General features: G+C 72.0%; 47 protein-coding genes and 2 pseudogenes (2 of these 49 cut by a window edge). 18 read left to right on the top strand and 31 right to left on the bottom strand.

The window, feature by feature from the left end:
- A protein-coding gene (locus OYE22_RS24365) for a LuxR family transcriptional regulator (protein WP_277322380.1) crosses the window boundary here: on the top strand, positions 1 to 489 show its 3' portion. It extends 480 nt beyond the left edge of the window; only the last 489 of its 969 coding nucleotides appear in the window; the start codon falls outside the window, past its left edge; the stop codon is at positions 487 to 489.
- A 165-nt stretch (positions 490 to 654) separates the two neighbouring features.
- Here OYE22_RS24365 and OYE22_RS24360 read toward each other — a convergent pair whose 3' ends face one another.
- Positions 655 to 1680, bottom strand: a complete 1026-nt coding sequence (locus OYE22_RS24360; protein WP_277322379.1) for an AraC family transcriptional regulator — start codon at positions 1678 to 1680, stop codon at positions 655 to 657.
- Positions 1681 to 1807: 127 nt separating this feature from the next.
- On the opposite strand from OYE22_RS24360, the gene OYE22_RS24355 reads away from it, so the two are divergent.
- Complete coding sequence (locus OYE22_RS24355; protein WP_277322378.1) at positions 1808 to 2671, top strand: NAD(P)H-binding protein; 864 nt, start codon at positions 1808 to 1810, stop codon at positions 2669 to 2671.
- A gap of 123 nt (positions 2672 to 2794) precedes the next feature.
- On the opposite strand, the gene OYE22_RS24350 is transcribed toward OYE22_RS24355, so the two are convergent.
- From OYE22_RS24350 to OYE22_RS24320, 8 genes are all read right to left on the bottom strand, one after another.
- Positions 2795 to 3250: an ATP-binding protein gene (locus OYE22_RS24350; RefSeq protein ID WP_277324301.1), complete on the bottom strand. Its 456-nt coding sequence runs from the start codon at positions 3248 to 3250 to the stop codon at positions 2795 to 2797.
- A 246-nt stretch (positions 3251 to 3496) separates the two neighbouring features.
- Positions 3497 to 3904 carry a hypothetical protein gene (locus OYE22_RS24345; RefSeq protein ID WP_277322377.1) on the bottom strand — a complete coding sequence of 136 codons (408 nt, stop codon included), beginning with the start codon at positions 3902 to 3904 and terminating at the stop codon, positions 3497 to 3499.
- Complete coding sequence (locus tag OYE22_RS24340; protein WP_277322376.1) at positions 3901 to 4158, bottom strand: DUF397 domain-containing protein; 258 nt, start codon at positions 4156 to 4158, stop codon at positions 3901 to 3903. Before OYE22_RS24340 ends, OYE22_RS24345 begins: the two co-directional genes overlap by 4 nt.
- Positions 4159 to 4265: 107 nt before the next feature.
- Positions 4266 to 5135, bottom strand: a complete 870-nt coding sequence (locus tag OYE22_RS24335) for a helix-turn-helix transcriptional regulator (protein WP_277322375.1) — start codon at positions 5133 to 5135, stop codon at positions 4266 to 4268.
- A 5-nt stretch (positions 5136 to 5140) separates the two neighbouring features.
- Positions 5141 to 5446, bottom strand: a complete 306-nt coding sequence (locus OYE22_RS33485) for a DUF6879 family protein (RefSeq protein WP_348652243.1) — start codon at positions 5444 to 5446, stop codon at positions 5141 to 5143.
- A complete protein-coding gene (locus tag OYE22_RS33480) occupies positions 5431 to 5664 on the bottom strand; it encodes a DUF6879 family protein (RefSeq protein WP_348652242.1) in 234 nt (77 codons plus the stop codon). Before OYE22_RS33480 ends, OYE22_RS33485 begins: the two co-directional genes overlap by 16 nt.
- Positions 5665 to 5805: 141 nt before the next feature.
- The gene (locus OYE22_RS24325) at positions 5806 to 6585 is read right to left on the bottom strand and encodes a TSUP family transporter (RefSeq protein ID WP_277322374.1); all 780 of its coding nucleotides are present in this window, start codon (positions 6583 to 6585) and stop codon (positions 5806 to 5808) included.
- A gap of 94 nt (positions 6586 to 6679) precedes the next feature.
- Complete coding sequence (locus OYE22_RS24320; RefSeq protein ID WP_277322373.1) at positions 6680 to 7753, bottom strand: TauD/TfdA family dioxygenase; 1074 nt, start codon at positions 7751 to 7753, stop codon at positions 6680 to 6682.
- Positions 7754 to 7909: 156 nt separating this feature from the next.
- On the opposite strand from OYE22_RS24320, the gene OYE22_RS24315 reads away from it, so the two are divergent.
- The 4 genes from OYE22_RS24315 to OYE22_RS24300 all read left to right on the top strand — a co-directional run bounded on the left by OYE22_RS24315 (position 7910) and on the right by OYE22_RS24300 (position 15733).
- A complete protein-coding gene (locus OYE22_RS24315; RefSeq protein ID WP_277322372.1) occupies positions 7910 to 9172 on the top strand; it encodes a cytochrome P450 in 1263 nt (420 codons plus the stop codon).
- Positions 9173 to 9375: 203 nt separating this feature from the next.
- Entirely contained in the window at positions 9376 to 10791 is a 1416-nt protein-coding gene (locus OYE22_RS24310; protein ID WP_277322371.1) for a helix-turn-helix transcriptional regulator, read from the top strand.
- Positions 10792 to 11179: 388 nt separating this feature from the next.
- Positions 11180 to 14689: a M20/M25/M40 family metallo-hydrolase gene (locus tag OYE22_RS24305; RefSeq protein ID WP_277322370.1), complete on the top strand. Its 3510-nt coding sequence runs from the start codon at positions 11180 to 11182 to the stop codon at positions 14687 to 14689.
- A gap of 222 nt (positions 14690 to 14911) precedes the next feature.
- Positions 14912 to 15733 carry a PepSY domain-containing protein gene (locus OYE22_RS24300; protein ID WP_277322369.1) on the top strand — a complete coding sequence of 274 codons (822 nt, stop codon included), beginning with the start codon at positions 14912 to 14914 and terminating at the stop codon, positions 15731 to 15733.
- Positions 15734 to 15799: 66 nt separating this feature from the next.
- On the opposite strand, the gene OYE22_RS24295 is transcribed toward OYE22_RS24300, so the two are convergent.
- Positions 15800 to 16294: a hypothetical protein gene (locus OYE22_RS24295; protein ID WP_277322368.1), complete on the bottom strand. Its 495-nt coding sequence runs from the start codon at positions 16292 to 16294 to the stop codon at positions 15800 to 15802.
- 545 nt (positions 16295 to 16839) lie between these two features.
- Between OYE22_RS24295 and OYE22_RS24290 the strand changes: the two genes are divergently transcribed.
- Positions 16840 to 18849, top strand: coding sequence for an APC family permease (locus OYE22_RS24290; protein WP_277322367.1), 2010 nt, complete (start codon positions 16840 to 16842; stop codon positions 18847 to 18849).
- 430 nt (positions 18850 to 19279) lie between these two features.
- Positions 19280 to 20437 (top strand): alkaline phosphatase PhoX, encoded by a 1158-nt coding sequence (locus OYE22_RS24285; RefSeq protein ID WP_277322366.1) that lies wholly within the window; start codon positions 19280 to 19282, stop codon positions 20435 to 20437.
- Here the strand turns inward: OYE22_RS24285 and OYE22_RS24280 are convergent.
- The 4 genes from OYE22_RS24280 to OYE22_RS24265 form a co-directional block, all read right to left on the bottom strand.
- Positions 20403 to 21509: a winged helix-turn-helix domain-containing protein gene (locus OYE22_RS24280; RefSeq protein ID WP_277322365.1), complete on the bottom strand. Its 1107-nt coding sequence runs from the start codon at positions 21507 to 21509 to the stop codon at positions 20403 to 20405. The genes OYE22_RS24285 and OYE22_RS24280 overlap by 35 nt on opposite strands.
- A gap of 565 nt (positions 21510 to 22074) precedes the next feature.
- On the bottom strand, positions 22075 to 24807 hold the full coding sequence (gene ppdK, locus OYE22_RS24275) for a pyruvate, phosphate dikinase (protein WP_277322364.1): 2733 nt from the start codon (positions 24805 to 24807) through the stop codon (positions 22075 to 22077).
- A 444-nt stretch (positions 24808 to 25251) separates the two neighbouring features.
- A complete protein-coding gene (gene dusB / locus OYE22_RS24270; RefSeq protein ID WP_277322363.1) occupies positions 25252 to 26487 on the bottom strand; it encodes a tRNA dihydrouridine synthase DusB in 1236 nt (411 codons plus the stop codon).
- A 272-nt stretch (positions 26488 to 26759) separates the two neighbouring features.
- Complete coding sequence (locus OYE22_RS24265; RefSeq protein ID WP_277322362.1) at positions 26760 to 27635, bottom strand: helix-turn-helix transcriptional regulator; 876 nt, start codon at positions 27633 to 27635, stop codon at positions 26760 to 26762.
- Between the two features lie 101 nt (positions 27636 to 27736).
- On the opposite strand from OYE22_RS24265, the gene OYE22_RS24260 reads away from it, so the two are divergent.
- A complete protein-coding gene (locus OYE22_RS24260; protein ID WP_277322361.1) occupies positions 27737 to 29233 on the top strand; it encodes an MFS transporter in 1497 nt (498 codons plus the stop codon).
- Positions 29234 to 29444: 211 nt separating this feature from the next.
- Here the strand turns inward: OYE22_RS24260 and OYE22_RS24255 are convergent, their stop codons facing one another.
- On the bottom strand, positions 29445 to 30827 hold the full coding sequence (locus OYE22_RS24255; protein ID WP_277322360.1) for a glycine--tRNA ligase: 1383 nt from the start codon (positions 30825 to 30827) through the stop codon (positions 29445 to 29447).
- A gap of 184 nt (positions 30828 to 31011) precedes the next feature.
- Between OYE22_RS24255 and OYE22_RS24250 the strand changes: the two genes are divergently transcribed.
- From OYE22_RS24250 to OYE22_RS24235, 4 genes are all read left to right on the top strand, one after another.
- Complete coding sequence (locus tag OYE22_RS24250; protein ID WP_277322359.1) at positions 31012 to 32010, top strand: metal ABC transporter substrate-binding protein; 999 nt, start codon at positions 31012 to 31014, stop codon at positions 32008 to 32010.
- A 366-nt stretch (positions 32011 to 32376) separates the two neighbouring features.
- Positions 32377 to 33129 (top strand): ABC transporter ATP-binding protein, encoded by a 753-nt coding sequence (locus tag OYE22_RS24245; RefSeq protein ID WP_277324300.1) that lies wholly within the window; start codon positions 32377 to 32379, stop codon positions 33127 to 33129.
- Positions 33129 to 34025: a metal ABC transporter permease gene (locus OYE22_RS24240; RefSeq protein ID WP_277322358.1), complete on the top strand. Its 897-nt coding sequence runs from the start codon at positions 33129 to 33131 to the stop codon at positions 34023 to 34025. Before OYE22_RS24245 ends, OYE22_RS24240 begins: the two co-directional genes overlap by 1 nt.
- Before the next feature lie 108 nt (positions 34026 to 34133).
- A complete protein-coding gene (locus OYE22_RS24235) occupies positions 34134 to 34550 on the top strand; it encodes a transcriptional repressor (protein ID WP_176161518.1) in 417 nt (138 codons plus the stop codon).
- Positions 34551 to 34933: 383 nt separating this feature from the next.
- Here the strand turns inward: OYE22_RS24235 and OYE22_RS24230 are convergent, their stop codons facing one another.
- The 3 genes from OYE22_RS24230 to OYE22_RS24220 form a co-directional block, all read right to left on the bottom strand.
- The gene (locus tag OYE22_RS24230) at positions 34934 to 35779 is read right to left on the bottom strand and encodes an isoprenyl transferase (RefSeq protein WP_277322357.1); all 846 of its coding nucleotides are present in this window, start codon (positions 35777 to 35779) and stop codon (positions 34934 to 34936) included.
- Positions 35780 to 35931: 152 nt separating this feature from the next.
- A complete protein-coding gene (gene recO, locus OYE22_RS24225; RefSeq protein WP_277322356.1) occupies positions 35932 to 36678 on the bottom strand; it encodes a DNA repair protein RecO in 747 nt (248 codons plus the stop codon).
- A 151-nt stretch (positions 36679 to 36829) separates the two neighbouring features.
- The gene (locus OYE22_RS24220; RefSeq protein ID WP_277322355.1) at positions 36830 to 37768 is read right to left on the bottom strand and encodes a serine/threonine dehydratase; all 939 of its coding nucleotides are present in this window, start codon (positions 37766 to 37768) and stop codon (positions 36830 to 36832) included.
- A gap of 569 nt (positions 37769 to 38337) precedes the next feature.
- On the opposite strand from OYE22_RS24220, the gene OYE22_RS24215 reads away from it, so the two are divergent.
- Entirely contained in the window at positions 38338 to 39057 is a 720-nt protein-coding gene (locus OYE22_RS24215) for a pyridoxamine 5'-phosphate oxidase family protein (RefSeq protein WP_277322354.1), read from the top strand.
- A gap of 377 nt (positions 39058 to 39434) precedes the next feature.
- Here OYE22_RS24215 and OYE22_RS24210 read toward each other — a convergent pair whose 3' ends face one another.
- The 6 genes and pseudogenes from OYE22_RS24210 to OYE22_RS24185 form a co-directional block, all read right to left on the bottom strand.
- The gene (locus OYE22_RS24210; RefSeq protein WP_277322353.1) at positions 39435 to 39974 is read right to left on the bottom strand and encodes a TetR/AcrR family transcriptional regulator; all 540 of its coding nucleotides are present in this window, start codon (positions 39972 to 39974) and stop codon (positions 39435 to 39437) included.
- Positions 39975 to 40163: 189 nt separating this feature from the next.
- Complete coding sequence (locus tag OYE22_RS24205) at positions 40164 to 40865, bottom strand: response regulator transcription factor (RefSeq protein WP_277322352.1); 702 nt, start codon at positions 40863 to 40865, stop codon at positions 40164 to 40166.
- A complete protein-coding gene (locus tag OYE22_RS24200; RefSeq protein WP_277324299.1) occupies positions 40862 to 42730 on the bottom strand; it encodes a histidine kinase in 1869 nt (622 codons plus the stop codon). Before OYE22_RS24200 ends, OYE22_RS24205 begins: the two co-directional genes overlap by 4 nt.
- 297 nt (positions 42731 to 43027) lie before the next feature.
- Positions 43028 to 43390 (bottom strand): annotated as a pseudogene (locus OYE22_RS24195) (MMPL family transporter); the annotation flags it as partial.
- 100 nt (positions 43391 to 43490) lie between these two features.
- Positions 43491 to 43877 carry a hypothetical protein gene (locus OYE22_RS24190; protein WP_277322351.1) on the bottom strand — a complete coding sequence of 129 codons (387 nt, stop codon included), beginning with the start codon at positions 43875 to 43877 and terminating at the stop codon, positions 43491 to 43493.
- 410 nt (positions 43878 to 44287) lie between these two features.
- A complete protein-coding gene (locus OYE22_RS24185) occupies positions 44288 to 44491 on the bottom strand; it encodes a hypothetical protein (protein ID WP_277322350.1) in 204 nt (67 codons plus the stop codon).
- Positions 44492 to 44714: 223 nt separating this feature from the next.
- Here OYE22_RS24185 and OYE22_RS24180 point away from each other — a divergent pair, with 223 nt between their 5' ends.
- Both OYE22_RS24180 and OYE22_RS24175 read left to right on the top strand, forming a co-directional pair.
- The gene (locus OYE22_RS24180) at positions 44715 to 45560 is read left to right on the top strand and encodes a helix-turn-helix transcriptional regulator (RefSeq protein ID WP_277322349.1); all 846 of its coding nucleotides are present in this window, start codon (positions 44715 to 44717) and stop codon (positions 45558 to 45560) included.
- On the top strand, positions 45538 to 45774 hold the full coding sequence (locus tag OYE22_RS24175) for a DUF397 domain-containing protein (RefSeq protein ID WP_348652241.1): 237 nt from the start codon (positions 45538 to 45540) through the stop codon (positions 45772 to 45774). The genes OYE22_RS24180 and OYE22_RS24175 overlap by 23 nt, the downstream gene beginning before the upstream one ends.
- Before the next feature lie 59 nt (positions 45775 to 45833).
- Here the strand turns inward: OYE22_RS24175 and OYE22_RS24170 are convergent, their stop codons facing one another.
- The 7 genes and pseudogenes from OYE22_RS24170 to leuA all read right to left on the bottom strand — a co-directional run bounded on the left by OYE22_RS24170 (position 45834) and on the right by leuA (position 55998).
- Positions 45834 to 46673, bottom strand: a complete 840-nt coding sequence (locus OYE22_RS24170; protein WP_277322347.1) for a recombinase family protein — start codon at positions 46671 to 46673, stop codon at positions 45834 to 45836.
- Between the two features lie 334 nt (positions 46674 to 47007).
- Positions 47008 to 47721 (bottom strand): hypothetical protein, encoded by a 714-nt coding sequence (locus tag OYE22_RS24165; RefSeq protein WP_277322346.1) that lies wholly within the window; start codon positions 47719 to 47721, stop codon positions 47008 to 47010.
- Positions 47722 to 48044: 323 nt separating this feature from the next.
- The gene (locus OYE22_RS24160) at positions 48045 to 49574 is read right to left on the bottom strand and encodes a recombinase family protein (RefSeq protein ID WP_277322345.1); all 1530 of its coding nucleotides are present in this window, start codon (positions 49572 to 49574) and stop codon (positions 48045 to 48047) included.
- 1 nt (position 49575) lies between these two features.
- A complete protein-coding gene (locus OYE22_RS24155) occupies positions 49576 to 51549 on the bottom strand; it encodes an MMPL family transporter (RefSeq protein ID WP_277322344.1) in 1974 nt (657 codons plus the stop codon).
- Positions 51550 to 51765: 216 nt separating this feature from the next.
- On the bottom strand, positions 51766 to 52488 hold the full coding sequence (locus OYE22_RS24150; protein ID WP_277322343.1) for a TerB family tellurite resistance protein: 723 nt from the start codon (positions 52486 to 52488) through the stop codon (positions 51766 to 51768).
- Between the two features lie 253 nt (positions 52489 to 52741).
- Positions 52742 to 53782, bottom strand: a pseudogene (locus OYE22_RS24145) (IS30 family transposase).
- Positions 53783 to 54294: 512 nt separating this feature from the next.
- Complete coding sequence (gene leuA / locus OYE22_RS24140) at positions 54295 to 55998, bottom strand: 2-isopropylmalate synthase (RefSeq protein ID WP_277322342.1); 1704 nt, start codon at positions 55996 to 55998, stop codon at positions 54295 to 54297.
- Between the two features lie 445 nt (positions 55999 to 56443).
- Between leuA and OYE22_RS24135 the strand changes: the two genes are divergently transcribed.
- Complete coding sequence (locus OYE22_RS24135) at positions 56444 to 57568, top strand: M4 family metallopeptidase (protein ID WP_277322341.1); 1125 nt, start codon at positions 56444 to 56446, stop codon at positions 57566 to 57568.
- A gap of 95 nt (positions 57569 to 57663) precedes the next feature.
- Positions 57664 to 57671: the 5' end (the start) of a protealysin inhibitor emfourin gene (locus tag OYE22_RS24130; protein WP_187062578.1), read on the top strand. The gene runs 259 nt beyond the window's last position; only the first 8 of its 267 coding nucleotides appear in the window; it begins with the start codon at positions 57664 to 57666; the stop codon falls past the right edge of the window.

The raw sequence follows: 57671 nt of genomic DNA, 5'->3' as shown, positions 1-57671 counted from the left end.
CGGCGCGGCGTCGAGTGCCGGGTCATCTACGACGCGTCGGCGCTGGAGATGCCGGGCCGGATGGAGTTCGTCTGGTCCTGCGTCGCCAAGGGCGAGCAGGCGCGGAGCCTGCCGGTGGCGCGACTCAAGATGCTGATCGCGGACCGCTCCAGCGCCGTGATCCCACTGGTCCTGGAGGCGAGCGAGTCCTCGGCCGCGATCGTGGTGCGCCCGTCGCCGCTGCTGACGGCGATCGTCACGTGCTTCGACCTGATGTGGGAGCGGGCCGCGCCGATCGGCGTCAGCGCCCCGGCCGACAGCCCGCTGGACGAGCGGGACCGGGAACTGCTGAGCATGCTCGCCAGCGGCATGAAGGACGCGTCGATCATGCGCACGCTGGGCATCACGCAGCGCACCATGACCCGCCGCGTCGCCCAGCTCATGGCCCTGATGGGCGCCCAGACCCGCTTCCAGGCGGGTCTCCAGGCGGCCCGGCGCGGCTGGCTGTAGTCCACTCGCGGCCGCTCGCACACGCGCCCGCGCGCGGCCGCGCTGGGCCGCGCTCGGCCGCCGCGTCGGCCGAGCGGTACGGAGGGGCCCGGGGACGGTCGCGGGGCAGGTGCCGGGTCCGGTGGCGGCGCGAGCCACGGTGCCGGTGGCGCGGCTACCGCGGGGTCAGACGCGCGAGGCCGGTGACGCCGGGGCCGGGGAAGCGGCCTCGCGCGGGGCCGCCGGGGTGGTACGCGGTGGCTGGGCGGGCCGGGAGCGCTGGGCGCGGGCCCGGTGGGCGCTCGGGCTCACGCCGCGCACCCGCTTGAACGCCACGCTCAGAGCGAAGGCGTTGGCGTACCCGACCCGGCGCGCGGCGCGCTCCACCGTCATGTCCGGCTCGCGCAGCAGATCCGCGGCGAGCGCCATGCGCCAGCCGGTCAGGTACGTCATCGGCGGCTCGCCGACGAGCGCGGTGAAGCGGCGGGCGAGGGCGGCGCGCGAGACGCCGGTCTTGGCGGCGAGTTCGACGACGGTCCACGGGTGCGCCGGGTTGTCGTGCAGCAGGTGCAGCGCCCGCCCCACCACCGGATCGCCGTGCGCCCGGTACCAGGCGGGGGCCTCGGCCTCCGGGCGGGCGAACCAGGCCCGCAGCGTCGAGATGAGCAACAGGTCGAGCATCCGGTCCAGGACGACCTGTTGGCCCGGCTCGTCGCGCGCGACCTCCTCCGCGACGAACGGCATCAGCGGGCAGTCCCAGCACTCCTCGGTGAGCACGAGCAGCGGGGGCAGCGCGGCGAGCAGCCGCTCGCCCACGTCGCTGGGGAGTTGGTACGCGCCGCTGAGCAACAGCCCCTCCCCCGCCCGGCTGTTCCCGTACGTCCGCACCCCCAGCGTCAGCGCCTGGCTGACGTCCTCGCCGGTCGGCGTGGTGCAGTGGTCGTCGTTGTGGACCAACACCTGGGGCGGGACGCCGGCGCGGTCCGAGACCGTGTACGGCTGCGGCCCGCGCACGATCGCGATGTCGCCGGCCCGCAGCGCCACCGGGGCCGCGCCGCCGGGCGTGATCCAGGCGTCGCCGCGCACCATGGTGACCAGCGCGAGGGGCGCGCCGTGCAGAAACCGCAACGACCAGGGCGGGGCCAGGATGGACTGGTGGAAGAGAGCCCCGCGGGCCCGTGCCTCGTTCAGGAGATCAGCGAGCGCGTCCATGGCGTCAGCGTAAACGGACGTCTGTGCGCGGTGCGGACGGATTTCCGCGCGCGGGGTGGACGAACGGACATGCCGGCGAGCCTTTCGACCATGGTCGCCCCCAGCGCGCGCCGGTTGACTGGGCGGCATGACGGACAACGGTCTGCTGCGGGACAGCGACTTTCTGGTGTTGGGCGGGACTGGCAAGACCGGTCGCCGCGTGGTGGAGCGACTGCGGGAGCGTGGCCTGGCCGTACGGGTGGCGTCGCGGTCCGCCGAGGGCGGGCGGCAGCGCTTCGTCTGGGAGGAGGAGGACACCTGGGACCCGGCCCTCGCGGGGGTGGGCGCGGTGTACCTGGTGCCGCCCGGCGAGCTGACGAGCCCGGAGTCGGCGAGCGCGGTACGGGCGTTCGCGACGCGCGCCGTGGCCGCAGGCGTACGGCGCGTCGTGCTGCTGTCGGCGCGCGAGTCGGAGCCGGTCATCGACGGCGAGCGGGCGGTCCGGGAGTCCGGGGTGGCCGAGTGGACGGTGCTGCGGCCGAGTTGGTTCGCGCAGAACTTCAGCGAGGACTTCTTCCTGCCGTCGATTCTGGCCGGTGACGTGCGGTTGTCGACCGGGGACGGCCAGGAGCCGTTCATCGACGTCGAGGACATCGCCGACGTGGCGGTGGCGACGCTGACCGAGGACGGACACTCCGGGCAGACGTACGAACTGACGGGGCCGAGGCTGCTGACGTTCGGGGACGTCGTCGCGGAGATCTCCCGGGCCGCCGGCCGGGAGATCCGCTACACCGCGCTCGACGAGGAGCGGTTCACCGCCGAGTTGACGCAGGCGGGGACGGACCCGCACTTCGTCGAGGTGTTGCGGCGGCTGTTCGCCGTGATCCGCGACGGCGGGAACGCCCGTCTCGCGGACGGCGTCCAACGCGTGCTCGGGCGCGAGCCGCGCGACATCGCCGGCTACATCGAGGCAACGGCCGCCTCCGGCGCGTGGGCCAAGCCCACGGCGTGACCCGGGCCCCACGCGCCCGCGCGGCACGGCGCCGAGCAGTGCGGAGCGGCGCCGGGCGGCCGTGCGGGGCGCGGTGGGAAAGGGGCGGGCCCCCGCCGCACGGCGGGGGCCCGTTGCCGTGGTCTAGCCGCGAGGTCGCGCGCCCCGCGCCACATCGAACTCCGCCCACACGTCCTTGCCGATCGTGCGCTCCCGCACGCCCCACCGGGCCGCGAGCGCGTCCACGATGAGCAGCCCCCGCCCGAACTTGTCGTCGGGCCCGGGCTGTCTGGTCCGCGGCAGCCGCTCGCCCTTCGGGTCGCTGACGGCGATCCGTAGCACCGCCTCGGTGAGCGTGAGCTGCACGCGGAACAGCCGGCCGCGCAACGCGCCGTGCAGCACGGCGTTGCTCGCCAGCTCGGAGACGACCAGGGCCACGTCGTCGGCGAGGGCCGGCAGCCCCCACTCCGCGACGAGCCGCGCGGCGCGCTTACGGGCCCGCAGTACGCTTTTCGGATACGGCGTGTAATCAAATCGGTCGTACGCTACGGCGGCTTGGTCCGTATCGCCAGCTAGACCGGACGGGCCTTGGGGCGCCAAGGTCACCACACACCTCCAGGAAGAACGGTCTTGCGCACGTCAACTCGGCCGATCGGAGTTCCCACCCGGCCGGTCGCCGCGCGAGCGATCAACTACGGAAAGTAGTGCCACGCGGCTGATCCTTTTACTCGCGCGCGGACCGATTACCTCCGTTTCAGCCGCTTGTGGCGGAGCATGCCGCTCCGTGACCGCCCCGTACGCATACGGGGCGGTCACGGGGGAAGGCTGACGGGCCACGTCGTCGGGCTAGCGAAGCGGGCAGCGGGCGCCGGGATCGGCCCGGTTGGGGCAGGCGACCACCGCGAGTGACAGGAACCGCGTTCCGCCCACGTAGGCGCCCCAGCCGATGTCGCCGCCCCACCCCAGCGTCTGGACGGCCAGCGTGACCTGGGCGTCCAGGGGCGGGCGCAGCCGCTCGACGACCACGTTCTCCGCCACCCGCTCGGCCAGCCACGCCGCCGCCTCGCGTGGCCCCTGGTACGTGGCCCGCACCAGCCGCCCCGGCTTGCGCAGCCAGTGCGCCACCTGGAGCGGCGGCAACTCCGAGGCCGCGAACCCGGGGCTTTCGGGCCGCCGGTCACGTTCCCGGTCGAAGTCGGGCTTGGGCCCGACCCAGGAGTACGCGTGGAAGTGCGGCGGCCGACCACCGCTCACGCGGAGGGGCGAAACCGCGCCGGATCGATCCCCGCCCGCCGCAACTCCGCTCCGGTGAACCGCAACGGCTCGGCACCGGGCCGCTTGCTGTCACCGAGCGCGTACGCACCGGCCACGCCCGGGATCGGCGCGAGCGTCACGCACGTCTCGGGAGCGTCCGGCGGGTTGCCGCCGCAGCCGGCGGGCGGGCTGAACCGCGCGTCGCGGAGGTCGAGTTCGTAGAGGTCGAGTTCGTAAAGGTCGATTGAGGTCATCGGCTTCGTCCTTCCTGCTCGGCGACGCTCGGCAGCGCCGCGCTGAGCAGGAAGCTACGAAGCGGGACCAGCGGGCCTCCACGGATGTGCGCGAACTTGCGCCCGCTTCACCCGAGCGCGGCGCGGGCGTCCTCGATCAGCGCACGGGCCTGCTCGCCGTAAACCGCCAGTGCGCTCATCCCTGCGAAAGTCCTGGCGTAGAGCTCGATTTCCTGAGGTTGCGTGACTGTCACTTCAGCCGATACAAGCTCAACCTTCACGCGGTCATCGTCAAAGACCCAGAACCCTTCTGCCGGACACATACGTCGTTCGACGCTCGCCGGGATAATCCCCAAACTGACGCGCGGCAACGACGCTGCGACCAACAGGTGGCCAAGCTGCGCCGCCATGACTTCGGCTCCACCGATGCGGGTCCGCAACGCTGACTCTTCAAGCACCATCGCGAAGGTGCGGTCACCGCGGCAAAGGACGCGTTGACGCTCCATCCGAACGGCGACCGCGGCCCGGGAGTCATCCGGCAGTTGATGGAAATCTATGATGTCGCCCATCAGCGCGGCAGCATAACCAGGAGTCTGCAGCAGCCCCGGGATGACGCCCGGCTCGTAGATCCGGAATCTCCGGGTCGCCTCGTAGAGCGATACGTCACTCTCCTGCAGTCTGCGCAGACCACCGCGCATGGCGCGATGCCACTCGACGTACATGCCTTCCATGTTGCGAACAAAGGCAATGAGACCATCGAGCTGGTCCAGCGCTCCGCAGTGCAGTGTCCATACGCGCAGATCTTCCTCGGAGGGCCGGGTCTTCCCGTTCTCAAGGCGGGAACATTTCGACTCGTGCCAACCGGCACGCTTGGCCAGCGCTCTCGCCGTGAGCGAAGTTTCCTTCCGGATCTCCCGGAGGCGCTGGCCAAGGGCTCTCCTGGCTTCCTGGGCACTGGATGACGGCGAAGGCACGGCATCAGTTTCCCGGACGAGCACAGGGATCAGGCTGGCCGGTAATCTTCATGTGGCGTAGCCCGATCCCACACAGCTTCGAACGCCGTCGCGCACAGCTTGAGCACAGCGGGATCGGTAATCAATTCCTTGTCATCCTGCGGAGTCAGCTCGCCCTCCCCGTCGAAGTGGTTGATCAGCAGCGTCTCCCCGTCGAACAACCAGAAGTCGTTCCCGGGCAGCGCCAGGTCAGTGGCCCGGCGCCGGGGCAGCCAGCGGACCTGTTCGCCGCCCGCCACGTTGCCCGCCGTCACGTCGTACTCGTAGCGCACGTATTCGCTCAGCGGCTCCGACACGATGCGCGCCCGGCGCCCGCCACGCCACGTCCCGTCACCTCACGCATGAGGTTCAACCAGGGACGCGTGGGGTCGGCGGCCTCCTTCGCTCCGTACTCTCCCTTCTGCCAGGCCCGGAAGTTCGCCTCACTGCGCATGTAGCCATCACGCATCTCCAGGTGAAGTGCGGATTCCCGGCAGGCGGTGAACAGCTCCTGGAAGGTGGGAACGTCAGTCATCGCGCAAGCCTCCCGCTCGATCGGCGATTACCGAGACCACACTTGCCGACAACACAGCGTCACAGCCACCGACTTGCGAAAACTCGCACGCCAAGATCGCGAAGAATCGTCCCCGCTGGCGCGAGTCCGCAAGCCCGCGAGTCAGGCCACCCACTGGTCGTAGCCCAGCTTGCAGACCAGGGTGACCACGACCACGACCAGCACCACGCGCACGAAGCCGCTCCCCCGCTTGAGGGCCATGCGGGCGCCCAGCATGCCGCCGGCCAGGTTGAACAGGGCCATGGGGGCGGCGATGGACCACAGGACGGCGCCCTGGGCGGTGAACATGGCCAACGCGCCCAGGTTGGTGCAGGTGTTGACGACCTTCGTGGTGGCCGACGCCGTGACCAGGTCCATGTGCAGGATCGCGGCGAAGGCGATGACCAGGAACGTGCCGGTGCCGGGGCCGATCAGGCCGTCGTAGAAGCCGATGCCGAGGCCCGCGACGAGGATGGCGGCCAGCACGCGGTTACGGGTCACCGGGCCCGTGCCGGGGCTCGCGCCGAACGTGGGGCGCAGCAGCACGAAGGCCAGCACCGCCAGCAGCACCACCATGATCAGCGGGCGCAGGACGGCGCTGTTGATGCCGGCGGCGAAGAACGCGCCGCCGAAGGAGCCGGCGACCGCGGCGAGGCCGATGCGGATGGCGGTGGGCACGTCCACCGGGGCCTTGCGGGTGTAGGTGATGGCGGCGGCCGACGTGCCGACGACCGCGACCGCCTTGTTCGTGCCGAGGACGTGCGCCGCGGGCACGTGGGGCAGGCCGACCAGCAGGGCCGGGAGTTGGAGCAGCCCGCCGCCGCCGACCACCGCGTCGATCCAGCCCGCCATGGCCGCCGCCAGGCACAGCAGGGCCAGCGTCAGCAGGGATATGTCGTGCATCGTCGCCTCTCAGGCCGTCGCGTCGGGCCGCGGCCGTACCCTTCCTGACCCGCGGGCGCCGGCCCGCGCGGCGTGGCCCCCGGCGGTGCCGGGGTCAGGCCGCCGCGGTGCTCCGCGCGTAGCAGCGGCGAAGCCAGCGTGCGCGGTCCGCGGCGGCGGGCTCGAACGGGAGCCGCCGGTGCATCACCCTACGGTTGTCGAAGATCTGGAAGCCGCCCGCCTCCACCGTGACCGGCTCGCCCTCGCAGGCGGAGATCCGGGCCTCGAACCGCGCCAGCGCCGCGCGCGCCGCCGGCGTGCGCCCGGTGACCCGCCCCGGCCCGTACCGCAGGCCGACCTCTCCGCTCGGCAGCGTCCACAGCAGGGGTACGCCGGTGCGCAGCGGCGGCCTGCCGGCGGTGTCGGCGCCGGTGGGGGCGTACGACTCGGGGGCGGTGACGTCGAAGTCCGGTTGGCGCAGCGCGTCGGCGGTGGTGGCGGGCAGGCCGGCGAGGACCTCGTCGACGGACAGCAGCCAGGTCGGGACGCGCTCGGTGTTGCGCATGCCGTAGAAGGAGAGGAAGTGCGGAATGGATTCTTCGGGCGTGCCGTCCGCGCGGTGGTCGAGCACCGAGTCGTCGGTGTGCCAGTCCAGACCGGTGGCGTACCCCCAGGAGGTCTGGCTCCGGGCGGCGTCGGGGCTCGGGGCGACGTTGCGGACCAGGCGGCCCCGGTTCTCCCAGCGGTAGGCGACCGGCTCCAGGCCGAGCAGGCGCAGCAGTCCGAAGTGGACCAGGTTGGGGACGGTCAGCAGCGACTCGTCGCAGAAGCCGGTGCGCGGGGTCGGCACCTCGGTCTCCGGCCGGGGCAACCCCGTCAGTTCCAGCCACGGCGTGGGGGCGCTCCGCCAGCGCGCCACGCGCTGCAACGTGGCGGCGGGCAGGCAATCGCGGAGCAGTCGGGCGCCGTGCTCCAGGTAGTGCCGCGGGTCCTCGTCGGGCAGCGGGGCGGCGGCGCGCGACGGCGGCGGGGCCGGCGAGGTCGGTTCGGGCGAGGGCGGGGCGGGCGCGGCGGCGCGGGGCCCGGCCGGCGCGTCGGGGTGGGCCGGCTCCGGTGCGCCCGCCGGCGGGTGGGGGGTCGCGGCAGGGCGTCGCTTGCGGAGGGGCCCGGGCGCCGGTGTGGCGGTCATGATCACGAGCCTAGGAAACCGAACCCGGGCGCGTCCGCGAACTGGCCGATTATTGAGGTAGTTCTGAGCTTCGGCGCCTTCCCGCCCCCGGGGGGAATCCGCCGTTCCGTGGCTACCCTGACCGGCAACGGTCCGCCCTCCACGGGGAGATGGTCGATGAGCGACCCCCAGCGCTGCCCTGTCACCCTCCCACACCGGCTCGACCCGCGCGGGGTCGACCAGCACGCCGTCAACGCCGCCCTGCGCGAGCTCGGCGCGGCGGTGCCGCTCGTGCTGCCGGGCGAGGTTCCCGCGTACGCCGTCGTACGCCACGCTGAGCTGACGGAGTTCCTCCAGGACCCCGCCGTCGCCAAGGACGCCCGCCACTTCGCCGCGCTGCACGCCGGCGAGTTGCCCGCGGGCTGGCCGCTGACCGCGTTCGCCACCGTCCGGGGCATGACCACCGCGGACGGTGACGAGCACCGGCGGCTGCGCGCCCTGGTCAGCAGGGCGTTCACGCCGCGCCGGGTGGAGGCGCTGCGCCCGCGCGTGCGGGAGCGGACCCGGGCGCTGCTCGACCAGGTGGCCGACGCGGCGGCCCAGGCCCCGGACGGCGTGGTGGACCTGCGCGAGCGCTTCGCCCTGCCGCTGCCGCTCGGCGTGATCTGCGAACTGCTCGGCGTGGCCCCGGCGTACGAACGGCGGCTGCACGAGCTGTCGCACGACATCGTCAGTACCGCCACCGCCCCGCGGCGGGCGCGCGCCGCCACCGAGGAGATGTACGCGGTCCTGTCCCAGGTCGCCGCCGACCGGCGGGCCGCCCCCGGGGACGACCTGACCAGCGCCCTGATCGCGGCCCGGGAGGAGGACGGCGACCGGCTGAGCGAGGAGGAGCTGGCCGCCACGCTGTTGCTGGTCGTCATCGCCGGGCACGAGACCAACCTGCACCTGATCACCAACGCGGTGCGCGCGCTGTGCGCCCACCGTGACCAGTTGGCCCGCGTGCTCGCCGGCGAGGTCGGGTGGGACGCGGTGGTCGAGGAGACGCTGCGCTACGACAGCCCGGTCAGCTACTTCCCGTTCCGCTACCCGACCACCGACCTGGCCGTCGGCGACACGGTCATCCCGCGCGGCGCCCCGGTGCTCGCCTCGTACACGGCGGCGGGGCGCGATTCGCTGGCGTACGGGCCGGGCGCCGACCGGTTCGACGTCACGCGCGAGACCGACGTGCGGAACCTGGCGTTCAGCCACGGCCCGCACTACTGCCTGGGCGCCCCGCTGGCCCGGATGGAGGCGACCCTCGCGCTGGGCATGCTCTACGAGCGGTTCCCGGATCTCGACCTCGCGGTGCCGGAGGCCGAGTTGCCGCCGCACCCCAGCTTCATCGGCAACAGCACGCACACCCTGCCGGTCCGGCTCACCGCCGGCGGGACGGGCTGACGGCCGGATACCGGCCGTCGCGGGGTCACCCGCGGGTCAAGCTCGGGGCAACACGTCAGCTTTGGGTAAAGCTCATATACGCCGCATTCCCTGAACCGTTAATCTCCGGGCTCAGCCGACGCAGCAGCATCCGGTAGGTGGGCCCTGCGAAAGCCGCCGTCGCCAGCGGGCGATGGGCGCGCAGTCACGGACAGGAGTTGGCCATGCCCGTCAAGGACGCCCCGGTGTCGGGAGTGTGGACCGAGTTCGGACGACAGCTTCGGCACTGCCGGCGGCGCGCGGGGCTGACCCAGCACCAGCTCGGGCTGCGCCTGGGTTACCACCACAGCGTGGTCAGCAAGTGGGAGAGCGGGAAGCGGGAGCTGCCGGCGAGCCTGGTGCGCCGGGTCGACGCGGTGCTCGGCGCCGGGGGCGAGCTGTCGGCGATCGCGGCCGGCGCGCACGGCTCGCCGATGAGCTGGCCGGGCGGCTCGCCCTGGGACGCGGCGTCGCTGTTTCGGCCGGTGCCCGGCGGGCGGCAGCCGCGCCTGCTGGGGCCGCTGGCCGTGGACGACTGGCCGACCAGGCTCTCCGTACAGGGGCCGCGCTGTCCGCTGCACGAGCGCGTGGACTGCGCGGTGCCCGCGCTCGGCGAGACCCACGCGCTGCTCGCGCGGGTGCACCGGGCCGCCGAGGACCGGCTGCCGGTGGCCTCCGACCCGGACACCGTGCACGGCCTGGCGGGCCTGCTCAGCGCGCAGGTACGGCTGAGCACGGCCGCGACGCCGACGGCGGCCCAGGTGAGCACCGTGGAGCGGGTGCTGCGCTCGGTGGTGGCCTGGGCGGAGGCGGTGCACGTCACGGGCACCTTCCCCACCGCGCAACTCCGACTGGCCGCCGACTACGCGCAGTTGGCGGGCCGGCTGCGGATGGAGCGCGGGCAGAGCGCCATCGCCATGGCCTGGTTCTGCCACGGCCTCCGCTGGGCGCAGAGCACCGACGACATCGTGGCCCGGGGCATCCTGCCCAGCGACCTGAGCACCCTGGCCCGGGTCGACGGCGATCCTACGGCGGCCCTGGGTTACGCCCAGGACATCGCCGCGGTCGACTCCGGTCGGGGCTGGGTGATGACGCTGACCCACGCCTACCAGGCGCGGGCGTACGCCGTCCTCGGCGACGGCGCGGAGACCAGGCGGCAGGCGGCGCTCGCCCGCCGCAGGCTCGCCGCGCTGGACGCGCGGGACGAGGCCGAGGCTCCGTGGCTGTGCGGCGCGGAGGGGCTGCTACGGGTCGAGTCGGCGGTGGGTGGGGCGCTGCGGGACCTGGCGGCCGCCACCGACGACCCGGCCACCGCCCGGGACGCGGCGCTGGCGACGGCTAGTTCGCTGGCGCACCTCCCGCCCCGGATGGCTCTGGCCCACCTGCTGCTGACGGTGCGGCTGGCCGACTGCCACGCGTGCGCCGGCGACCCGGACGGGGCCCTCGCGCTGGTCGGCCCGGTGCTCGAACAGGCGGGCCACGCCCGGCAGATGACCATCTCCCGGGAGCTGCGTGGCCTGGCGGCGCGCCTCGTCGGGCGCTGGGGCGACCTGCACGCGGTACGCGACTTCGGCGACCGGCTGCGCGCCCTGGAGGGCTGACCACCCGGCGCCGAGCGCGGGGCTGCCTGGCGGGGTTGTCTGCTGACGCGAGCTGCCTGTTGGCGGGGGCTGCCTGTCGGCCGGGGTCGCCTGTCGGCCAGGGTCGCCCGCCGCTCGGCCCGTCCAGCCACGGCTGACGCCCCGACCTGCCGCGTCCGGTTATCGGGCGGCCCTTTCCGGTTGTTGCCAGAAGCCCAGCCGGCCCGGCGATCCGTTGACGCCGCCCGCCCCCGGATGTGACGGTGCGGCGGCTTAGTCATGGACATGCTGTGTGCGACGCGGTGCGGCCGGGCCCCTGGCGGTCGGCGTACGCCACGCACGTGGCCCTGGCCGGGCAGCTCAACCGAACCCCACGAATCGTGCAGCTCGCGATCCCCAAGGAGCCAACGTGCTACGAAGAATCACGGTGGTCGGCGTGTCTTTGGCCGTCACACTCGGCATAGCCGCGCTGCCCGCCGTCACCACGGCGTCGGCGGCGCCCGCGGAGAACCCGCGGACCGCCACCGCCAAGCCCAAGCCGGCCGACCGGGCCGTCGCCGCCGCCGACCAGGCCACCGCCAGCGGCCTGGACGCGCTGGCCAAGGGCCCGGACGAGGAGTACCAGCGGCGCGGCGTCACGCCGTGGCTGCGCGGCCTGTACTCGGTCGCGTACGAGCGCACCTACCACGGGCTGCCCGTCGTCGGCGGGGACGCCGTCGTACTCGCCGACGCGCAGGGCAAGGTGCGCGGCACCCAGTCGGCCACCAAGGCGCGGATCAACGTCTCCACCACGGCGAAGATCACCGCGGCGGCCGCGGAGAAGACCAGCCGCGCGCTGCTCAAGAAGGTGGACAAGCGCGAGTCGCGCCGGCTCGTGGTCCGGGTCAAGGACAACAAGGCGCACCTGGCCTGGGAGACCGTGCTCAGCGGCGCGACCGCGAACGCGCCCAGCCGGCTGCACGTGTTCGTCGACGCGATCAACGGCAAGGTCGTCGACTCGTACGACGACGTGCGCGCCGGCACCGGCAACAGCAAGTGGAACGGCCCCAACCCGCTGACCATCGACACCACCGCCAGCGGCAGCCAGTTCCAGCTCAAGGACCCGAAGCGGCCCGGTCTGAGCTGCGCCGACTACAGCGGCGGCAGCGTCATGACCAAGTCCAGCGACAACTGGGGCAACGGGAACCCCACCAGCAAGGAGACCGGCTGCGTCGACGCGATGTGGGGGGCGCAAAAAGAGTGGGACATGCTGAAGGACTGGTTGGGCCGTAACGGGCACAACGGCAACGGCGGAAGCTGGCCGGTGCGCGTGGGGCTCAACGAGATGAACGCGTACTGGGACGGTTCGCGGATCACCATCGGCCACAACCGGGCCAACGAGTGGATCTCGGCGATGGACGTCATCGGCCACGAGTACGGCCACGGCATCGACCAGTTCACGCCGGGCGGCGCCAACAACGAGAACGGCCTCGGCGAGGCCACCGGCGACATCTTCGGCGCCCTGACCGAGGCGTACGCCAACGAGCCCGCCCCGTACGACACGCCCGGCGACTACCTCGTCGGCGAGATGATCAACCTCAGCGGCAGCGGCCCGATCCGCAACATGTACGACCCGCAGAAGGTGAGCAACCACCCGCGGTGTTACACCTCGGCCATCCCCAACACCGAGGTGCACGCGGCGGCCGGCCCGCTCAACCACTGGTTCTACCTGCTCTCCGAGGGCTCCAACCCCGGTGGCTCCAAGCCGACCAGCCCGACCTGCAACAACTCCACGGTCACCGGCGTCGGCATCCAGACCGCCGGCAAGATCTTCTACGGCGGCATGCTGCTCAAGACCAGCGGCATGACCCACAAGCGCTACCGCACCGCGACGCTGACCGCGGCCAAGGGCCTCGACGCGTCCTGCGACCTGTTCCGCAAGACCCAGGCCGCCTGGGACGCGATCAGCATCCCGGCCCAGCCCGGCGACCCGACCTGCACCAGCCAGGGCGGCGACTTCGCGGTGTCCGTGAGCCCGTCGGCGGGCAGCGTGGACCCGGGTTCGGCCGCCACGGCGACCATCGGCACCTCGACCACCAGCGGTGAGGCCCAGTCCGTCACCCTGTCGGCGACCGGCGCCCCGGCCGGCGCGAGCGTGACCTTCACCCCGGCCACGGTGACCTCCGGCGCCAGCTCCACCATGAAGGTGACGACGTCCACCAGCACCGCCCCGGGCACGTACCCGATCACCATCACGGCCAAGGGCACCGCGACGCACACCGCGCAGTACACGCTGACCGTCGGCGGCAGCGGCCCCGGCACCGGCGCCCCGGACATCGACGTGAACAAGGTCCGGGCGCACCTGACCGAGTTCCAGTCCATCGCCAGCCGCAACGGCGGCAACCGCCGCTCGACCAGCCAGGGCTACCGGGACTCCGTCGCGTACGTGAAAGGCAAGCTCCAGGCGGCGGGTTACACCGTCACCGAGCAGGCCTGCACCTCCGGGTGCACCTCCGGCGCGGGTCCGAACCTGATCGCCGAGTGGCCCAAGGGCGACGCGGCCAACACCTACATGTTCGGCGCGCACCTGGACGGCGTGAGCGCCGGCCCCGGCATCAACGACAACGCCTCGGGCTCGGCCGCGCTGCTTGAGACGGCCCTGACGCTGGCCGAGAAGAACCCGAACATGAAGAACCGGGTCCGCTTCGGCTGGTGGACCGACGAGGAGCAGGGCCTGAACGGCTCGGACTTCTACGTGCGCTCGCTCTCCTCGACGCAGCGGTCGCAGATCAAGGCGTACTACAACTTCGACATGATCGGCTCGGTCAACGGCGGCTACTTCATCAACCACATCACCTCCGCCGCCGCCAAGCCGATGAAGGAGTACTGGGACTCGCTCCAGCTCCAGCCGGAGGAGAACACCGAGGGCGCGGGCCGCTCGGACGACTACTCCTTCGAGCAGGCGGGCATCGCGAGCTCGGGCTACGCGACCGGCGCCAGCTACCGCAAGACCGCGGCCCAGGCCGCGAAGTGGGGCGGCACCTCGGGTGGCGCGTACGACCCCTGCTACCACTCGTCCTGCGACACCACGAACAACATCAACGCCACGGCGCTCAACCGTAGCGTGGACGGCATCGCCTACACGCTGTGGAAGCAGGCCGTCTCCGAGACCGCCCCGGCCGACGACTTCTCGCTGTCGGTCGAGCCCGGTTCGGGCACCGTGGAGCCGGGTGCCACCGCCAGCGCCACCGTCATCACCGCCACCACGAACGGCTCGGCCCAGTCGGTGCGCCTGTCGGCCACCGGGCTGCCGAGCGGGGCGCAGGCCACGTTCGACCCGGAGACCGTCACCTCCGGCGGCAAGGCCGCGGTGCGGATCGCCACGTCGGCGCAGTCCCCGGCCGGCACCTACCCGATCACCATCACGGGCACCGGCACGGCGACCCACAGCGCCACCTACACGCTGACCGTCGGTAGCGGCACCCCGGGCTGCGACGAGCAGCTCATCGTCAACGGCGGCTTCGAGAACGGCAGCGCGCCGTGGACCGGCTCCACCGGGGCGATCGGCTCGCAGGCCGGCCAGACCGCGCACACCGGCACCCGGTACGCCTGGCTCGGCGGCTACGGCAACGCCACCAGCGACACCATCAGCCAGACGGTGACCGTGCCCACCGGCTGCGCCTCGGCGACGCTGGGCTACTGGCTGCACGTGGACACCGACGAGACGGAGAACACGCCGTACGACCAGTTCACCATCAAGGTCAACGGCACCACCGTGGAGACGCTGGACAACACCGACGCGGCCAGCGGCTACCAGGAGCGTTCGGTGGACCTGAGCCAGTACGCGGGTCAGCGGATCACGGTGACCTTCACCTCGGTGGAGGACGCCTACCTGCAGACCAGCTTCGTCGTGGACGACGTGACGCTGAACGTGAAGTGAGGCCCCCACCGTGCGGCGGGCCGGCTGAGGGCCGACCGGTGACCGGCCCGCCGCACGGGTGACACCAGGAGCACAGCCAGCACGGCGAGCGGCGCCGCCCGGGACCAGGGCGGCGCCGCGAACGTGTGCGCGCCGGCGCGCGACGGGTCTCGCCGGCGTCCGATCGGGCGAATCCGCGCCCGGGCCGAGTGTTCGGGCCGGCGACGGGTGAGGGGTGAACACATGAGTCGTGCGTACAGTCCCGTGCCCACCTCGGACCGGCGCCCCCGGACCGCCCGCCTCGCCCTGACCGCGACCTGTCTGGCGGCCTGCCTCGCGCTGCTGGCCGGCTGCGGGGACGACGGCGGCGACGGGGACGGCGACCAGGCGTCCCCGACGGCCAGCGCCACGAAGGCGTCCAAGGCCCCGTCGAGCCCGAGCCAGCCGGGCGACAGCCCGTCGGCCTCCGGCCGGCTCACCGACGACCAGGCCGAACGCAAGGCGCTGCTCCCGCTCGCCAGGGTCGACCACGCCAAGGCGGCCGAGACGGCGGTGGGCGAGGTGCCCGGCGGGCGCCTGGTCGAGTTGGAGCTGAAGGGCACGGGCGGCGACCGTGGCGACAAGGGGACGGGCGACGACGCCCCGGGCGACGCGGGCGCGGCCGACGCCGGCGCTGCGGGCCCGAGCGGGACGGCGAGCCCACGGACGCGGCGCGCCGAGTGGGTCGCCAAGGTCGCCGCCAAGGACGGCACCGCGCACCGGGTACGCGTCGACGCCGGCTCCGGCAAGGTGCTGGGCGCCGAGGCCGAGACCGACCAGGACGGCGACGACAAGCGGGAGTTGGCGGCCCAGCTCAGCAAGGCCCGGCGCACCCCCGAACAGGCGGCCAAGGCCGCCACCGACACCAAGCGGGGCACGGTCACCTCCGTCGAACTCGGGGACGACGACGCCGGGGCCCTCGTCTGGTCCGTGGACGTCGTCACGCCACGCGACTGGAACAAGACCACCTTCGCCGTGGACGCGGTGACCGGGAAGGTCGTCGGCGAACACGTCGACCGCGACTGACGCCCCGTCCACCGGCCCGGCCCACCCCGTACGCGCCCGGCACCGCGCCCCGGCGGCGGCGCGGTGTCAGGGCCGCGCGCTCCCCGGCCTGGGCGCGCGCGGCCGGTGCTCGGCGGCGCGCCGCCCCAACTCGGCCAGCAGCCAGGCGCCGCCGCGCAGCACGCGCCGGCGCTGTGCCGTGCGCGTGCCGCGCTCCACCCGGCGCCACAGCGGCGGGTCGGTGACCAGCACGCGCGGGTCGATCCAGACCGTCGCCCCGCGCGCGTCGCGCAGCAGCAGACGCGGCGTCACCCCGCCCACCAGCCGCACCGTCACCAGCAGGTCGGTACGGACCGACCGGGTGCGCCACAGCCCGCGCGTGGCCAACCAGTCATCGCCCGCCGTCACCCGAGGCGGCGTCAGGACGGCCAGGAGCAACAGGGCCAGGCCCGTCCAGCACAGGCCGCGGGTCAGGCCCAGCGTCCCGTTGGCGAGGTCGACCAGCAGCAGCCCGGCGAGGAGCGCGGCCGCCAGGCCCACCGCGAACCGCAGTTCGCCGCGCCAGTGCGCGCCCCGGACCACGGGCCGGGCGGGCGGCGTCCCGACCGCGCGGGGCGCGGCGGCCGGGCGCGGTACGGCGGTTAGCCGTTGCCCGCCGCGCCCTCCACGAGGCGCGCCCTGGCGGCCCGGGGCCGGCGCGGGCGTCGCCGGGGCAGCCGCTTCGAAGGCCACCGGCGCGCGCGGGCGCGGGCTCGCCCGGTTCGCGGCGCGCCGTCGCGCCACCCCCGCCCCCGGGCGCCGCTCTCGGCGCGCGGCGGGCGCCTCGCCGGGCGGCCCGTCGCCTTCTCCTCGCCTTCGCATACGGCGACCGTAGGCCGGTGGCGGGTGGCCGGCGCGGGGCGTTGACGGGGCGCTGACGCAGGCGCGACGCACCTTGACGCACCGCTGACACCGGCCGCGCTGGGCGCCGTCACGCCTCGCGTCGTGCCTGGTCAGCGCGGGCGTCAGGGGTGCGTGAGGATCGGGGCGCGCGGCGACAAGGGCGTGCCAAGACGGGGCGCGCACGGGAAAGTCCGCACTCACGCTGGTGCCCGCCCATCGACGGCACCAGCGGAGGTAGACCAGCCATGTTCAGCGACGCCGAAAGGGCGGGGGCGTCCGGCGCGGCCCGCGCCGCCGACGCCTCCCCGGGTACCACCGCGCCCCCACCGGCCGCCGAAGCCCCCCGGGCCGAGTGCGACGCCGGGAGCGGCGCGGGCGACCCCGCGGACCGGCATCGCCTCACCGCGCTGACCGGCCTGGCCGCCCTGTCGCTGGACGCCATGGCCTCGGTGGCCTACGGGCCGGAGGCCATCGTCCTGGTGCTGGCCGCCGCGGGGGCGCGCGGGCTGGGGTACACCGTGCCCGTCACCCTGGCCATCGCGGCCCTGCTGGCCGTGCTCGTCGCCTCCTACCGGCAGGTCATCGCGGCCTTCCCGGACGGTGGCGGGGCGTACGCGGTGGCGGGGCGGCATCTGGGCCGGCGCGCCTCGCTGGTGGCCGCCGCCTCGCTGGTCCTGGACTACGTGCTGAACGCCGCGGTCGCCGTGACCGCCGGTGTCGCCGCGCTGACCTCGGCCTACCCCGGGTTGCACGACGACCGGCTGTGGCTGTGCCTCGGGGTGTTGGCGCTGGTCACCGGCGTGAACCTGCGCGGCGTCGTGGACTCGGCGCGCGCCTTCCTGGTGCCGACGGCGGTCTTCGTGTGCGCCGTGCTCACCGTGATCACCGTCGGTCTCTGCCGGGACGCCCCGCTGTCCACGGAGGCGTCCGCCGGGCACGCGGCGGTGCTCGCCGACGACGCGACCACCGTCGGCGCCCTGCTGTTGCTCAAGGCGTTCGCGTCCGGCTGCTCCGCGCTGACCGGCGTCGAGGCCATCGCCAACGCCGTACCGTCCTTCCGCGCGCCCGCCGCGCGGCGGGCCCAGCGGGCCGAGGTCGTGCTCGGGGTGGTGCTCGGGGTGATGCTGATCGGCCTGTCGGTGCTGATCGCCCGGTTCGAGCTGCGACCGGTGGCGGGCGTGACCGTGCTCGCCCAGCTCACGGACGCCTCGCTGGGCCACGGACTCGGCTTCTACGTCGTGCAGTTCGCCACCATGGCCCTGCTGGCGCTCTCCGCCAACACCTCCTTCGGCGGCCTCCCGGTCCTGCTCAAGCTGCTGGCCAGGGACAACTACCTGCCGCACGTCTTCGGCCTGCGGGCCGACCGTCAGGTGCACCGGTACGGGGTGCTGGCCCTGGCCGCCGTCGCCGCGCTGTTGTTGGTCGGCTCGGGCGGGGACACCAACACGTTGGTGCCGCTGTTCGCCATCGGCGTCTTCGTGGGCTTCACCCTCGCGCAGACCGGGATGGTGCTGCACTGGCACCGCCGGCCCGGGATGCGCGGGCGCCGGGCGCGGATGGTCCTGAACGGCTTCGGCGCGCTGTTGACCGGCGTGAGCGCGGTCGTGGTCACCGCGACCAAGTTCACGGACGGCGCCTGGTTCATCGTGGTCGCGCTGCCGCTGATCGTGCTCGCCTTCGAGGCGGTGCGCCGGGCGTACGAGCGGATCGGGCGACAGCTCGGCCTCGGGCGGATTCCCGATCCGCCGCACCGTGCCCCCTCGCTGGTCGTGGTGCCGGTCTCGGGCCTGTCCGCGGTGACCAGCGAGGCGCTGGCCGCGGCCGTCTCGCTGGGCGACGAGGTGGTCGCGGTGACCGTCCACCACGGCGACGCCGAGGACCGGCGGGCGGTCGAGGCGCTGCGCCGCGACTGGGAGTTGTGGCGTCCCGGCGTACCGCTGGTCGCCCTGGACTGGGCCCGGCGCGAGGTGGGCCGGCCGGTCGCCGCCTACGTACGGGAGGTGACCGCCGACCGGCCACACTGGCGGATCACCGTGCTGATCCCCGAGGTGGAGCCCGCCCGGCCGTGGCACCGGCTGCTGCACAACCGGCGCGGTGGCGTGGTGGCCCACGCGGTGCGCCGCGAGACCGACGCCGTCATCTGCCGGCTCCGCACCCGCCTCACCAGCCCACCCCCCGCGTCGGCGGCGGCTTCGGGCGCGGGGTGGTTCGGCCGGCCGGGGGTGGTGCGGTTCGGCCAGCGCGAGGGGCGATAGTCAGCCCGCGCGGAGCGTGGCGGTCGCCCGCGCGCCCCCTCGAAGAGGCGCCGCGCCCCCGCGACATGGGGCCGTGCCGGCCGGTCACGGCGCCGGTGGGACAGGGCACGGCCCGGCCTCCGGCGCCGCCGGGCGCGGGCCGCGCGCTGCGGATCGGCTTCGGCGCACCGCTCTGACCAGGGCCTATCGCGGGCCGTGAGCGGGTGGAGGCGTAGTGCCGCTACCGGAAGGGGTGGGACGGAAAAGGGCGGGCGAACTTCAGCCATCGCGGTACCCACCCCACGCCACCAGTTGTTGCTGCCCCGTCAAAACCCGACCTATAGTCTCCGCGGCTTGCGGGCACCGCCCGATGCGACGCCCTGTGACCTGGGCGGAGTCCGCCCGGCAGGCCGCCCGGCCGTCGGTTGTCTTCCCCTTTCTGGAGTGGACCGTGGAACGACGCACCTTCCTGCGCGGCGCAGTCATCGGCACCTCGGTAGCGACCTTCGGCGGCACCCTGATGCGCGGGGCCGCATACGCCGCCCCGGCGCAGCCGGGCTCCGGCCCGTACGGCCCGCTCGGCTCCGCCGACGCCAGAGGCATCCAGTTGCCCAGCGGCTTCACCAGCCGGATCATCGCCCGCTCCGGCCAGACCGTCGCCGGCACCTCGTACACCTGGCACAACGCCCCCGACGGCGGCGCCTGCTTCGCGGACGGCACCGGCTGGATCTACGTCTCCAACTCGGAGGTAAGCCCGAACGGTGGCGTGGGCGCCGTGAAGTTCAACTCCTCCGGCACCATCACCGGCGCGCACCGCGTGCTCTCCAACACCCGGCAGAACTGCGCCGGCGGCAAGACCCCGTGGAACACCTGGCTCTCCTGTGAGGAGGTCAGCCTGGGGTACGTGTACGAGACCGACCCGTGGGGCGTGAACGCGGCGACCCGGCGCGACGCGATGGGCCGCTTCAAGCACGAGGCCGCGGCGGCCGACCCGGTGCGCAAGGTGATCTACCTGACCGAGGACGTGTCCAACGGCTGCTTCTACCGCTTCGTCCCCACCACCTGGGGCAACCTGTCCTCCGGCACGCTCCAGGTGCTGAAGGCGGGCACGTCCTCCTCGGGCTCCTTCACCTGGGCCAACGTGCCCGACCCGGACGGGGCGCCGACCGTGACGCGCGACCAGGTCTCGGGCGCCAAGCGGTTCAACGGCGGCGAGGGTTGCCACTACGCGAACGACACCGTCTGGTTCACCACCAAGGGCGACAACCGCGTGTGGCAGCTCAACCTGACCAACAACACCTACGAGTTGGCCTACGACGACTCGCTGGTCAGCGGCTCCGCCCCGCTCTCCGGCGTGGACAACGTCACCGGTTCCTCGTCCGGTGACCTGTTCATCGCCGAGGACGGCGGCAACATGGAGATCTGCATCATCACGCCGGACGACGTGGTGGCGCCGTTCCTGCGGATCAACGGCCAGTCGGGCTCGGAGATCACCGGCCCGGCCTTCTCGCCCAACGGGCAGCGGCTCTACTTCTCCAGCCAGCGCGGCACGACGGGCAGTTCGTCGGGCGGCATCACGTACGAGGTGACGGGGCCGTTCCGCTCGTAGCCACCGGTCTGGGCTCGGGTCGGTCCGTCGCGTGCGCGGCGGGCCGGCCGGCCCACGATCCGCCACCTCCGGGCCCGGCGGCCTCCGGCCCCGGTGGCCGCTCCCCCGGGCTGCCGCCGCGCAGCAGGGCGATGCCCAGCGGGGTCAGGGTGTGCAACACGGCGCTGCCCTGCCGCAGCGTGACCAGCAGCCCGGCGTCGCGCAGCACGGTGGCGTGCTGGCTGGCTGAGGCGAGCGACACGCCGACCCGGCGGGCGAGTTCGCTGGTGGTGCAGCCCGCGCCTATCCCCTGGAGCACGGCCGACCTGGTGGAGCCGACGAGCTTGACCAGCGAGCGCGCGGGCGTGACCAGGGCGGGGCCCGCGGCGTGGTCGAGCGGGTAGACGAGCACCGGGGTGAGCGCCGGGTTGTGGAAGGTGACCGGCGTGCGCCGGCAGAAGAACGAGGGCAGCAACAGCAGTCCGCGCCCGTCCAGGTACAGGTCCCGGTCCACGGGGTAGTCCACTTCGAGGACCGGCGGGCGCCAGCGCATGGTGGCCGGCAGCGAGGTCAGCAGCCCGTCCACGCCGCCGTCCAGCAGGGCCCGGCCACGGGCGGCGCGGTCGGCCTCGATGCGGGCGTGCAGGTGCGGCCAGTACGGTGCGATGGCGGCCCGGTGGTAGTCCCGGAGCGTGTCCACGAGGCGGGCCAGGGCCCGGTCGGCGCCCTCGCCGTCGGCCATCGGGCGCATCCACGCCGGCAGGGCGCGTCCCGCCGGGAGGTGGGATATCTCGGTGCGTAACCTCTCGGCCGGCGTGGCCCGCACCGCCTCCATCGCCTCCTCGACGCCGATGACGCCCTCGGACGGCGTCAGGAAGTCGGGAAAATAGCCCCGTTGCGGCACCAGGGGTGCCAGCAACCGGGGCTCGGAATGCAGTCGCGCCCGCGTTTGCGAGCGCCATTCGCCGAAGATGTTCTCCGCTTGTTTCTCGCGAAGTCGATGGAAACTTAAAATAGTTTCCCAGAGTGCGTCCGGGCGAGCGGCCATCCGCAGCCGTGCCAGGTCCACGCTTGTGAAATGGACGCGCAGCACTAAACCCCCACATGTGGCATCCGTAGTTCCCCCAATCCCTGAGTATGCACCCCAACACGAGCAGTTACCACGCCCTTTTGGCCAGAGTTGAAACGGGTCGCGCTCCAACATGTCCAACCGGAATGCTTGGACGTGGGAAAAGGCAGGGGCATTTTCCCGGTGGGTGCTCAGGCCGGATTGCTCGTTCCCGTGGGGGGTAACGGGCGCCGCAAGGCCGTTGAGCATCAGTTGCCGCCGCACATCTGGTCGGCGGCAACGGCTCCCGTGGGGGGAGTAGTAGGGGGCGGCGCCTCGCACAGGCGCCGCCCCCTTTCGTATGCCGGAGCCGTGCTCCCGCCGTAGTCCGCCTACGGCGAGGAGACCGGGTGCCGGGGGGTGAGGGTGGGTGTCCCCGACGCGGTCCCCGCTACGAAGGGGACGACTTCCGGTGGTATGCGGCCCTCGCCTGGCCTGGCCCGCGAGGACGTTGTGGTGCGCGTGCTCGTCTGCTGGTGACCGTCGACGGCCGGTGTTCGTGCACCGGCCGCCGACGGCGTGGGCCCGCGGAACGGGCCCGCTCAGGGGGTCAGCGGCTGTCGCTGCCGACCGATTCGGCCGCCGCCCGGCCGGCCTCGAGGCGGGCGACCGGGATGCGGAACGGGGAGCAGGAGACGTAGTCCAGGCCCACCTCGTGGAAGAAGTGCACCGAGTCGGGGTCGCCGCCGTGCTCGCCGCACACGCCGAGCTTGAGGTCGGGACGGGTGGCGCGGCCGGCCTCGGCGGCCGCGCGCACCAGCGAGCCCACGCCGTCGCGGTCGATCGTCTCGAACGGGCTGACGCCGAAGATGCCCTTCTCCAGGTACGCGGTGAAGAAGCTGGCCTCCACGTCGTCCCGGGAGAAGCCCCACACGGTCTGCGTCAGGTCGTTGGTGCCGAAGGAGAAGAAGTCGGCCGACTCGGCGATCTGGCCGGCGGTCAGCGCGGCCCGGGGCAGCTCGATCATCGTGCCCAGGGTCAGCTTGAGGTTCACCCCGCGCGCCTGCTCCACCTCGGCGATGACCCGCTCGGCCTCCTCACGGACGATCTCCAGTTCCTGGACGGTGCCCACCAGCGGGATCATGATCTCCGCGCGCGGGTCGCCCTTGGCGTTCATGCGCTCGGCCGCGGCCTCGGCGATGGCCCGTACCTGCATCGCGAACAGGCCGGGGATCACCAGGCCGAGGCGTACGCCGCGCAGGCCCAGCATCGGGTTCTGCTCGTGCAGCTTGTGCACGGCCTGCAGCAGGCGCAGGTCGTTCTCGTTGGCGTCCTGCCGGGCCTCGGCCAGCGCGACGCGCACCGACAGCTCGGTGATGTCGGGCAGGAACTCGTGCAGCGGCGGGTCGAGCAGCCGCACCGTCACCGGCAGCCCGTCCATCGCCTCGAACAGCTCGGTGAAGTCGGCCTTCTGCAGCGGCAGCAGGTCGCCGAGGGCGGCCTCCCGGTCGGCCTCGGTGTCGGCGAGGATGAGCCGCTCGACCATCTCGCGGCGCTCACCGAGGAACATGTGCTCGGTGCGGCACAGGCCGATGCCCTGCGCGCCGAAGCGACGGGCGCGGGCGGCGTCCTCGGCGTTGTCCGCGTTGGCCCGCACCCGCAGCCGGCGCACCCGGTCCGCGTACGCCATGATCCGGTGCACGGCCTTGACCAGCTCGTCGGCGTCGTCGGCGCCCGCGTGCATGCGGCCCTCGAAGTACTCCACCACGGGCGAGGGCACGACCGGCACCTCGCCGAGGTAGACCTTGCCGGACGAGCCGTCGATGGAGACGAGGTCGCCCTCCTGCACCACGGTGCCGTCCTTGGTGGTCAGGCACCGGCGCTTGGTGTCCACCTCAAGCTCCTCGGCGCCGCACACACAGGTCTTACCCATGCCGCGGGCGACGACGGCGGCGTGCGAGGTCTTGCCGCCGCGCGAGGTGAGGATGCCCTCGGCGGCGATCATGCCGTTGAGGTCGTCCGGGTTGGTCTCCCGGCGGATGAGGATGACCTTCTCGCCCGAGCGCGACCACTTGACGGCCGTGTACGAGTCGAAGACGGCCTTGCCGACCGCGGCGCCGGGCGAGGCCGCGATGCCCCGGCCGATCTTCTCCACGGCGGCGCTCTCGTCGAAGCGGGGGAACATGAGCTGCGCGAGCTGCGCGCCGTTGACCCGCTGGAGCGCCTCGGCCTCGTCGATCAGGCCCTGGTCCACGAGCTGGGTGGCGATGCGGAAGGCGGCCCCCGCGGTGCGCTTGCCGACCCGGGTCTGGAGCATCCACAGCTTGCCGCGCTCGATGGTGAACTCGATGTCACACAGGTCCTTGTAGTGCGTCTCCAGCGTCTCCATGATCCGCATCAGCTCGTCGTAGGAGGGCTTGTCGATGCCCTCCAGGTCGGCGAGCGGCACGGTGTTGCGGATGCCGGCCACGACGTCCTCGCCCTGCGCGTTCTGCAGGTAGTCGCCGTAGACGCCCTGCTGGCCGCTGGCGGGGTCGCGGGTGAAGGCGACGCCGGTGCCGGAGTCGGGGCCCAGGTTGCCGAAGACCATGGAGCAGACGTTGACGGCGGTACCGAGGTCGCCGGGGATGCGCTCCTGGCGGCGGTAGAGCTTGGCCCGGTCGGTGTTCCACGAGTCGAAGACCGCGCGCACGGCCAGGTCCATCTGCTCGCGGGCGTCCTGCGGGAAGTCGCGGCCGGTCTCCTTGGCGACGATGCCCTTGAACTCGTCCACCAGCTTCCTGAGGTCGCCGGCGTCCAGGTCGACGTCCACGGTGACGCCCTTGGCGTGCTTGGCGCCCTCCAGGGCCTCCTCGAACAGCTCGCCGTCCACGCCGAGGACGGTCTTGCCGAACATCTGGATCAGGCGGCGGTAGGAGTCCCACGCGAACCGCTCGTCGCCGGCCTGCGCGGCCAGGCCCACGACGGACTCGTCGGAGAGCCCGATGTTGAGGACGGTGTCCATCATCCCGGGCATCGAGAACTTGGCGCCGGAGCGCACGGAGACCAGCAGCGGGTCGTCCGCCTGGCCCAGCTTCTTGCCCATGGTGGTCTCGAGGGCGACCAGGTGCGCACTCACCTCGTCACGCAGTGCCGCCGGCTCCTCGCCACTGTCGAGGTAGACCTTGCACGCCTCGGTGGTGATGGTGAACCCGGGCGGGACGGGCAGCCCGAGATTCGTCATCTCGGCCAGGTTCGCGCCCTTGCCGCCCAGCAGATCCTTCAGGTCCCTGTTGCCCTCGGTGAAGTCGTAGACGAACTTCTGGGAAGCAGGCTGTGCTTGGGGATCGGTGTTTTCCGACACGGTTCTCGACACCTCGCTGAGGTACCCCCGGGATGTGGGCCCGGAGGACGGCTGCCCTGACGGCGGGGAGCGTACCCAGATCGAAGGTGCATGGGTACGTCCACTCGGCGGACATTCGGCCGTAACTGGCCGGCCGCCACGAGATCGAAAGTGATCCACACCACGAGACCTGTGATCCATCGGGAAGCCGACGGGCGCGGAACCGCGTTCAGGTTCCGAACGCGGGACTTGCGGACAGCTCGATTCTGGACACGGGCAGCGATGAGCCACAAGCGGAGAGCGGCCATCCGTATGACTGTCGAAGGCGGCAGGGGTGGCACTCAGTGCCACGCATTGGAGAGGTGTGTGCGCTCAGAAGGGTAAATGGATCTTCAAATGAGCATGCTCATCTGAGCAAACTACCGATCACACGTGGCGAGAATCACGCCGTCAAACCGGGGCCCGTCAGCCACCGGAGGTGTCCAATTCGGCCTCGGCTCCGATTTCGGCCCGGTCGTAGGGATCATTGAGCCACCCGTCTGGCAGAACCACGCGGTTTCGGCCAGACGTACGGCCCCGGGGACCGTCCGCACCCGCGGGCCAGGGCTGGTCGAGGTCCATTTCGCTCATCAGAGCGGCCAACTCGGCCAGCGAGGAGGCGACGGCGAGCCGCCTACGCAGCTCCGAACCGATCGAGAAGCCCTTGGTGTACCAGGCCACGTGCTTACGGAAGTCGATGACGCCGCGCGACTCGTCCTCAAGCCACTGCCCCAACAGCTCCGCATGGCGCAGCATCACCCGCGTGACCTCGCGCAACGTGGGCGCGGCCGACCCCTGCGGGCCCCGCGTCAGGGCCGCCCACGCGGCGCCGCCGACGGCCTCGGAGGGCGCCTGCGCGGCGCTCGCGCCGCCCGGGGTGGCACCGGGTGTCGCCGGCTCGGCGAAGGCGGCCACCAGGTCGCCGAACAGCCACGGCCGCCCCAGGCAGCCGCGCCCCACCACGACCCCGTCGCAGCCGGTCTCGCGCATCATCCGCAGCGCGTCCTGTGCCGACCAGATGTCCCCGTTGCCCAGCACCGGGATCTCCGGCACCGCCTCCTTGAGCCGCGCGATCGCCGACCAGTCCGCCTCGCCGCCGTAGTGCTGTGCGGCGGTGCGACCGTGCAGCGCGATGGCCCGTACGCCCTCCTGCACCGCGATCCGCCCGGCGTCCAGGTAGGTCAGGTGGTCGTCGTCGATGCCCTTGCGCATCTTCATGGTCACCGGCAGCTCGCCGGCGCCGGCGACCGCCTCGCGCAGGATGGCCCGCAGCAGGTGGCGCTTGTACGGCAGCGCCGAGCCGCCGCCCTTGCGGGTCACCTTCGGTACCGGGCAGCCGAAGTTCAGGTCGATGTGGTCGGCCAGGCCCTCGTCCACGATCATGCGGACCGCCTTGCCGACGGTCGCCGGGTCCACGCCGTACAACTGGATGGACCGCGGCTTCTCGGTGCCGTCGAAGTGGATCAGCCGCATGGTCTTCGCGTCCCGCTCGACCAGCGCCCGCGTGGTGATCATCTCGCTGACGAACAGGCCCTTGCCGCCGGAGAACTCCCGGCACAGGGTGCGGAAGGGCGCGTTGGTGATTCCCGCCATGGGGGCGAGGATCACCGGGGGCACCACCGCGTGCGTACCGACGTACAGCGGCTGGGTCTCGGCGGTCATCTAGGACGCGTCCTTCCGGTTCTCGTGGTGCTCGGGGTGCTGGGGCGTCGCCTCCGCCGCGGGTGCCGGGGGCACCGCGCATGCCGCGGGTGCTCGGGCAGCGGGTGGCAGACCTCTTATTGTCCCCCATCGGCGCGCGGCACCGGGGCGCGCGGCCACCCAGCCCGCCGGCACCGGCTCTGGTGCGTACGCCGGGCCGCCGCGCGGGCTGCCCCGCACCGCCGCCGACCGGGTACCCGGGTCGCCTAGGGCGAGCGGGCCGGTCAATCCGGTCAGGCCGCCGCGACCTGTCGCGCGAGCGTCAGCTCGTGGAGCCGCTCCAGCCGCGCCCGGGACTCCGCGTCGGCCGGCACGTACGTGATCATGCGCGGCCCCTGGCGTGGGCCGAGCCACATGATCTGGTAGTCGAGGTGCAGCAGCCCCACATGGGTGTTGAGGAAGCGCTTGGTGCGGCCCGGCGTCGTGCGCATCACCTCGTGCCGCTCCCAGATCTCCCGGAACTCGGACGACGCCTCCTGGAGCCGCCCCAGCATGTGCTTCCAGGCCGGCTCCGCGATGTGCTCGGCCATCGCCGAACGGAACTTGGCCGCCATCGCCCGGATCACCTCCTGCCGGTCCACCAGCCCCTGCTCCCAGCCCGGGTGCGTGAAGGCCAACCACATGCAGTTGCGCTCCTGCGGGGCCAGCGAGTCCAGGTCACAGAGCAGGTTGCCGTACGTGCGGTTGTACGCCAGCAGGTCGTAGCGGCTGTTCTGCACGCACGCCGGGATGGGTTCGAGCTGCCGCAGCAACGTCCGGATCGGGTCGGAGACGGTGGCGCACTCGGTCCCCGGCGCCGGGTCGGCCACCCCGGCGAGCGTGAACAGGTGCTCGCGCTCGTTGGGGTCGAGCAACAGCGCCCGCGCGATGGCGTCGAGCACCTGCGCCGAGACGTGGATGTCGCGCCCCTGCTCAAGCCACGTGTACCAGGTCACGCCCACCGCCGAGAGCTGCGCCACCTCCTCGCGGCGCAGCCCGGGCGTGCGCCGCCGCCGGCCGCGCGGCAGCCCCACCTGCTCGGGCACGACGCGCTCGCGCCTGCTCCGCAGGAAGGCCGCGAGTTCGCTGCGCCGTACGTCGTGGCCCGCGGCCTGCCCGGTCGTCATCATGTCTCCAGGGTGCGGGATGGGAGATCCACTTTCCAGGTAGTGTCGATACCAGGATAAGGACACTCTGGTACCTGGCTACGGACCGCGCGATCGTCGTACCCGTGAACCTGACCCGAGTGCGATCCGCCAACCTCATCTCCCCCGTTCCCGCCTCCGCGTCCGCGTCCGCCACGGCCGACCCGCCACGGCCGGCCGGCACGGGCCCCGGCGCTGGCCCGGCCACGCTCAGCGGGCTCGGGCTGTTCACCGTGTTGCTCGGTGCGGCCCTGCCGCTGATCGACTTCTTCATCGTCAACGTCGCCCTGCCGGCGATGGACCACGACCTGCACGCCGGCCCCGCCGTACTCGAACTGGTCGTCGCCGGATACGGCGTCGCCTACGCGGTGCTCCTGGTACTCGGCGGGCGCCTCGGTGACATGTTCGGCCGCCGCCGGCTCTTCATCGCGGGCATGGCGGCCTTCGGCATCACCTCGCTGGCCTGCGGCCTCGCCCCGAACGCGTGGAGCCTGGTGGCGGCCCGGGTGGCGCAGGGCGCCGCCGCCGCGTTCATGCTGCCGCAGGTGCTCGCCACCATCCACGCCACCACCGCCGGCGGTCGGCGCGCCCGCGCGATCGGCCTGTACGGAGCGACGGCGGGCCTTTCCATGGTCGCCGGGCAGATCCTGGGCGGCGTCCTGGTCGCCGCCGACCTCTGGGGCACCGGCTGGCGCATGGTCTTCCTGGTGAACGTGCCGGTCGCGCTGATCGGCCTGGCCCTGGCCGTGCGTACGGTGCCCGAGACCCGCTCGGACCGGCCCACCACCGTGGACATCCCCGGCACCCTGCTGCTCGCGCTCTCCCTGATCACCCTGCTGCTGCCGCTGACCGAGGGCCGGGCGGCGGGCTGGCCGCTGTGGACGTGGCTGCTGCTCGGCTCGTTCCCCGTGGTCGCCGCCGTCTTCTACGTCGTCGAGCGCCGGGCCGACCGGGCCGGCAGGGTGCCGCTGGTGCCGCCGAGCCTGTTCGCGCTGCCCGGCCTCAGCCGCGGCCTCGTGCTGGTGGTGCCGTTCTCGATCGGCTTCGGTGGCTTCATGTTCGTCATCGCGGTCGCCCTCCAGCAGGGCATGGACTACGGCCCGGTGGCCGCCGGGCTCGCCCTCGTGCCGATGGCGGTGGCGTTCTTCGTGGTCTCGCTGGCCGGCCCGCGTCTGGTGGGCCGGTACGGCAGCCGGGTGGTCACGGTCGGCGCGCTGATCCAGGGCCTTGGCATCGGCATCTTCCTGCTGACCGTCGCCCGTGGCTGGCCGGACACCGGCATCCCGGCCCTCGCCCCCGGCCTCGTCCTGGCCGGCGTCGGCCAGGCGCTCCAGTTGCCGGTGCTCTTCCGGATCGTCCTCGCGGACGTGCCGAGCGACCGGGCCGGCGTGGGCAGCGGCGTCATGGTGACCACCCAACAGTCCGCCCTGGCCCTGGGCGTGGCCACCCTCGGCACCCTCTTCCTCTCCCGCGCGGCCTCGGTGGGCATGCGCGACGCCCTGACCACCACGCTGCTGGTCCAGCTCGCGACGATCGCGGTCACCGCGGTGCTGAGCCTGCGGTTGCCGCGGGTGGTGCGGTGAGGGGTGCCAACCCGCCCGCCCCACGGATGGGTTGGCGGTGCCCCACGGGTGGGGGCCACGCGGGTCGTTGGCCGAGCTGCCCGTGAGGGGCGGGGAAACCTGTCGGCTGCGAAGGTGCCGGCCGGGCCACCGCGCGCCCGCACGCGAAACGCCGGGCCGACGAAAACGTCGGCCCGGCGTCACACGACCGGAATGAGGGTACGTGCGGGGCTCAGCAGCCCAGCAGGCGCCCGCCCAGGTAGCTCTGGATCTGGTCCAGGGAGACCCGCTCCTGCTTCATGGTGTCGCGCTCGCGCACGGTCACCGCGTTGTCCTCAAGCGTGTCGAAGTCGACGGTGACGCAGAACGGCGTGCCGATCTCGTCCTGGCGGCGGTAGCGGCGGCCGATGGCGCCGGCGTCGTCGAACTCGATGTTCCAGTTGCGCCGCAGGTCGGCGGCGAGGCCCTTGGCCTTCGGCGAGAGCTGCGGGTTGCGGGACAGCGGCAGCACCGCGACCTTGACCGGCGCGAGCCTCGGGTCGAGCCGCATGACGGTGCGCTTCTCCAGCTTGCCCTTGGCGTTGGGCGCCTCGTCCTCGATGTACGCGTCGAGCATGAACGCGAGCATCGCGCGGTTCACGCCGGCCGCCGGCTCGATGACGTAGGGGGTCCAGCGCTCGCCGGCCTCCTGGTCGAAGTACGACAGGTCCTGGCCGGACGCCTTCGAGTGGGCCTTGAGGTCGTAGTCGGTGCGGTTGGCCACGCCCTCAAGCTCGGAGAACTCGGTGCCGCCGAAGTTGAAGCGGTACTCGATGTCAGCGGTGCGCTTCGAGTAGTGGGACAGCTTCTCCGCCGGGTGCTCGAACCACCGGATGTTCTCCTCGCGGATACCGAGGTCGGTGTACCAGTTCCAGCGCTGCTCCATCCAGTACTCGTGCCACTGCTCGTCCTCGCCCGGCTTGACGAAGAACTCCATCTCCATCTGCTCGAACTCACGGGTGCGGAAGATGAAGTTGCCGGGCGTGATCTCGTTGCGGAAGGACTTGCCGAGCTGGGCGATGCCGAACGGCGGCTTCTTGCGCGAGGTCTGCTGCACGGCGGCGAAGTTGGTGAAGATGCCCTGCGCGGTCTCGGGGCGCAGGTACGCGAGCGAGCCGGCGTCCTGGGTGGGGCCGAGGTGCGTGGAGAGCAGGCCCGAGAAGAGCTTGGGCTCGGTGAAGCCGCCCTTGTTGCCGCAGTGCGGGCAGTTGATGTCGGCGAGGCCGTTCGGCGGGAGCTGACCGTGCTTCGCCTCGTACGCCTCCTCCAGGTGGTCGGCGCGGTAGCGCTTGTGACAGGAGGTGCACTCGGTGAGCGGGTCGGTGAAGGTGGAGACGTGGCCGGATGCCTCCCACACCTCACGGGCGAGGATCACGGACGAGTCGAGGCCGACCACGTCGTCGCGCGAGGTGACCATCGCGCGCCACCACTGGCGCTTGATGTTCTCCTTCAGCTCCACGCCGAGCGGTCCGTAGTCCCAGGCGGCCCGCTGACCGCCGTAAATCTCGCTGCACGGATAGACGAAGCCACGGCGCTTGCTCAGGCTGACGATGGTGTCGATCTTGTCGGCGGCCACGGTGCTCTCTTCATTACGACGACGAAGCGGTCAGTGCGGGGTCCGCCGGGTACTCGCCCGCGCGCCCCAGCGAAAGCCCCAGATTACCGGCGGCGACACCCCTGGGATCAAATCGGTTCCGGGTCTGACAACCTTCAACCAGTCTTGTTGACAATCGTTTCCAGTTTAGTTGAAAATGACTGTCATGAACGTACGACGACGCCTCCTCACCGGTACCGCGATAGCCGGCGCCACCGCGCTCTCGCTGGTCACGCTCTCCGCCTGCTCGGGCGATTCCGACAAGGACGGAAAGCCGCAGGTCGTGGCGTCGTTCTATCCGATGGAGTTCCTGGCCAAGCAGATCATCGGCGACGCGGACATCCGCGTCGGCACCCTCACCAAGCCCGGCGTCGAGCCGCACGACCTGGAGCTCAAGCCCCGCCAGGTCGGCGACCTGAGCGAGGCCGACGTCGTCGTCTACCTCAAGGGGCTCCAGCCCGCCGTGGACGAGGCGGTCGGCCAGTCCGAGGCCAAGCACAAGGTGGACGCCACCACGCTCACCTCGCTGGAGAAGCACGGCGCCAGTGAGCACGGCCACGACCACGACGCCGAGGGCCACGACCACGCCGAAGGCGAGCACGCGCACGAAGGCGAGCACGACCACGACCACGGCGGCGAGGCCGGCGGCGACCCGCACATCTGGCTCGACCCCACCAAGTACGCCGAGGTCGCCAAGGGTCTGAACAAGAAGCTCGCTGAGGCGTACCCCGACCACAAGGCCGACTTCCAGAAGAACACCGACGCGCTGGTCACGAAGCTGACCGCGCTCGACAAGGAGTTCACCGCCGGCCTCAAGAACCGCACCACCGACACCTTCATCACCACCCACGCGGCGTTCGGCTACCTCGCCGAGCGCTACGGTCTGGACCAGGAGGGCATCTCCGGCGTCTCCCCCGAGGCCGAGGCCAGCCCGGCCCGCATCAAGGAGATCCAGGAGATCGCCAAGAAGGAGAAGGTCAGCACGGTCTTCTTCGAGACGCTCGCCAGCAACAAGGGCGCCGAGACCGTCGCCGAGGACACCGGCCTCAAGACCGGCGTCCTCGACCCCATCGAGGGCATCAACGACAAGTCCAAGGGCGACGACTACTTCGAGGTGATGCGGGCCAACCTCGCCGCCCTCAAGCAGGCGCTCGGCGCGCGATGAGCGCCCCGGGCCGCCGTCCCGGCGAGGTGGCGCCCCGGAGCGTCCCGCACGCGCCCGGCGCACCGGGCGCCGCCGGCGCCCGCGAGGCCGCGTGAGGCGCGTCCCGCGCACCCAGGCGCGCCGCCCGGCGCGCACCCCTACGGCGACCAGTACGACGAGCGAGTAACAGCGGAGGCAGGCGTGGCGAGCGAGCGAAGCGAAGGGCCCGCCGGGGACATACCCGGCGCGGCCGGACGGTCCACGACACAGCGGCCGGACCCGACCAGGCCACCGGCCACGGACTCCGGAGCCGCGAGCCCGGGCGACGGCCCCGGCCCCGCGTCGGGCGACGCGGAACCGGCCGCGCCGGAGCGCGAGGAACCGGTCGTGGTGGTGCGCCAGGCGCGTGCCTCGCTCGGCTCGCGGCCGGTGCTGCGCGGCGTGGACCTGACCGTCCGGCGCGGCGAGGTGGTCGCGCTGCTCGGCGCCAACGGTTCGGGCAAGTCCACGATGGTGCGCGCCCTGGTCGGACAGGTGCCGCTCACCGGTGGCGAGTTGGAGCTGTTCGGCACCCCGCGGCGGCGCTTTCGGCAGTGGGCGCGCGTCGGCTACATGCCGCAGCGCACCACGGCCGCCAGCGGCGTTCCGGCCACCGTGCGCGAGGTGGTCTCCGCCGGCCGGCTGGCCCGTACGAAGCTGCGCTGGCCCGGCCGGGGCGACCGGGCCGCGGTGGACCGCGCCCTGGAACTGGTCGGCATGGCCGACCGGGCCAGGGACTCGGTCAACGCGCTCTCCGGCGGCCAGCACCAGCGGGTCCTGATCGCCCGCGCGCTGGCCGGCGAGCCGGAGCTGCTGATCATGGACGAGCCGATGGCCGGCGTCGACCTGGCCAGCCAGCAGGTGCTGGCGGACGCGCTGCGTCAGCAGGTGGCGCGGGGCACCACGGTGCTCCTCGTCCTGCACGAGCTGGGGCCGCTCGAGCCCCTGATCGACCGGGCCGTGGTGCTGCGCGACGGCTGCGTGGTGCACGACGGGCCGCCGCCCAAGGCGGTCGGCCAGCACGCGTTGCCCGGCCACGACCACATCCACCCGCACGCCGCGGACGCCGCGGAGCCGATCCGGACAGGGCTGCTGATCTGATGGAAATGCTCGACTACGCCTTCATGCAGCGGGCCCTGCTCGCCGCCGTCCTAGTCGGCGTCACGGCCCCGGCGGTCGGCATCTACCTGGTCCAGCGCCGCCAGGCGATCATGGGCGACGGCATCGGGCACGTCGCCCTCACCGGCGTCGCGCTCGGCTTCCTCACCGGCAACAACCCGGTGTGGACCGCCGTCGCGGTGGCCTCGCTGGGCGCGGTGCTGATGGAGCTGATCCGCTGGTACGGGAAGGCCCGCGGCGACCTCGCGCTGGCGATGCTCTTCTACGGCGGCATGGCCGGCGGCGTGCTGCTGATCAACATGTCGGACACCGGCTCCAACGCCAACCTCACCTCGTACCTGTTCGGCTCGATCACGACGGTCTCCGAGGGAGATGTACGGACCATTTGCGCGCTAGCCGCCTTCGTGATGCTGATCACACTGGGCCTGCGGCGGCAGCTTTTCGCCATTTGCCAGGACGAGGAGTTCGCGCGCGTGACCGGGCTTCCGGTGCGGTTCCTGAACCTGCTGCTGGCCGTCACCGCGGCGGTCACCGTGACCGTGGCCATGCGCGTGGTGGGGCTGCTCCTGGTGAGCGCGCTGATGGTGGTGCCGGTCGCCGCGGCGCAGCAGGCCACCCGCAGCTTCGGGATGACCATGGCGCTCTCGGTCACGATCGGCGTGCTGGTCACCCTGTCCGGCACGAGCTACTCGTACTACGAGGACGTGCCGCCCGGCGCCAGCATCGTCGTCCTGGCCATCGCCGTCTTCGCCGTGATCACCGCGCTGGCCGCACCCCTCACCCGACGACGAGCGCGGCGGGCCGCGTTGGAGGAGGAACGGTGCGCGCTGGAGGTGGCGACCCATTGCGTATCGGCCACCGGCGACGCGCGGGTGTGACGGGCGGGATGGGAAGGAACTCTCGTGCCGGCCGCGTCACCTGGCAGACTGGCACAATGTCCAGCCGGATGCCGGACAGGCGACGAGCAGGCAACTGAGGAGGAAGCTGTGGCGACCGCGGGTCCCCCAGTACGCGGCCGGGCCACCAGGCAGCGCGCCGCGGTGGCGGCGGCGTTGGACGAGGTGGACGAGTTCCGCAGTGCGCAGGAACTCCACGACATGCTCAAGCACCGCGGCGACTCGGTCGGCCTGACCACGGTCTACCGCACCCTCCAGTCCCTCGCCGACGCGGGCGAGGTGGACGTGTTGCGTACGGACGAGGGCGAGTCCGTCTACCGGCGATGCAGCACCGACGACCACCATCACCACCTCGTCTGCCGCTCGTGCGGTAAGGCCGTCGAGGTCGAGGGCCCGGCCGTGGAGAAGTGGGCCGACTCGATCGCCACCGAGCACGGCTTCGTGGACGTGGCGCACACCATCGAGATCTTCGGCACCTGCGGCGAGTGCGCCGCGGCCAAGGGCTGACCGAACCGCGCCGAACGCGGCGCACGGGCGGCGCCCGAACTGCCCGGCCCCCCGTCCACCTCCGGCACGCCACGCCCGGCTCGCAGGCCGGCTTCAGGCGTGCGCGGCCCCGCGCCGGCCCAGCTCCTCCCCCGGGGACCGTGGCCGCCCGGCTGGCCGCCGACCGGATCACGCCGGAGTGGTCCCCACCCAGGGCTGGCGCCGCGACACCCACACCGCCGGGCCGGAACCGGACGCGACGGCCGAGGACTGAGCGGGCGAGGCGGCGGCCGCCGCCCTCAAGGCCCGGACCCAGGCCAGGCCAAGGTCAGGCCCCGGGGGCAGGACGGGGCAACCAGGCCCGGGCCGACGGCTCGGCCCGGACCCGGGCCCGGACTCGGGCGTCAGGCCCCCGCGCCACCCTCCGTCGAGGGCGCCCCGTTCGCGGGCAGGTTCGGCAGCGCGCCCCCGAAGCGCCGGTCGCGCTGGGCGAACTCCAGGCAGGCGCGCCACAGGTCACGGCGGTCGAAGTCCGGCCACAGCACGTCCTGGAAGACCATTTCCGCGTAAGCGCTCTGCCAGATCAGGTAGTTGGACGTCCGCTGCTCGCCGGAGGGGCGGACGAAGAGGTCCACGTCCGGCATGTCTGGGTAGTAGAGGTACTTCGCGAACGTCTTCTCGTTGACCTTCGACGGATCGAGCCGGCCCGCCGCCACGTCGGCCGCCAGTGCGGCGGCGGCGTCGGCGATCTCCGCCCGGCCGCCGTAGTTCAGGCAGAAGTACATGGTCATGGCGTCGTTGTCCTTGGTCTGCTCCTGCGCCACCTGGAGCTCCTTGGCCACCGACTTCCACAGCTTGGGCATCCGCCCCGCCCAGCGGACGCGGATACCCAGTTCGTCCATCTCGTCCCGGCGGCGGCGGATGACCTCGCGGTTGAAGTTCATCAGGAAGCGCACCTCGTCCGGCGAGCGCTTCCAGTTCTCGGTCGAGAAGGCGTACAGGGAAAGGTTCTTGACGCCCATCTCCAGGCAGCCCTTGAGCACGTCGAGCACGACGCCTTCGCCGACCTTGTGGCCCTCGGTGCGCGGCAGGCCGCGGTCCTTGGCCCAGCGGCCGTTGCCGTCCATCACGATCGCCACGTGCTTGGGCACCAGCTCGCCGGGGATCTTCGGCGGCCGCGCACCGGACGGATGCGGGTCCGGAGCCCGGTATTCACGTCGTCCCCGGCCCATGAAACCGCGTCCTGCCATGCCTGCCACGTCTCCCACATCTCGCTCGTGCGACGCCTGTGCGCCGTCAGCCTCGCGCGTACGGTTGCCGTACGCCGTCATCTTCCGTGCCGCCCCGCGCGGCGCGCGCTACGCCGTACGGCGCGGTACCCCCCGCTCCCACGTGCCGCGGCTCACTTCTCCACGTACCGCAGCGAACGCAGGCCCCGCTCCAGGTGCCAGTGCAGGTAGGCGGCGACCAGGCCGCTGCCCTCCCGCACGTGGCGCGCCTCGCACGCGTCGGCGGTCGCCCAGTCCCCGGTCAGCAGCGCGCCGAGGAGCGCCAGCGACTCCGCAGAGGGTACGACGCTGCCGGGAACGCGGCATTCCGTGCAGACCACGCCGCCCGCGCCGACCGAGAAGAACCGGTTCGGCCCGGGCATGCCGCACCTGGCGCAGTTCTCGAAGCTGGGCGCGTATCCGTTGACGGCGAGCGAGCGCAGCAGGAACGCGTCGAGCACCAGGTGCGGCTCGTGCTCGCCGGCGGCGAGCGTGCGCAGGCCGCCGACGAGCAGCAGGTACTGCTGGACGGCGGGCTCGCCCTCGTGGTCGGTGAACCGCTCCGCGGTCTCCAGCATCGCGGTGCCGGCCGTGTACCGCGCGTAGTCGGTGACGATGCCGCTGCCGTAGGGGGCGATGGTCTCGCTCTGCGTGCACAGCGGGAGCCCGCGGCCGACGAGTTCGCTGCCGCGCGCGAAGAACTGCACGTCCACGTGGGAGAACGGCTCCAGGCGCGCCCCGAACTTCGACTTCGTCCGCCGCACCCCTCGGGCCACCGCCCGCACTCGGCCGTGGCCCCGGGTCAGCAGCGTGATGATCCGGTCCGCCTCCCCCAGCTTCTGGGTGCGCAGCACGATGCCGTCGTCGCGGAACAGACTCATGCGTTCATTGTCCCGTACGCGGCGGGCCCACCGAGCCGGGGTCGGCGGGCCCGCTTCCGCGCGGCCGGCGGGGAGTGCGTCGGGGAACGCGTCGGACGGCCGACGGCGAGCGCGTCCAGTAGGCGGCGGGGAGCGCGTCGGGCGGGCGGGGTTACGCGCGGGCCACCAGGTCGGCGGGGTCGGTGTTGGCCCCGCACAGCACCGCGCAGACCCGCTCGCCCGGCGCGGGTCGGTAGGCCCCGCTGTGCAGGGCGGCGTACCCGGCGGCGGCGGCGTTCTCCACCACGATGCGACGCTCCTCCCAGAGTGCGCGGCGGGCCGCGGTGATCGCCGCGTCCGGCACGAGCAGTACCGACGCGTCGCTCTCGCGGGCCCAGTGCAGCGCGGCGGGGGTGACGAAGCGGGCGCCGAGCGCGTCGGCCGCGATCGAGTCCACGCCGACCTCGACCGGCTCGCCCGCCTCGATCGCGGCGTGCAGCGTCGGACAGCCGACGGGCTCGACGGCGACGACCCGTACGCCGCGCGCGTGCGCGGCGGCGGCCACCCCGGCGAAAAGCCCGCCGCCACCACAGGCGACGAGCACCGTGTCGAGCCCCGGCCGGGCCCGGTGGATCTCCTCGAAGAGGGTGCCCGCACCGGCCGCCACCAGCGGGTGGTCGTACGCGTGTGACAGCAGCGCGCCGGTCGCGGCGGCGTGCTCGCGGGACGCGGCCAGCGCCTGGTCGTACTCCGTGCCGACCAGCCGCGTGTCCGCGCCCAGCGCGCGAATCCGGTCCACCTTGACGGCGGGCGACGTGGCGGGCGTGAAGACGGTGGCGGGCACGCCGTGCCGGGCGGCGGCCCAGGCGATGGCGAGGCCCGCGTTGCCACCGGAGGCGATGACGACCCCGGCCTCCGGCATGGTCCCGGCCAGGACGTGCGCCGCGACAAAGTTGGCCGCGCCGCGCGCCTTGAAACTCCCGGTGTGCTGGAGGTACTCAAGGGCGAACCACACGTCGGTGTCCGCCCGCGCGAGCGCGACGGGCCGGGTGTGCCCGGCGATCCGCTCGGCGGCGGCCTGGACGTCGTCGTACGTCACGATCGCCGTCATGCGTGCCCCAGCCCATCCGGTGCGCCGGCGTGCGCCGCGGCGCCCGTCCGCGTCGGTGCGGTCGCGTCGTTGGCCATACCTGTCGCCGACTGACCGAAGCGTGGCGATGGGGGACATATGTTGTTCAGCATCACGTTCCTTACGTTGGCGTACGAGGGTACGGAAGCCGTCGCGGGTCGCCGACCGACCACCTGAGCGCCCACCGCCTCCGGCACACGCGGCGTGCCGCACCGCCCTGGCATCCTCCCCACTTTCCACGCGTCGACCACCTCGCCACCTCTCGCACGGGAGCCGCCGGAGCCTTCGAAGCCGTCGAGGGCGCTGCGGGTGCCGCGGGTGCCGCGGGTGCCGCAGGCGCAGCGGGCGCTGAGGGTGCCTAAGCCGCCGGGGGCGCCGCCCGCCGGGTCGGGCACGCCGTTCCGCCAGCGCCGTGGCTCGACCGTGTCGCCGCCCGGTCGTGCCGCCGTTCGCCCACCCGCTCGCGATCTCCGTCGCCCAAGACGGAACCGATTGGTACCATCTCAGCATCGGGAGGCGCCAACTCGCGCCCGACACGAGGGGGATCCGCGATGAGCCGCTATGCCCATCTGGCCTACACCGACAGCGTCCGGCGCGTGCAGCGGGAGCAGGGCAGCGCGTCAGCGGCGGCCCGCGCGCTGGACCGGTCGGACGCCGAGGAGGGCGCGACCGATCCCCTCGGCGCGCAGGAGGCCGCGTTCATCGCCTCCCGCGACGGCTTCTACCTGGGCTCCGTCAGCGAGACGGGATGGCCGTACGTGCAGTACCGCGGCGGCCCACCCGGATTCCTGCACGTACTGGACGAAGGAACCCTGGGCTACGCGGACGTGCGGGGCAATCGGCAGTACATCTCCACCGGAAACGTACGGGCCGACGGGCGCGTCGCCCTCTTCCTCATGGACTACGCGCGACAGGCCCGGCTCAAGATCTTCGGCCGGGCCGAGATCAGGGCGCTGGACGAGCACCCCGCGCTGGCCGAGCGGCTTGGTCAGGTTCGGACCGACGGGCGGGTGGAGCGGCTGGTGACCATCCGGGTCGAGGGGTTCAACTGGAACTGCCCCCAGCACATCACCCCGCGCTTCACCCAGTCCGAGCTGGTCAGCGCACTTCCGACGGTACGCGCCCACATCGCCGAGGTGGAGGACGAGAACGAGCGCTTGCTGGCCGCACAAGCCGAACTGGCCCGGCGCAACGCCGCGTTGGAGCAGCGGAACGCCGCCCTCGACGAGGAGGTCAAGGCACTGCGAGCACGCGTGGCCACGGGTGGTTGAACGCGCGCGGGAGGGGTGGGGCCGAGGACGAGCGTGAGGGGTGAGGACTCGGGCGGGCGCGGGCGGTCGGGTGCGGTCAGGTAGGCGCGGTTGGCTGGAGGCGGCCGGGTGCGGCTGGGTTCGAGCGGTTGGGGGGGCGGCCGGCTGCGGGCGGCTGGGTGCGGCCGACCCCGGTTGGGTGCGGAAGCCCGGACGCGGGCGGCTGGGTTCGGTCGGGTGGGTGCGGGCCGGCCCCGGTTGGGTGCGGAAGCCTGGACGCGGGCGGCCTGGTGTGCCGGTTGGGCGCGGTCGAGTGCGGCCGGCTGGACGCGGGCGGTTTGGCGCGGACGGATGCGGCGTCACCCGGCGGTCGGGCCCCTCCCCGCGCGTCGCTCCGCTCAGCCGAGCAGGTGCTTGGCCATCTCGCGGGCCCGCAGCGCCGGCGCGCCGGTGCGCTCCCGCATCGCGGTCACCGTCGCCCCGTCCATCAGCAGGACGAACTGCTCGGCCAGCGCCTCGTGCCGCTCGTACCCCGCCGCCTTGAGCAACTGCTCGACGTACGCCGTGACCCGGCGCTTGTGCGCCTGCGCCAACCAATACACCTCGCTGCTCGGGTCGGCCGTCTCCGCCATCGCGTTGACGAACGCACACCCGTGGAACCCGCGGCTCCGCGCGCGGTCGGCCAGCGCGTCGAAGACGGCCAGCGGCCCACCGCCGTGCTCGGCGACAGCCGCCCCAAGCCACGCCAGCCACTGTTCGCCCTGGCGCTGGAGCACGGCCGCGACCAGCGCGTCCTTGCCGGCGAAGTGTCGGTAGAAGGACGCCCGGCCCACCCCCGAGACGGCCAGCAACCGTTCGACCCCGACCGCCTGGATGCCTTCCACGTAGAACAACTCCGCGGCGGCCTTCAGCAGTCGGTCTCGGGCGTGCGTCGGCATGCGGCCACGGTAGCCGACGCCCCGACCCGCCATGCCAACCGCCGGTCGCCTTCCTTACGTCTCCCGGGCCCCTCCCCCCTCCCCCTCCCCCGCCCCTCCCCCGCCCGGCTGGCCTCCGGGCACCCGTCCACGGCACGGCCTCCCCCACTCCGGGGCGAACCTCCCGGCCGCTCGGGCGCCGGCCGACCGCTACCCCGCGTCCGTCCGGGCCGCCGGGGACACCAGCCCCGATTCGTACGCGGCGATCACGAGCTGGGCCCGGTCGCGCGCCATCAGCTTGCCCATGATCCGGCTGACGTGCGTCTTGGCCGTCAACGGGCTCAGGCCCAACGCCTCGGCTATCTCCGCGTTGTTCAGCCCGCGCCCCACCAGGGTGAGCACCTGGCGCTCCCGGTCGGAGAGCGCGGCCAGCGTGTCGGGGACGGCGGGGGCCGGTGGCAGCGGGGCGGGCAGGCGGAGGACGCGGGCGATGAGGCGGGCCGTGGGGCCCGGCGACAGGAGGGCCTCCCCCGCCGCCACGGTACGGATCGCGTCCAGCAGCTCCGCCGGCTTGGTGTCCTTGACCAGGAACCCCGAGGCACCCGCGCGCAGGGCGTCCACGATGTACTCGTCGGTGTCGTACGTCGTGAGGACCAGCACCTTCACGTCGGCCAACTCCGCGTCAGCCGCGATGCGTCGCGTCGCCTCGATCCCGTCCAGTTCCGGCATGCGGATGTCCATCACGACGAGGTCGACGTCGACCGCGCGGGCCAGCTCGACCGCTTCCCTGCCGTTGCCCGCCTGGCCGACCACCCGCATGTCGCGGGCCGACTCGACGAGCATCGCGAAGGCGGCCCGCACCAGCGTCTGATCGTCGGCGAGCAGTACCCGAATGGGCTGCGACGCACTCACGACGCGTCCTCCTCTGTCTGTCCTCTTGCCTCGGATATCTCGGACCGCGCCGCCACCTGTGCCCCGGGGAACCGTGGCCCGGCCCGTGGCTCGTCACGCCGCACCGCATCCGACTCGGGGGACGTTTCGGGCAGCGGTGCCAACCGCGGCTCGGGGGACCAGGCCGGCTGCGGACCTGGCCGGGCCGGCTGCGGATCGGGCCGGGGCGCGGCGCGGTCCACGGGTTCCGCGTCGGGGCACGCCTGGTCCCTGGCCGCGGCCTTCCCACCCGCACTCGCGCTCCTGGCGCCCTTCCAGCCGAAGGCCGTCGACTCGCCGCGCGGTGCGGCCGGGCCGCCACGCGGCGTACTGGTCAGCGGCAGGATCGCCCGGACGACGAACCCCGGGCCGTCCGCCCGCCAGCCGGCCGTGACCGAACCCCCGACGCTGCGCGCCCGCTCGCGCATGCCGGCGATGCCAAACCCCTCGGCCCCGACCGAGCCGTCTCCGGCAGGCCCGCCCGGACTACCGGAACCGCCGGGACCGCCCGAACTCCCGGAGCCCTGGCCGTCCGTGCCGGGCCTGGCGGCGCTCGTACCGCCGCCAGGCCCCGGGCCGGCGCCAGCCGAGACCCCGCGGTCCTGGGCCGCTCCGCTCGCGCCCGGCCGGCCCGTGGCGCCGGCCGCACCGACCGCACCGACGGCGCGGCGCCCGCTGGGCGCGAACTCGCGCGTGGGCGCGGAGGGGTCGGCCGGGGCGCCACCGCGACGCTGGGCCGGGAGGCGGACCGAGGGCGGCCCGTCGTCGGTCACCGTGACGCTCAACGCCTCGCCTTCCGCCCAGGGGTGGGGAACCTTCCGCACGGTGGCCACCGTGCGGACATCGGGGCCCGCGTGCCGCACCGCGTTGGTGAGCGCCTCCTGGACGATGCGGTACGCCGCCGCCCCCACCGCCGGCGGGACCGCGGACGCGGCGGACGGGGTCAGCGGGAAGTCCAGCGTGACGCGGGCCCCCGCCGCCTCGGCCGAGTTCGCCAGGTCGGGCAGGCCCGCGAGGCCCGGTGGCGGGCGGGTGGAGTCGGTCGCCGGCTCCGCCTCCCCGGCCCGCAGCACCCGCAGCGTGGTGCGGAGTTCTGCCCGGGCGTCCCGGCAGGTGTCGGCTATCGAGTCCAGCGCCTTGGCGACCGCGTCCCGGTCGAGCCGGTCCGGATCGGCGACCAGCACGTGCGCCGCCACCGATGTCTGCACGCCGATCAGCGTGATGCTGTGGGCCAACAGGTCGTGCAGGTCACGGGCGATCCGCAGGCGTTCCTCGGCGACCCGTCGCGCGGCCTCCTCCTCACGGGTGCGCTCGGCGCGCTCGGCCCGCTCCACGATGGCGGCCACGTAGTTGCGGTGCGTCCTGACCGCTATGCCGATCACCACCACGGCCAACAGCCACCCGGAGCTGCGCATCATCTCCGGCAGCGCCTGCTCGTCAGGCGAGTTGGACATCAACACCGCCATGACGCCGACTATCGCGCTGAGCGCCACCAACGACCTGTACGCCGGCGCGCCGACCGCCAGCGCGTACAGCGCGACCACACCCGCCGGCACCGTGGCGAAGTGGGCGTAGTCCAGCGAGTGGTAAGGGCCGACCGCCAGCACGACCACCACCGTGGTGGCCGTCGGGGCGGTCCTGCGGGACACCAGCGCCAGCGCGCTCACGATGAGCAGTGCCCAGCCGAGGGCGTCGGGGCGGCTGCCGTCGTTGCGCACGCTGAGCGCCAGCAGGCTCTGGACGACGAGCACCGCCAGCGCGAGTGCCACGTCCCACGCCGACGGCCGGGCCCTCGTCCTGGCGGGCGGGCGCCGGTCGCCTCGCAAGGCGGCGGTGAATTCGGTCATCTGCACGGTCCCATCGTGCGGCACGGCGCCGACTTTCGCTCCGACCCGTCCATGCCTGTGGATAACTCTCGATCACGCCTGCTGGATCGGGCCGTTGACCTGGTGAGCGCGGCGCGGCCAGGCCCGTACGGGCCCGGCCGTGGTCGCGCCTCCGCGCACGCCCGGGAGGGGCGTGCGCGGAGGCGTGCGGGGCTCGCCGGTCGCCGGCGGGCCGTCACGCGGTCGCGGCGGCCGGCCGGCACCGGGCAAGCGATCAGTCCCTCGGCCGACTCCCGCCCGGGGCGGCCCGTCGGACCGTCAGCCGACCGGCTCTGCCGTCCGCTCCGGTGCCGGGGCGGGCTGCGGCGCCTGGCGGCGGAAGAGCTTGCCGGGCCACCAGATCCACCGGTCGAGCAGCAGGCTCGCCGAGGTGACCAGGTAGGTGCGGACCAGGAAGGTGTCGAGGAGTACGCCGACCGCGATGATGAAGCCGAGTTCCAGCATCATCGCCATCGGCATGGTCGCCAGCACCGCGAAGGTCGCGGCCAGCACCAACCCGGCCGAGGCGATCACGCCGCCCGTGGTGTGCAGCGCGGTGAGGGCCGCCTGCGGCGTGCTCGCGCCCTTGATCGCCTCTTCGCGCATGCGGTGCATCAGGAAGATGCCGTAGTCGACGCCGAGGGTAAACGCGACACCCCGCAATGCAACAGTCCCGCCCACTCGTCCGGTACGACGAGGTGAGCGGGACTGTTTTCAGATGGGGGCGCGCCACCCACGTTGGCTAGGCAGGAGGGTCCGGGCACTTCTCCCCGGGCCGGGGGCAGTAGATCAGGCACCGAGACACGTACCGCTGAACGGCGGGGTAGAAGCCGAACACCACGTCGGCGTCGGGTCGGCTCAGACACTCCCGTGTGAACTCGATCTTCGACTCAACCGTGCTCAGCGTCTGGTCAGCCATGGGCCATGCGGCTAGTTCCTCCCGCATCCACTCAACTGCGGCGTCAGCGTCCGTGAACGTGGCCGCCACGTGCTTGCGCTGCTTGCGGAGCCAGTGCGCCACCTCCAACGGTGGCGTCGGATTGGTGGGAATCACTCGTTCGCTGTCCGGGGGCCGCTCATGTCCGGTCCACGCAAAGGCGTGCCAGTGCACCCCAGTGTTTCCGCTCATGGATACCCCTCTCGCGCCGAACCCGACGCCCCGCAATGGGGGCGCCGGGCACGTGAGTTACCGGTTAGGGCAGGCTACTTGACGACGCGATCTAGTACGGGCGTCCGTCGTCAGAGTCGCCCGTCGGCGGGTTCGGCTCGCCCCCGTCGTCGTCGTCCGGGTCCACAGCGAGTTGCCACGATGCGGCGTGCAACATGTCGGTTTCTCCTCGTGTCACCGTGCCAGTTCGGGGACGGTCCCCGAACTGTCGTGCCTTGCGTCCCTGCCTGGCGGTGTGTGCACGGCGCCAGGCAGGGGGTAGGTGGGGCCAGCAGTCACCAGGGCCGGGGCCCGGTGGCGACAATGGCCAAGACGATCCATGCGGCGGCTTGGAGGACGAAGAACGCGCCCACCTTCCAGTCGGGCGGCATCTAGTCGGCCTTGGTCGCGATGTGGGCGAGGTACACACCCGCCGACACCTCGGCCACTTCCCCCGCCAGCGCAGCGACGCTGAGAGCGGTACGCCTCGCTTCGCTCCGCTGGTGGCGGGGGTGCTCCGAGATGATCTGGTTGCAGTCACGGACCCGGTTGGACGCCTGCCGCTCCCTGGCGTCCGTCCGGTCCCTGTCTGCCACGAAGCACACCCGACACTCAGGGAAAGCCACGGGTTCGAGTTCCGGAACGCCCGCCGCTCTGGTCTGTGCGCTCACCGTTTCACCGCCTTCCATGGTCGGCTTACATCCCGGTGATTGGTCACCTGGGGACTTCTCAAGCATCGCCGTCGGAGCGCCCCAGGTATACGGACAGCACGTCACCAACTACCCTCAGTGGACAGGCGCTTGAGAGGGAGTCAGCCGCATGGAGCTAGATTCGGAAGCCGACGCAATACCCGCCTCACCAGCGGAGATGCTTGCCCATCGAGCCGCCCGAGCACGGGCAAAGGTCGGCCTGTCGCTGCGCGCACTCGCCGAGAAGGTCGGATACCCGCACACGTACTTGAGCCGCGTTGAGCGGGGGGAGCAACTGCCCTCCGTCGCACTGGCGGAAGCCCTGGACGACTTCTACGGGACGGACGGACTGATCACCGAGTTACTAACGGTGGCCGTTGCAGCGGAAGGCCCTGTGTACGGCCGCAAGGTGCTGGAGGAGGAGAAGCGCGCCGCCCGCATCCAGACGTTCAACAGCAGCGTCGTCCCCGGGCTCTTGCAGGTTGAGCCGTACACGTCCGCGCTGTTCGTGGAGTCGATGCCCGGCAAGGATGCCGAGAAGGTTGCACTGCAAGTGGCTTCCCGGATGCATCGCCGCGCGGTGTTGGAGTCGCCAGCGCCCCCGCTCTACTGGGCAATCATGGACGAAGCGGCGCTACGTCGTCCCGTCGGCAACTCGGCCATCATGGCGGAGCAAGTTCGTCACATACTCGACGTGGTTCAGCACAACAGCACCGTGCGGGTTCAGGTGCTCCCGTTCTCGCGTGGAGTCCACCCCCTGTTGGGCGGTAGCTTGAGTCTGCTCACCCTTCGGAACGGTCTGACCTTCGCGTATGTCGAGTCGTTCGCAACCGGCACGTCGGTTGACACCCCTGCCGACGTTCTGGAACTGACGACTCTTCTCGATATCGCCCGATCCAAGGCCCTTGACAGCAAGGAGAGCGTGGTTCTTCTCCGCAGATACCTGGAAGAGTATGAGAATGACATTGACTCTTGACGCCAACGCACATGACCTGACCTGGGTAAAGAGCAGCTACAGCAACGGGCAGGCGGGGGAGTGCGTGGAGTGGTCACCTGACGCCGCGAGTTCGCTGGGCGTCGTCCCGGTTCGCGACTCGAAGGACCCGCACGGCCCTACGCTCGCCTTCACCCCGTCGGCGTGGTCAACGTTCGTGACAGGTGTCAAGGCTGGAGAGTTCCCGGCCCCCTGATCCCAAAGGACAGCGAGCCCCTGCCAGTCGTCGGCAGGGGCTCGCTTGCTGTGTGGGGCTCACTGGGCGTCAGACAGCGCCCGGTAGAGCGTCGCGCGAGACACACCGAGCGCCTTGGCAACGTCGGTCACACTCTCGCCCTTCTCCCGCCGTGCCCGTGCCACGGCCAGCTTGTCGGCATCCATGACGGTCGGGCGCCCGCCGTAGTTGCCCTTGCTTGCCGCTGCGTCCAGCCCCTCCATGGTCCTATCCCGGATGTAGTCGCGCTCCACCTCCGCACCGACCGCCATCACGGCGAACACGATGGCTCCGGGGCCATGGGGGTCGTGCACGCCCTGGAGGGGGCCGGACAGAATCTCAAGCTGAATGCCGCTGGCCTGGAGGTCTGGCCCCAGCGCCATCAGCTCAGCGGCATTGCGCGCTAGACGCTTCATCTCGTGCACCGCCAAGATCACCGGCTGTTGCGGAGCAGCGGACTTGATCTCACGCGCCAACGTCAAGGCGGCTTCGAACTCCGGGCGGGTCTTGACTCGCGTGCTGATCTTCTCCGAGAACACTCGGGTGCACTGAGCACGGGCCAGCGCGTCCAACTGGCTCTGTAGCTCCTGGTTGGCCGTGGAGCAGCGCGCGTAACCGATGCGGATCGGGGCGCCGGGGGTAGCGTCGGCGTCCGCCACGGGAGCCGCTAGAGCCACCCACGTCTTCCCCGGGCGACGGTCGGCCGGTGTCTTGACGGACAACTCTGCCTTGAGCGAGGGCACCAAGGCGAACCGGCCGGTGTGATAGTTCGCGGCTGTCTTGCCCTTGCCAGTGCGGCAGGGGCTACCGGCGGGAGCGTCGCACTTCGGGCAGTCGTGGCGCTCGATCAGTTCGGCCGGGGAGTTCGTCTTCGTCGTCATGCCATGACTGTCTCATAAAGGCGTCTCATAATCCACGGGTTCGGCAGATGTTTTGCGACGGGTTTTGAGACGGGTAGACGGGTCGAAACGGACACCCGCCCGGCAGGCGGCGGACCGTCTCATAAACCATCGTTTATGAGACGGTCCGAGCCGGTGACGCTCCGTCCCCAGACCCGTACTCGGGGAGCGGGTGAGCACCTCAACGGTCCGCCGACAAGCGCGACACAGGTCACCCCCCTGCCCCTCCTCCGCGCAAACGCCCCAATCAGCCATGCGGAAGTTTCGCCTCACTCCCGCTCAGGCATGGCGAGAGGGGGGAGTACCCCCCTGGGTCTCACTCTGGCAAGGCCACCCCGCGCCAGCCCTCATACCCCGCAAGCTTGCGGCGCGCACCGAACCTCTTGTCCATGGCCGCGAACAACGCCCGCTTGCCTGTCGTCATGCCCAACGAGCGAGCTAGTACAGGCTCGGCCGCACTGAATGCCTCCCACACCGCAGCCGTCCGCACGTGGACACCACGCGGCGCGGTACCCAGGCTCCGGACCCACGATGCCGGATCGGACAGCGAAGCGCGGAACGCGTCGAACTGCGATGCCAGCGAGAGCAATTGTGTGGCGCGCGCATCGGATGCGGACTCGATCTCCGACGCCACCACACGCATGTCACGGACCAATGCTGGCTGAACAGTCACGGCGCCCCGGGTGGCCTCCAACTCCTTGTACGCCACGCCGATGATCTGCGTCTGACGTTCTTCCTCCTCCTCACTCACCCCAGCGTCCTCCAACGCTTCTCGCGCAGCGTCCAACTGTCGCCGTGCACGGCGTCGGCGCTCGGTCAACGCCCCGTCGCCCGACAGAGCGTCTGCCAGCCCTCGCAGCCACCCGCCCACCTCTCGACGGATCAGCGGCCAGTCGCGCCACTCTCCCCCCTGGGTGGCCCACTGCGCCCCGTTCCAGACGAACGGCACGGGAACGTCTGCCCTACTGGCATGCATTGCCGCCACTTCCAGCGCATCGCGTGCAGACGCATCGGCTATGTACTTACTCATTCAAACCTCCCATAGATATCCATTCAAGACACTTCACCCCGCTGTCTTGCCGCTCCCGGACCCGAATAGGTGGACAAGGTGACAAGAAGGTGGCTCGGTAGGTGAACGGACGAACCATTGAACCTACAGCTCAGACCCTGTTTAGGTGTATAGAGAGAGCAAAAACAAACAACTCTGACGTAAGGGGAAGTTCGCTCGATGCTGTAATACGACACTTCGACACCCCGTCGTCAACGCATAGCCGCACGCTCCCGCGAGAACGCCCAACGGCCCGCCACTGGGCGCTCCCAGCAGCGGGCCGTGAACGGCGCTCAGCGCGTCGCCTACGCCTCTCCAGCCGCATCGGCGGGGTGGGCCCAAGTGATGACACAGCGATCGTCACCATCGAAGCGGGCGCCACGCGTGCCACGCGAGACGGTCACCTTGTCGATGGCCAACCGCAGCAAGTCGCGCCGCAACGCGTCGTCAGCGGCTTCCCATCGGGCGTGGAGCATGCTCGTCTCATCGAACATGGTCACGTCCAGCCCCTTGACGCTGAACGTCGAAGCGTGTTCCTGCGCGTCGGAGAGCGTGGTCTCAGCCTCAGCCACTAGGCGCGGAAAGTGCTTCCCCATGGCGCCCCGGTAGAGCCCCGCCGCACGGTCGTTGGCAAGCTGCTCGATAGCCGCCTCAGCCGCTTTCACGGCAGCTATGGCGGCTCGTGCCTCCTCGGTCTGCTCCGGCTGCGTGAGCGCCTGCCAGCGCTCGGCAACAGCAAGCATCAGCGGATCACCAGCGTCGATGCTGGCTCGGCTTACCTCAGCGGCCCATCGACCGAAGACGTACTCTTCGATGCGCGCTTGCATGACGGTTGCCGGGTTGAGACATGACCCGCCCGATGTGTGGCGGTTGCATCGATACGAGTTGCCGTGTAGGACCATGCCGCTACCGCAGTTACTGCACCGCAATAGGCCCGACAACGGGTGCTTGACGCGCCCCCGGTTGTCCGTGGCGTCCGCGACCGGCGCATGTCCGGCAATCACTTGGCGTGCTAGGGACACCAACTCGCCGGGGACAGGATCGGTGCCTTCCGCCAACACAGAGACGCGCTTCCCCTTCTCGTCTCGCCACACCAGCGACCGACCACCCGGACCACCGACAACCACTTGCCACCCCTCATAGACAGGGCTGGAGATCAGTCGGTGTATGGCGCCGAAGCCCCACGCCGCACCACGTGCCGAGGGGATACCGTCGGCGTTGAGCCGCCTAGCCACCTGTCGAGCCGACCGGCCCTCACTCACTTCACGGAAGATGCGTATTACCACATCCCACGCCGTGACCCCAGGGGCCACACGTGTTGAGTCCTGCTCAAGCTTTCGCGTGTCCTTGTCGGCTATGCGGAAGCCGTACGGCGCACCCCCCAGCCATGCCCCCTCGCGCCGCTGCGTCGTCTTCGTATCGCGGACTCTGTACGACAGTAGATCGCTGAACTCGCGCGCCTCCTCCGCACGGTCGATGATCCGTCGACGGTCGCGCGGATCGTCGCTGTCCAACCGCTCATAGTCGAAGATCAGGCGACGCCCCGCTGTCAACAGCGGGGCAATCAGGTCTGAGCCTGCCCGTGTCAGACGGTCACCCGCATAGCACCACAGGGTCGGTACTTCCTCGGCCCGCAACGCCGACAGCGCCCGGTCGAAACCCGGACGCTTCGTATCGGTCCACGCGCTGAGGTTGTCTTTCCAGATCTTCCGCACGCTGTAGCCGTGATCGTCGGCCCACTTGCGCCCCCTAGTCTCCTGCGCCTTGAAAGACAGCGCCTTGACTCCACGTCGGTCGCGCTTGCTCTTACGAAGGTAGAGATCAACTTCTCTCACGCTAACCACCCCTGAACAGCGGCGACGGGCCGCTACCCGACGACACCAGACTAGTATGGCGTGGTGTCGCAACACCCAGGGCCACCAGGAAGACGAAGGTGATCAGCGGGAGTCCGGGATCGATGCCCTTCAGGTCGAAGACCGGCTCGAAGAGCAGCCCGCCGAGCCCCGTCGCCGCACCCCAGACCGCGACCACGGCGGCCACCAGCATCACCGACGCGATCAGGCTGCGCAGCAGGGCTATCAGGATCAGCAACACCGCGAGCATCACCAGCGGAATGACCACCTTGCGGTCGTCCGCGTTGGTCTTCTCCAGGTCGATCTGTTCCGCGCTGGCGCCGCCGACCAGGGCCTTGCCCCCGTCGATGGTGGCGAGTTCGGAGCGGAGTCGCTTGATGGTGCTGACCTCGCCCGCCGACTCCGGGGCGTCCTTGGCGAACGCGCTGATCTCGGTCCACCCCTCGCCGCTGCGACCGCGCTCGGCCCTGACGATCCCGTCGTGGTCCTGGGTCACGCGCAGCACGGCGTCCGCGTTGGTGGTGCGGGCCATGATGGTGATCGGTTGACTGCCCTGCTCGGGATAGGCCCTGGCCAGCGTCTGCATGGCCGAGACCGACTCGGGCTTGTTGGTGAAGGTGTCCTCCTGCTTGAGGTCGCCGGGCGCGGCCAGCGCGCCGAGGGCGAGCGCCCCAAGCAGCGCCACGCCGCCCACCAGGAACGTGACCGGGCGCCGGCTGACCGAACCGCCCATGGCCGCGAACACGTTGCGCCGCTTGGCGGGCGTGCTGCCGTACGCGGGGATCAGCGGCCAGAAGACCCGGCGCCCGAGCAGCACCAGGATGGCGGGCAGCAGCGTCAGCATGGCGGCCAGCGCGCACACCACGCCCGCCGCGCCGACCGGCCCGAGCCCCTTGCTGCTGCTCAGGTCGGCGGCGAGCAGGCACATCAGGCCGGCGGCCACCGTCCCGGACGAGGCGAGCACGGCGGCGCCGCAGCCGCGCAGGGCGGCCACCATCGCGTCGTACGGGTGCGGGTAGCGGCGCAGCTCCTCCCGGTACCTGGCGGTGAGCAACAGGGCGTAGTCGGTGCCAGCGCCGAAGACCAGCACCGTCATCACGGCCGAACTCATGCCGGTGACGGTCACGTCGAACCCCTGCGAGAGTCCGTAGACCACGGCCATCGCGGACACCGTGGCGGCGCCGACGACGAGCAGCGGCACCAGCCACAGGAAGGGGCTGCGGTAGGTGAGGACCAGCAGCAGGGCGACGACGGCCGCGGTGGCGAACATCAGCGTGCCGTCGACGGTCTCGAAGACCTTGTTCGCGTCGGCGCCGAGGCCACCGGAGCCGCCGACCTCCACGCTCAGCCCCTCGGGATGGTCGTCGACGGCCTCGCGGATGTCGTCGACCGCCTTGTTCTGGTCCTCCTCGTCCGGCATCCCGGCGAGCGACACCCCGTACATCACCGTGGCGCCGTCCTTGGAGTCCACCGCCCGTGGCTGCTGGCCGCCGCTGAACTGGTACGCGTCGGCCAGCCCGGCTATGTGCTCGCGGGCGCTCGCCCGGTCGGCTTCGGTCAGCCCGCCGTCGCGGTGGTAGACGAGGATCAGGTCGGTGGTGTCACCGCCCGGCATGCTCTCCTGGAGCTCGGCCACCCGGGTCGAATCGGCGCTCGCCGGGAGGTAGTTGACCGCCGTGTCGTCCTGGACGCCGCCGAGCTTGCCGGCGAAGGGCATGGCCACGGCGATGATGGCGATCCACAGGGCCACCACGGCCCAGGGCACCCCCCGCCGCTGGCGCTTGCTCGCGGCGGGGCCCGTCGGGCCGTGCTCCCGTACCGGTCCGCTCCCCCGGGCCGCCGCCTCGCCGTGGCCGCGCGCGCCGCCCCCGGCCGGCGCAGCGTCCACTCTCCCGCCGTCCGGGTCTGGCGCTTCCCCCGCCAACCCGCTGCCCCCGGTGGTCCGTGCGACCGCCATGCGGGCCTCCCCTCCTGTGCCTGATGTGCTGACACGTCAAGGGTTCCGCGTCGGGGGGCGGCGATCGTCGCCATGGGGAGGGAGATGTCCGGTACTTCGCCGGAGGGCCGCACCTCGGCGTTACTCCCCGGGGAGTACACCCGACAGCGCCCCGCGCCCCGCGTCGCACGGGTACCGCGTACCGCGTCTCGGTGTGACGGGGAGCGAGGGGCGGGGTCAGGGAGCGGCGTGGGAGGCGGCGAGGAGCAGGCGTGCCGTGTCGTCGGCGTCGAGCGACAGGGCGCGGCCCACCGTTTCCAGCACCGCGCGCTCGGCGGGGCAGTACGCGCCGTCCGCCAGCGCGATGCGCGCGCCCCGCAGGAGGATGCTCTCGCGGCCGGCCGGGGCCAGGTGCGGGGCTAACGGTTCCAGGGCCTCGTGCAGTTCGATGGCCAGCGTCGTGCTCGGGTCGCCCAGGCCGAAGGCGATGGTCGGCACGTCGGCGCCGATGCCGGGCAGCCGCCCGGTGTCGGCGGCCAGCGCCGCGATCAGGTCGAGCAACTGGTCCTCGTCGCAGTCCGCGTACCCCGCCGCGCGCACCGCGCCGACGGCCGCCTGGCGCACCGGGCGGGCCTCGGTGCCGCCCGCGGCGAGGACGGCCAGGGCCACCGTGTGCACGGCGTCCCGCAGCATGGCGGACAGCCGCGTGGTGGTGGGGTGGTCCAGGGCCTCGGCGCCGAAGCGGGCGTGGCAGGCCGAGCACTCGACGACGGGCGCCACGGCGCCGCGCGGCAACAGGGGCAGGCCGAGGAGGACGACTCTGCGGCGGCCCGTACGGCGACGGTAGTTGCGGTCGCCGCCGCAGGCGGTGCAGAAGAACTCCCCGTCGTCGACCGTGCGCCAGCTCGTGCGGATGCCGATGACGCACAGGCTCCGTTCGCGTGGCTCTCGCGCGTACATCGCGTGGCACCTCCCTGACGCTTCGCATCGCTCCGTTGCGCTGCTTCAACACGTCTCTGCGCATTTGTTATGCACCCGAGAGCAGAGTCGCCGCCTTGACGTGATGTTAGCCACATCCGAGACGCGGCGTCAGTACCCCGTGCGGAGACAACTGTGGTTGCTCCCAGGGGCGTACGCGGGCCCGAACGCCACGGGCCCGGGCCCCGCCTGCCGAAACCTTGGGTTCAAGGGGTCGTCGCAACACCACTTGGTTTTAGGTGGTGAGTAGATCACGTAGACGCTCGGCTGGGGTATCCCAGCCGAGCGTTTTGCGTGGGCGGCCGTTGAGTTCCTGGGCGACGTGTTCGAGGTCTTCGGGGCTGTGGACGCTCAGGTCGGTGCCTTTGGGGAAGTACTGGCGCAGCAGCCCGTTCGTGTTCTCGTTCGAGCCGCGTTGCCAGGGTGAGGCGGGGTCGCAGAAGTAGACGGGCATGTCGGTGGCCATGGTGAATTGCTGGTGGCGTGCCATCTCGCTGCCCTGGTCCCAGGTGAGGGAGCCGCGCAGGTGGGCGGGCAGGGTCTGGATCGTGGTGGTGAGGCCGTCGCGGACGGTCTCGGCGTCGTGGGCTCCGCCGGGCAGGTGGACCAGCATCGTGTAGCGGGTGCTGCGTTCGACCAGGGTGGCGATCGCGGAGCGCCCGCCCGCGCCGATGATCAGGTCGCCTTCCCAGTGCCCGGGAACGGCCCGGTCCTCGACGTCGGCGGGACGGTCGCTGATCATGATCATCGGGTCGGTGAACCGGGGCGTGCGCTGCTGGGGTCACGGCGTGGTTTGCCGCGGGTGCGGCCGGAGCGGATGGCTGCCTGCACTTCCCGTTTCAGGCCGCCGCGGGCCTGGAAATACAGCGTCTGGTAGACCGTCTCCACGCTCACCCGCATGCTCTCATCGTCGGGACACTCCTTGCGTAGAGCGTGGCAGATCTGTTCCGGTGACCACCGCTGGCGCAGTCCGCCCTGGACGAAACGGCGCAGGCGTCCCTCGCGTAGGAGCTTGCGGTCCTTGGGCCGGGGCCTGCGCGCTGCGGCAGCGCGGTGGGCCGCGTAGGGCTGGTAGCCCTCCGGTGCCCGAGTTCGCGTCGATCTCCCGCTTGACCGTGCTCGCCGGCCGTCCCAGGCCACGTCCGATCGCCCGCAGCGACTGCCCCGCCGCACGCAGATCGCGGATCTGTTCGCGCTCGGCGAGCGTCAAGAACCGCGGGTGAAGCTGTTTCTCCAGGGCGCTCAGGCTCACCGGTGGCGTGGTCACACCGCACATCGTGACGGTCCCGGTGGTGTAGTCGACACGGCGGCCGTCGGCGTAAGTGCGCGTACTGCCACTCTTCTTGACGCCCCAGTCCCAGTCCTTGGCCGTGCGCTCGTTCACACCGACCTTCCGGGCTGCAACCCGGCGTGCGACACCGGCGGCCCGAAGCCGCTCGTACTCATCCCGCCCGGGGTGCCGCCGACGCTGCGAGCGCACTCCGGCCTTCCGGGCCCAGCTGAAGGCGGTGTTCCGGTTCCTCCCCAACTCACGCGCCACGACGGTCACGTTCCCCACGACATCCAGACGTGCAAGGAAACGCTCCCGCAACCCAGCAAGATCATCACGCTCAACGCCCACGGTCCCCGCAACTCCCACAGATCGCGGGTGTTGCGAGGACCGTTAGAACCCAAGAACGGCGTGCGGGGCCCGGGCTCCGTGCGGGACGGGGCCGGACCGGAATCGGCGACCGGGAGACGGCCGGCGGATTCCGGTGGGGCCGGCGGGGCGGGTGTGGTGCCCCGGGGTCAGCGCGCGGCGCGGTTGACCGCGGAGACGACCGCCTTCAGCGAGGCGCGCGTGGTGTTGGCGTCGATGCCGATCCCCCACAGCACCTTGCCGTCGATCGCGCACTCGATGTACGAGGCGGCCTGGGCGCTGGCTCCCTCGCTCATCGTGTGCTCCTGGTAGTCGAGCAGCCGTACGTCGATGCCGATGGCCTGCAGCGCCTGGAAGAAGGCGGAGATCGGGCCGTTGCCCGAGCCGGTCAGCACGGTCGGGGCGCCGTCCACGACCGCCTCCACGGTCAGCGTGTCCGTGCCGTCCTTGTCGGTCGTGGTCTGTCCGTTGCGGAGCTGGACGCGGCCCCAGGGGCGGTTGCCCGAGCCGGGCTCGGTCGGCAGGTACTCGTCCTGGAAGACGGTCCAGATCTGGTCCGGGGTGACCTCGCCGCCCTCGGCGTCGGTCTTGGCCTGGATGATCTTCGAGAACTCGATCTGCATCCGGCGCGGCAGGTCCAGCTTGTGGTCGTTCTTCAGGACGTAGGCCACGCCACCCTTGCCGGACTGCGAGTTGACGCGGATGACCGCCTCGTAGGAGCGCCCCACGTCCTTCGGGTCGATGGGCAGGTACGGGACCGCCCACCCGATGGCGGACACCGGCTCGCCGCGCTCGGCGGCCTCGGCCTCCATCGCCTCGAAGCCCTTCTTGATGGCGTCCTGGTGGGAGCCGGAGAAGGCGGTGTAGACCAGGTCGCCCGCGTACGGGTGGCGCGGGTGGACCTCCATCTGGTTGCAGTACTCGGCGGTCCGGCGCACCTCGTCGATCTGCGAGAAGTCGATCTGCGGGTCCACGCCCTGGCTGAACAGGTTCATGCCGAGGGTGACCAGGTCGACGTTGCCGGTGCGCTCGCCCTGTCCGAACAGGCAGCCCTCGACGCGGTCCGCGCCCGCCATGACCGCCAGCTCGGCGGCGGCGACGGCGGTGCCCCGGTCGTTGTGCGGGTGCGTGGACAGGCAGACGAACTCGCGCCGCGACAGGTGGCGGCTCATCCACTCGAAGCGGTCGGCGTGCGTGCTGGGCGTGGAGCGCTCGACCGTGGCGGGCAGGTTGAGGATGATCTCGCGGCCGTCCTCGGGCTGCCAGACGTCCATGACGCCCTCGCAGACCTCCAGCGCGAAGTCCAGCTCGGTGTCGGTGAAGATCTCCGGGCTGTACTGGTAGCCGAAGACCGTCTCGTCGCCGAGGATCTTCTCCGCGTACTCCACGACCAGCCGGGTGCCGTCCACGGCGATCTGCTTGACCTGCTCCCGGCTGCCACGGAAGACCACCCGGCGGAAGACGGGCGCGGTCGCGTTGTACAGGTGCACCGTGGCGCGGTGGGCGCCGCGCAGCGACTCCACGGTGCGCTCGATCAGCTCCTCGCGGCCCTGGGTCAGGACGGAGATGGTGACGTCGTCGGGGATCGCGCCCTCTTCGATGATCGAGCGTACGAAGTCGAAGTCGGTCTGGCCGGACGAGGGGAAGCCGACCTCGATCTCCTTGTAGCCCATGCGCACCAGCAGGTCGAACATCTCCCGCTTGCGCGCCGGCGACATCGGGTCGATCAGGGCCTGGTTGCCGTCCCGCAGGTCCGTGGACAGCCAGCGGGGGGCCTTGGTGATGCGCCGCTCGGGCCAGGTGCGGTCGGGGATGTCCACGACCTCGTACGCGCCGTAGCGGTGGACGGGCATCCCGGAGGGGCGCTGGGTGAGGGTGGCGGCCGTCAGGGGGGGTGGGGCGGCCCACGGCGTTCTCCGGGCGGGCCTGGCGGCCGGCGGGGGCGGGTCGCGTGGGGCTGGACGGTTCGACGGTGCGAGGGGTGTTCGACGCGTTCGACATGGGCTTGCAGGCTCCTCTTGTCCGCTGGGACCGGCCGACGGGGCGCGAATGTCGCAACGCCGAATCACCGCGGGGAGGGGGTCGGCCTACGACTACAGGCCCTCGCCGCGGCAGCTAAGGAGAAGCAGCCCGAAACGCATGATGTGCGGCAGCGTAACCGAGCGGCGAGAGGATGCCGCATCACGTATCACTATGCGGGACGGGCGCTGTCACGCGCTGTGCGCGGGCAACCACTCAATTTCGGTAATCGCGACGCCACGTCATGACAGGACCACCGGCCGGTGTCACATTGCCCGCATGGACGACTCACGCACGCGCAACCGCCCGCCCGCCGCCGCCAACGCGGCCCGACCCCTCTCCCACCACACCCACCACCACGGTGTCTTCTGCACCATCGTCCCCCCACACGTCCTGGACCGGCTGGCCCGCGCCGACGACCCGGCACTGCACGAGCCGGCCCGCCGCACCCTGGAGCGGGACGCCCTGCAGCGCACCAGGCGGCGCATCACCACGGTCCGCGGCATCCGCGCCACCGCCGCCGACCGCGAGGCCACGGACCAGCCGCGCCGGACGATCTACGACGCCGGGAACCGCGAGGAGTTGCCCGGCGAGAAGGTCCGCGGCGAGGGCGAGGACCCGGGCCAGGACGCGAGCGTCAACCGCGCCTACGCCGGCCTCGGCGCCACCTTCGACCTGTTCCTCAAGGTCTACGGCCGGCGCTCCATCGACGGCGGCGGCCTGCCGCTGGACGCGACCGTCCACTACGGCCAGGACTACGGCAACGCGTTCTGGGACGGCGAGCGCATGGTCTTCGGCGACGGCGACGGCGAGGTCTTCCGGGACTTCACGCTGCCGCTCGACGTCATCGGCCACGAACTCACCCACGGCGTCACGCAGTACACCGCCAACCTGGAGTACTTCAGCCAGCCGGGCGCGCTCAACGAGTCGGTCTCCGACGTCTTCGGCACGCTGATCAAGCAGCACTCCCTGGGCCAGACCGCCGACCAGGCCGACTGGCTGATCGGCGCGGAGCTGCTGACCGACCGGGTGACCGGCGAGGCGCTGCGCTCGATGAAGGCCCCGGGCACCGCGTACGACGACGACGTGCTCGGCAAGGACCCGCAGCCCGCCACGATGGACGACTACGTCGACACCAGCGACGACAACGGCGGCGTCCACATCAACTCGGGCATCCCCAACCACGCGTTCTACCTGGCCGCGACGGACCTCGGCGGCTACGCCTGGGAGCGGGCCGGGCAGATCTGGTACGACGTGCTGACCGGCGGCGAGCTGGCCGCCGACGCCAACTTCACCGACTTCGCCCGGCTGACCCTCGCGGCGGCCGAGAGCAGGTTCGGGGCCGGCGACGAGCAGCGCGCGCTCCAGAAGGCGTGGTCCCGCGTGGGGGTGGAGACGGCCTAGCCGCCGAGCCGTGCCCGGGCCGGTGGCGCCGGCCCGGGCACACCCGCGGGGACGGCGGGTAGCGGGGCACCCCCTCGGCCCGGTAGAGAGGGACCATGCGGAT

It is taken from the genome of Streptomyces sp. 71268, assembly GCF_029392895.1.
In the GTDB taxonomy this organism is placed as follows: domain Bacteria; phylum Actinomycetota; class Actinomycetes; order Streptomycetales; family Streptomycetaceae; genus Streptomyces.
This window is presented reverse-complemented; position numbering and strand designations above follow the sequence as displayed.

What these genes read in the sequence shown, in the direction of transcription:
- OYE22_RS24360 (WP_277322379.1), bottom strand. Translation starts at nt 1,680, where the DNA reads ATGGACGCGCTCGCTGATCTCCTGAACGAGGCACGGGCCCGCGGGGCT.
- OYE22_RS24355 (WP_277322378.1), top strand. Translation starts at nt 1,808, where the DNA reads ATGACGGACAACGGTCTGCTGCGGGACAGCGACTTTCTGGTGTTGGGC.
- OYE22_RS24340 (WP_277322376.1), bottom strand. Translation starts at nt 4,158, where the DNA reads ATGACCTCAATCGACCTTTACGAACTCGACCTCTACGAACTCGACCTC.
- OYE22_RS33480 (WP_348652242.1), bottom strand. Translation starts at nt 5,664, where the DNA reads ATGACTGACGTTCCCACCTTCCAGGAGCTGTTCACCGCCTGCCGGGAA.
- OYE22_RS24325 (WP_277322374.1), bottom strand. Translation starts at nt 6,585, where the DNA reads ATGCACGACATATCCCTGCTGACGCTGGCCCTGCTGTGCCTGGCGGCG.
- OYE22_RS24320 (WP_277322373.1), bottom strand. Translation starts at nt 7,753, where the DNA reads ATGACCGCCACACCGGCGCCCGGGCCCCTCCGCAAGCGACGCCCTGCC.
- OYE22_RS24315 (WP_277322372.1), top strand. Translation starts at nt 7,910, where the DNA reads ATGAGCGACCCCCAGCGCTGCCCTGTCACCCTCCCACACCGGCTCGAC.
- OYE22_RS24310 (WP_277322371.1), top strand. Translation starts at nt 9,376, where the DNA reads ATGCCCGTCAAGGACGCCCCGGTGTCGGGAGTGTGGACCGAGTTCGGA.
- OYE22_RS24300 (WP_277322369.1), top strand. Translation starts at nt 14,912, where the DNA reads ATGAGTCGTGCGTACAGTCCCGTGCCCACCTCGGACCGGCGCCCCCGG.
- OYE22_RS24290 (WP_277322367.1), top strand. Translation starts at nt 16,840, where the DNA reads ATGTTCAGCGACGCCGAAAGGGCGGGGGCGTCCGGCGCGGCCCGCGCC.
- dusB (WP_277322363.1), bottom strand. Translation starts at nt 26,487, where the DNA reads ATGACCGCCGAGACCCAGCCGCTGTACGTCGGTACGCACGCGGTGGTG.
- OYE22_RS24265 (WP_277322362.1), bottom strand. Translation starts at nt 27,635, where the DNA reads ATGATGACGACCGGGCAGGCCGCGGGCCACGACGTACGGCGCAGCGAA.
- OYE22_RS24250 (WP_277322359.1), top strand. Translation starts at nt 31,012, where the DNA reads ATGAACGTACGACGACGCCTCCTCACCGGTACCGCGATAGCCGGCGCC.
- OYE22_RS24240 (WP_277322358.1), top strand. Translation starts at nt 33,129, where the DNA reads ATGGAAATGCTCGACTACGCCTTCATGCAGCGGGCCCTGCTCGCCGCC.
- OYE22_RS24230 (WP_277322357.1), bottom strand. Translation starts at nt 35,779, where the DNA reads ATGGCAGGACGCGGTTTCATGGGCCGGGGACGACGTGAATACCGGGCT.
- recO (WP_277322356.1), bottom strand. Translation starts at nt 36,678, where the DNA reads ATGAGTCTGTTCCGCGACGACGGCATCGTGCTGCGCACCCAGAAGCTG.
- OYE22_RS24220 (WP_277322355.1), bottom strand. Translation starts at nt 37,768, where the DNA reads ATGACGGCGATCGTGACGTACGACGACGTCCAGGCCGCCGCCGAGCGG.
- OYE22_RS24215 (WP_277322354.1), top strand. Translation starts at nt 38,338, where the DNA reads ATGAGCCGCTATGCCCATCTGGCCTACACCGACAGCGTCCGGCGCGTG.
- OYE22_RS24210 (WP_277322353.1), bottom strand. Translation starts at nt 39,974, where the DNA reads ATGCCGACGCACGCCCGAGACCGACTGCTGAAGGCCGCCGCGGAGTTG.
- OYE22_RS24200 (WP_277324299.1), bottom strand. Translation starts at nt 42,730, where the DNA reads ATGACCGAATTCACCGCCGCCTTGCGAGGCGACCGGCGCCCGCCCGCC.
- OYE22_RS24190 (WP_277322351.1), bottom strand. Translation starts at nt 43,877, where the DNA reads ATGAGCGGAAACACTGGGGTGCACTGGCACGCCTTTGCGTGGACCGGA.
- OYE22_RS24180 (WP_277322349.1), top strand. Translation starts at nt 44,715, where the DNA reads ATGGAGCTAGATTCGGAAGCCGACGCAATACCCGCCTCACCAGCGGAG.
- OYE22_RS24175 (WP_348652241.1), top strand. Translation starts at nt 45,538, where the DNA reads ATGAGAATGACATTGACTCTTGACGCCAACGCACATGACCTGACCTGG.
- OYE22_RS24170 (WP_277322347.1), bottom strand. Translation starts at nt 46,673, where the DNA reads ATGACGACGAAGACGAACTCCCCGGCCGAACTGATCGAGCGCCACGAC.
- OYE22_RS24165 (WP_277322346.1), bottom strand. Translation starts at nt 47,721, where the DNA reads ATGAGTAAGTACATAGCCGATGCGTCTGCACGCGATGCGCTGGAAGTG.
- OYE22_RS24155 (WP_277322344.1), bottom strand. Translation starts at nt 51,549, where the DNA reads ATGGCGGTCGCACGGACCACCGGGGGCAGCGGGTTGGCGGGGGAAGCG.
- OYE22_RS24150 (WP_277322343.1), bottom strand. Translation starts at nt 52,488, where the DNA reads ATGTACGCGCGAGAGCCACGCGAACGGAGCCTGTGCGTCATCGGCATC.
- leuA (WP_277322342.1), bottom strand. Translation starts at nt 55,998, where the DNA reads ATGCCCGTCCACCGCTACGGCGCGTACGAGGTCGTGGACATCCCCGAC.
- OYE22_RS24135 (WP_277322341.1), top strand. Translation starts at nt 56,444, where the DNA reads ATGGACGACTCACGCACGCGCAACCGCCCGCCCGCCGCCGCCAACGCG.